General features: G+C 64.7%; 57 protein-coding genes and 1 tRNA gene. 37 read left to right on the top strand and 21 right to left on the bottom strand.

The window, feature by feature from the left end; genetic code table 11:
• Positions 1 to 171: 171 nt before the first annotated feature.
• From CFB39_RS12890 to CFB39_RS12845, 10 genes are all read right to left on the bottom strand, one after another.
• The gene (locus CFB39_RS12890) at positions 172 to 933 is read right to left on the bottom strand and encodes an SDR family oxidoreductase (RefSeq protein WP_089473298.1); all 762 of its coding nucleotides are present in this window, start codon (positions 931 to 933) and stop codon (positions 172 to 174) included.
• A 22-nt stretch (positions 934 to 955) separates the two neighbouring features.
• The gene (locus CFB39_RS12885) at positions 956 to 1,537 is read right to left on the bottom strand and encodes a TIGR00730 family Rossman fold protein (protein WP_043188888.1); all 582 of its coding nucleotides are present in this window, start codon (positions 1,535 to 1,537) and stop codon (positions 956 to 958) included.
• Positions 1,534 to 2,292 (bottom strand): TetR/AcrR family transcriptional regulator, encoded by a 759-nt coding sequence (locus CFB39_RS12880; protein WP_021161119.1) that lies wholly within the window; start codon positions 2,290 to 2,292, stop codon positions 1,534 to 1,536. The genes CFB39_RS12885 and CFB39_RS12880 overlap by 4 nt, the downstream gene beginning before the upstream one ends.
• A 205-nt stretch (positions 2,293 to 2,497) precedes the next feature.
• Positions 2,498 to 3,034, bottom strand: coding sequence for a diacylglycerol kinase (locus tag CFB39_RS12875; RefSeq protein WP_039370536.1), 537 nt, complete (start codon positions 3,032 to 3,034; stop codon positions 2,498 to 2,500).
• Positions 3,031 to 4,065 (bottom strand): glycosyltransferase family 1 protein, encoded by a 1,035-nt coding sequence (locus CFB39_RS12870; protein ID WP_059531147.1) that lies wholly within the window; start codon positions 4,063 to 4,065, stop codon positions 3,031 to 3,033. The genes CFB39_RS12875 and CFB39_RS12870 overlap by 4 nt, the downstream gene beginning before the upstream one ends.
• Before the next feature lie 29 nt (positions 4,066 to 4,094).
• Complete coding sequence (locus tag CFB39_RS12865; protein WP_069248481.1) at positions 4,095 to 5,033, bottom strand: UDP-2,3-diacylglucosamine diphosphatase; 939 nt, start codon at positions 5,031 to 5,033, stop codon at positions 4,095 to 4,097.
• A gap of 225 nt (positions 5,034 to 5,258) precedes the next feature.
• The gene (locus tag CFB39_RS12860) at positions 5,259 to 5,765 is read right to left on the bottom strand and encodes an RDD family protein (RefSeq protein ID WP_089473297.1); all 507 of its coding nucleotides are present in this window, start codon (positions 5,763 to 5,765) and stop codon (positions 5,259 to 5,261) included.
• 6 nt (positions 5,766 to 5,771) lie between these two features.
• Positions 5,772 to 6,530: a DUF3106 domain-containing protein gene (locus CFB39_RS12855; protein WP_089431494.1), complete on the bottom strand. Its 759-nt coding sequence runs from the start codon at positions 6,528 to 6,530 to the stop codon at positions 5,772 to 5,774.
• A gap of 26 nt (positions 6,531 to 6,556) precedes the next feature.
• Positions 6,557 to 6,982 carry a DUF3619 family protein gene (locus tag CFB39_RS12850; protein ID WP_089456646.1) on the bottom strand — a complete coding sequence of 142 codons (426 nt, stop codon included), beginning with the start codon at positions 6,980 to 6,982 and terminating at the stop codon, positions 6,557 to 6,559.
• Complete coding sequence (locus CFB39_RS12845; protein WP_089425985.1) at positions 6,979 to 7,542, bottom strand: RNA polymerase sigma factor; 564 nt, start codon at positions 7,540 to 7,542, stop codon at positions 6,979 to 6,981. Before CFB39_RS12845 ends, CFB39_RS12850 begins: the two co-directional genes overlap by 4 nt.
• A 355-nt stretch (positions 7,543 to 7,897) precedes the next feature.
• On the opposite strand from CFB39_RS12845, the gene CFB39_RS12840 reads away from it, so the two are divergent.
• The 6 genes from CFB39_RS12840 (at position 7,898) to CFB39_RS12810 (ending at position 14,901) form a co-directional block, all read left to right on the top strand.
• Positions 7,898 to 9,661 carry an acetolactate synthase 3 catalytic subunit gene (locus CFB39_RS12840; protein WP_046544741.1) on the top strand — a complete coding sequence of 588 codons (1,764 nt, stop codon included), beginning with the start codon at positions 7,898 to 7,900 and terminating at the stop codon, positions 9,659 to 9,661.
• A gap of 112 nt (positions 9,662 to 9,773) precedes the next feature.
• Positions 9,774 to 10,265 (top strand): acetolactate synthase small subunit, encoded by a 492-nt coding sequence (gene ilvN, locus CFB39_RS12835; protein WP_011352712.1) that lies wholly within the window; start codon positions 9,774 to 9,776, stop codon positions 10,263 to 10,265.
• Between the two features lie 95 nt (positions 10,266 to 10,360).
• Positions 10,361 to 11,377 carry a ketol-acid reductoisomerase gene (gene ilvC / locus CFB39_RS12830; RefSeq protein WP_039370562.1) on the top strand — a complete coding sequence of 339 codons (1,017 nt, stop codon included), beginning with the start codon at positions 10,361 to 10,363 and terminating at the stop codon, positions 11,375 to 11,377.
• Positions 11,378 to 11,504: 127 nt separating this feature from the next.
• Positions 11,505 to 12,149: a phosphatidylserine decarboxylase gene (locus tag CFB39_RS12825; RefSeq protein WP_039370565.1), complete on the top strand. Its 645-nt coding sequence runs from the start codon at positions 11,505 to 11,507 to the stop codon at positions 12,147 to 12,149.
• Positions 12,150 to 12,164: 15 nt separating this feature from the next.
• Entirely contained in the window at positions 12,165 to 13,037 is an 873-nt protein-coding gene (gene pssA / locus CFB39_RS12820) for a CDP-diacylglycerol--serine O-phosphatidyltransferase (protein ID WP_069248477.1), read from the top strand.
• 319 nt (positions 13,038 to 13,356) lie between these two features.
• Positions 13,357 to 14,901: a 2-isopropylmalate synthase gene (locus tag CFB39_RS12810; RefSeq protein ID WP_089431493.1), complete on the top strand. Its 1,545-nt coding sequence runs from the start codon at positions 13,357 to 13,359 to the stop codon at positions 14,899 to 14,901.
• Between the two features lie 84 nt (positions 14,902 to 14,985).
• Here the strand turns inward: CFB39_RS12810 and CFB39_RS12805 are convergent, their stop codons facing one another.
• From CFB39_RS12805 to CFB39_RS12795, 3 genes are all read right to left on the bottom strand, one after another.
• Positions 14,986 to 16,536: a SulP family inorganic anion transporter gene (locus CFB39_RS12805; RefSeq protein WP_089473296.1), complete on the bottom strand. Its 1,551-nt coding sequence runs from the start codon at positions 16,534 to 16,536 to the stop codon at positions 14,986 to 14,988.
• Positions 16,537 to 16,573: 37 nt separating this feature from the next.
• A complete protein-coding gene (locus CFB39_RS12800; RefSeq protein WP_089425982.1) occupies positions 16,574 to 17,215 on the bottom strand; it encodes a carbonic anhydrase in 642 nt (213 codons plus the stop codon).
• A gap of 382 nt (positions 17,216 to 17,597) precedes the next feature.
• Entirely contained in the window at positions 17,598 to 18,110 is a 513-nt protein-coding gene (locus CFB39_RS12795; protein WP_069248473.1) for a hypothetical protein, read from the bottom strand.
• Positions 18,111 to 18,279: 169 nt separating this feature from the next.
• On the opposite strand from CFB39_RS12795, the gene CFB39_RS12790 reads away from it, so the two are divergent.
• The 28 genes from CFB39_RS12790 (at position 18,280) to CFB39_RS12650 (ending at position 45,028) form a co-directional block, all read left to right on the top strand.
• Positions 18,280 to 19,539: a branched-chain amino acid ABC transporter substrate-binding protein gene (locus tag CFB39_RS12790; protein ID WP_089473295.1), complete on the top strand. Its 1,260-nt coding sequence runs from the start codon at positions 18,280 to 18,282 to the stop codon at positions 19,537 to 19,539.
• 107 nt (positions 19,540 to 19,646) lie between these two features.
• On the top strand, positions 19,647 to 19,916 hold the full coding sequence (gene rpsO, locus CFB39_RS12785; RefSeq protein ID WP_006398792.1) for a 30S ribosomal protein S15: 270 nt from the start codon (positions 19,647 to 19,649) through the stop codon (positions 19,914 to 19,916).
• Between the two features lie 290 nt (positions 19,917 to 20,206).
• Complete coding sequence (gene pnp, locus CFB39_RS12775; RefSeq protein ID WP_089473294.1) at positions 20,207 to 22,354, top strand: polyribonucleotide nucleotidyltransferase; 2,148 nt, start codon at positions 20,207 to 20,209, stop codon at positions 22,352 to 22,354.
• Positions 22,355 to 22,507: 153 nt separating this feature from the next.
• Positions 22,508 to 23,527 (top strand): NAD(P)H-quinone oxidoreductase, encoded by a 1,020-nt coding sequence (locus CFB39_RS12770; RefSeq protein ID WP_089473293.1) that lies wholly within the window; start codon positions 22,508 to 22,510, stop codon positions 23,525 to 23,527.
• 141 nt (positions 23,528 to 23,668) lie between these two features.
• A complete protein-coding gene (gene tpiA, locus CFB39_RS12765; protein ID WP_089473292.1) occupies positions 23,669 to 24,424 on the top strand; it encodes a triose-phosphate isomerase in 756 nt (251 codons plus the stop codon).
• A 72-nt stretch (positions 24,425 to 24,496) separates the two neighbouring features.
• Positions 24,497 to 24,874 carry a preprotein translocase subunit SecG gene (secG, locus tag CFB39_RS12760; protein WP_011352700.1) on the top strand — a complete coding sequence of 126 codons (378 nt, stop codon included), beginning with the start codon at positions 24,497 to 24,499 and terminating at the stop codon, positions 24,872 to 24,874.
• A gap of 112 nt (positions 24,875 to 24,986) precedes the next feature.
• A tRNA-Leu gene (locus CFB39_RS12755) sits at positions 24,987 to 25,071 on the top strand.
• 153 nt (positions 25,072 to 25,224) lie between these two features.
• The gene (locus tag CFB39_RS12750) at positions 25,225 to 25,584 is read left to right on the top strand and encodes an NADH-quinone oxidoreductase subunit A (RefSeq protein ID WP_006398798.1); all 360 of its coding nucleotides are present in this window, start codon (positions 25,225 to 25,227) and stop codon (positions 25,582 to 25,584) included.
• Positions 25,585 to 25,646: 62 nt separating this feature from the next.
• Positions 25,647 to 26,126, top strand: coding sequence for an NADH-quinone oxidoreductase subunit B family protein (locus tag CFB39_RS12745; protein WP_006398799.1), 480 nt, complete (start codon positions 25,647 to 25,649; stop codon positions 26,124 to 26,126).
• 21 nt (positions 26,127 to 26,147) lie between these two features.
• Complete coding sequence (locus CFB39_RS12740) at positions 26,148 to 26,750, top strand: NADH-quinone oxidoreductase subunit C (protein ID WP_043188849.1); 603 nt, start codon at positions 26,148 to 26,150, stop codon at positions 26,748 to 26,750.
• A 9-nt stretch (positions 26,751 to 26,759) separates the two neighbouring features.
• Positions 26,760 to 28,013 (top strand): NADH-quinone oxidoreductase subunit D, encoded by a 1,254-nt coding sequence (locus CFB39_RS12735; protein ID WP_034184888.1) that lies wholly within the window; start codon positions 26,760 to 26,762, stop codon positions 28,011 to 28,013.
• 173 nt (positions 28,014 to 28,186) lie between these two features.
• The gene (gene nuoE, locus CFB39_RS12730; RefSeq protein ID WP_006750460.1) at positions 28,187 to 28,672 is read left to right on the top strand and encodes an NADH-quinone oxidoreductase subunit NuoE; all 486 of its coding nucleotides are present in this window, start codon (positions 28,187 to 28,189) and stop codon (positions 28,670 to 28,672) included.
• Positions 28,669 to 29,979, top strand: coding sequence for an NADH-quinone oxidoreductase subunit NuoF (gene nuoF, locus CFB39_RS12725; RefSeq protein ID WP_006478267.1), 1,311 nt, complete (start codon positions 28,669 to 28,671; stop codon positions 29,977 to 29,979). Before nuoE ends, nuoF begins: the two co-directional genes overlap by 4 nt.
• An 82-nt stretch (positions 29,980 to 30,061) precedes the next feature.
• Positions 30,062 to 32,392 carry an NADH-quinone oxidoreductase subunit NuoG gene (nuoG, locus tag CFB39_RS12720; protein WP_089473291.1) on the top strand — a complete coding sequence of 777 codons (2,331 nt, stop codon included), beginning with the start codon at positions 30,062 to 30,064 and terminating at the stop codon, positions 32,390 to 32,392.
• Positions 32,393 to 33,460: an NADH-quinone oxidoreductase subunit NuoH gene (nuoH, locus tag CFB39_RS12715; protein WP_011352696.1), complete on the top strand. Its 1,068-nt coding sequence runs from the start codon at positions 32,393 to 32,395 to the stop codon at positions 33,458 to 33,460. It begins immediately after the preceding gene.
• A gap of 12 nt (positions 33,461 to 33,472) precedes the next feature.
• Positions 33,473 to 33,961, top strand: coding sequence for an NADH-quinone oxidoreductase subunit NuoI (nuoI, locus tag CFB39_RS12710; RefSeq protein ID WP_011352695.1), 489 nt, complete (start codon positions 33,473 to 33,475; stop codon positions 33,959 to 33,961).
• Positions 33,962 to 34,073: 112 nt separating this feature from the next.
• Complete coding sequence (locus CFB39_RS12705) at positions 34,074 to 34,724, top strand: NADH-quinone oxidoreductase subunit J (RefSeq protein ID WP_089425978.1); 651 nt, start codon at positions 34,074 to 34,076, stop codon at positions 34,722 to 34,724.
• A gap of 17 nt (positions 34,725 to 34,741) precedes the next feature.
• The gene (gene nuoK, locus CFB39_RS12700; protein WP_006478272.1) at positions 34,742 to 35,047 is read left to right on the top strand and encodes an NADH-quinone oxidoreductase subunit NuoK; all 306 of its coding nucleotides are present in this window, start codon (positions 34,742 to 34,744) and stop codon (positions 35,045 to 35,047) included.
• A gap of 17 nt (positions 35,048 to 35,064) precedes the next feature.
• Entirely contained in the window at positions 35,065 to 37,119 is a 2,055-nt protein-coding gene (gene nuoL / locus CFB39_RS12695; protein WP_039370608.1) for an NADH-quinone oxidoreductase subunit L, read from the top strand.
• 16 nt (positions 37,120 to 37,135) lie between these two features.
• Positions 37,136 to 38,626 (top strand): NADH-quinone oxidoreductase subunit M, encoded by a 1,491-nt coding sequence (locus tag CFB39_RS12690; protein ID WP_021162817.1) that lies wholly within the window; start codon positions 37,136 to 37,138, stop codon positions 38,624 to 38,626.
• A gap of 39 nt (positions 38,627 to 38,665) precedes the next feature.
• Positions 38,666 to 40,120 carry an NADH-quinone oxidoreductase subunit NuoN gene (nuoN, locus tag CFB39_RS12685; protein ID WP_174976206.1) on the top strand — a complete coding sequence of 485 codons (1,455 nt, stop codon included), beginning with the start codon at positions 38,666 to 38,668 and terminating at the stop codon, positions 40,118 to 40,120.
• On the top strand, positions 40,120 to 40,416 hold the full coding sequence (locus tag CFB39_RS12680) for a DUF2818 family protein (RefSeq protein ID WP_039370614.1): 297 nt from the start codon (positions 40,120 to 40,122) through the stop codon (positions 40,414 to 40,416). Before nuoN ends, CFB39_RS12680 begins: the two co-directional genes overlap by 1 nt.
• A gap of 36 nt (positions 40,417 to 40,452) precedes the next feature.
• A complete protein-coding gene (locus CFB39_RS12675) occupies positions 40,453 to 41,043 on the top strand; it encodes an NUDIX domain-containing protein (protein WP_089425976.1) in 591 nt (196 codons plus the stop codon).
• Between the two features lie 136 nt (positions 41,044 to 41,179).
• A complete protein-coding gene (locus CFB39_RS12670; protein ID WP_046544753.1) occupies positions 41,180 to 41,602 on the top strand; it encodes a DUF1178 family protein in 423 nt (140 codons plus the stop codon).
• A gap of 104 nt (positions 41,603 to 41,706) precedes the next feature.
• A complete protein-coding gene (locus tag CFB39_RS12665) occupies positions 41,707 to 42,903 on the top strand; it encodes an acyl-CoA dehydrogenase family protein (RefSeq protein ID WP_089425974.1) in 1,197 nt (398 codons plus the stop codon).
• Between the two features lie 19 nt (positions 42,904 to 42,922).
• Positions 42,923 to 44,056 (top strand): acyl-CoA dehydrogenase family protein, encoded by a 1,134-nt coding sequence (locus CFB39_RS12660; RefSeq protein ID WP_089473290.1) that lies wholly within the window; start codon positions 42,923 to 42,925, stop codon positions 44,054 to 44,056.
• Between the two features lie 37 nt (positions 44,057 to 44,093).
• Entirely contained in the window at positions 44,094 to 44,555 is a 462-nt protein-coding gene (locus CFB39_RS12655; RefSeq protein ID WP_089425972.1) for a MaoC family dehydratase, read from the top strand.
• Positions 44,552 to 45,028 carry a MaoC family dehydratase gene (locus CFB39_RS12650; RefSeq protein ID WP_039370625.1) on the top strand — a complete coding sequence of 159 codons (477 nt, stop codon included), beginning with the start codon at positions 44,552 to 44,554 and terminating at the stop codon, positions 45,026 to 45,028. The genes CFB39_RS12655 and CFB39_RS12650 overlap by 4 nt, the downstream gene beginning before the upstream one ends.
• Positions 45,029 to 45,075: 47 nt before the next feature.
• Here CFB39_RS12650 and CFB39_RS12645 read toward each other — a convergent pair whose 3' ends face one another.
• Complete coding sequence (locus tag CFB39_RS12645) at positions 45,076 to 45,768, bottom strand: glutathione binding-like protein (RefSeq protein ID WP_089473289.1); 693 nt, start codon at positions 45,766 to 45,768, stop codon at positions 45,076 to 45,078.
• A 238-nt stretch (positions 45,769 to 46,006) separates the two neighbouring features.
• The gene (locus CFB39_RS12640; RefSeq protein WP_069248459.1) at positions 46,007 to 46,798 is read right to left on the bottom strand and encodes an oxepin-CoA hydrolase, alternative type; all 792 of its coding nucleotides are present in this window, start codon (positions 46,796 to 46,798) and stop codon (positions 46,007 to 46,009) included.
• A gap of 202 nt (positions 46,799 to 47,000) precedes the next feature.
• Between CFB39_RS12640 and CFB39_RS12635 the strand changes: the two genes are divergently transcribed.
• Positions 47,001 to 47,657, top strand: a complete 657-nt coding sequence (locus CFB39_RS12635) for a glutathione S-transferase (RefSeq protein WP_089473288.1) — start codon at positions 47,001 to 47,003, stop codon at positions 47,655 to 47,657.
• Between the two features lie 42 nt (positions 47,658 to 47,699).
• Here the strand turns inward: CFB39_RS12635 and CFB39_RS12630 are convergent, their stop codons facing one another.
• Both CFB39_RS12630 and CFB39_RS12625 read right to left on the bottom strand, forming a co-directional pair.
• Positions 47,700 to 48,872 (bottom strand): pyridoxal phosphate-dependent aminotransferase, encoded by a 1,173-nt coding sequence (locus CFB39_RS12630; RefSeq protein WP_089473287.1) that lies wholly within the window; start codon positions 48,870 to 48,872, stop codon positions 47,700 to 47,702.
• A gap of 33 nt (positions 48,873 to 48,905) precedes the next feature.
• Positions 48,906 to 49,403: a putative toxin-antitoxin system toxin component, PIN family gene (locus CFB39_RS12625; protein WP_089473286.1), complete on the bottom strand. Its 498-nt coding sequence runs from the start codon at positions 49,401 to 49,403 to the stop codon at positions 48,906 to 48,908.
• Between the two features lie 57 nt (positions 49,404 to 49,460).
• On the opposite strand from CFB39_RS12625, the gene yaaA reads away from it, so the two are divergent.
• Positions 49,461 to 50,243 (top strand): peroxide stress protein YaaA, encoded by a 783-nt coding sequence (yaaA, locus tag CFB39_RS12620; RefSeq protein WP_089473285.1) that lies wholly within the window; start codon positions 49,461 to 49,463, stop codon positions 50,241 to 50,243.
• 88 nt (positions 50,244 to 50,331) lie between these two features.
• Entirely contained in the window at positions 50,332 to 51,486 is a 1,155-nt protein-coding gene (locus CFB39_RS12615) for a M14-type cytosolic carboxypeptidase (RefSeq protein WP_089473284.1), read from the top strand.
• 83 nt (positions 51,487 to 51,569) lie between these two features.
• Here the strand turns inward: CFB39_RS12615 and CFB39_RS12610 are convergent, their stop codons facing one another.
• The 4 genes from CFB39_RS12610 to CFB39_RS12595 form a co-directional block, all read right to left on the bottom strand.
• Positions 51,570 to 52,223: a BspC domain-containing protein gene (locus CFB39_RS12610; protein ID WP_089473283.1), complete on the bottom strand. Its 654-nt coding sequence runs from the start codon at positions 52,221 to 52,223 to the stop codon at positions 51,570 to 51,572.
• A gap of 139 nt (positions 52,224 to 52,362) precedes the next feature.
• Positions 52,363 to 53,037 (bottom strand): energy-coupling factor ABC transporter permease, encoded by a 675-nt coding sequence (locus tag CFB39_RS12605; protein WP_089473282.1) that lies wholly within the window; start codon positions 53,035 to 53,037, stop codon positions 52,363 to 52,365.
• A gap of 75 nt (positions 53,038 to 53,112) precedes the next feature.
• Entirely contained in the window at positions 53,113 to 53,949 is an 837-nt protein-coding gene (locus CFB39_RS12600) for a response regulator transcription factor (protein WP_089440651.1), read from the bottom strand.
• 212 nt (positions 53,950 to 54,161) lie between these two features.
• Positions 54,162 to 55,379: a DUF2863 family protein gene (locus CFB39_RS12595; protein WP_089431468.1), complete on the bottom strand. Its 1,218-nt coding sequence runs from the start codon at positions 55,377 to 55,379 to the stop codon at positions 54,162 to 54,164.
• Positions 55,380 to 55,870: the final 491 nt, after the last annotated feature.

Here is a 55,870-nt window from a genome sequence, read left to right as displayed (position 1 = left end):
CCATATCGAAGGCCAACGGACGGATGTTTATGACACCTGTCTGAATGTCCGCTAGTAGACCACGGAATTGTTACGGTGGATTACCGTTCGTGTCACGAAATTGTGGAGATTTGTGGTGTCGTGACGACGGATTGCTTCGGACGGCGGTTTTTGATGTGCGGCAGTGCGGACTTACCGGCCGCCGCCGACGTCGAGCAGGGCGCCGGTCGTGTAAGACGCCGCGTCGCCGAGCAGCCAGACGATTGCTTCGGCGATCTCCCGCGCTTCGCCCGCGCGGCCGAGCGGCGTCGTGGCGCCGAGGCGGGCCGCACGGCCCGGCTGGCCGCCGCTCGCGTGAATGTCGGTCTCGATCAGGCCGGGTCGGACCGCGTTGACGCGCACGCCGTGCGGGCCGAGTTCCTTCGCGAGGCCGATCGTCAGCGAGTCGACCGCGCCTTTCGACCCCGCATAGTCGACGTATTCGTTCGGCGAGCCGAGCCGGGAGGCGATCGACGATACGTTGACGATCGCGCCCCCGCGGCCGCCGCGGTCGGTGGAGAGCCGGCGCGCGGCTTCGCGCGCACACAGATACGCGCCGAGCACGTTGGTGTCGAACATCCGCCGCAGCCGGTCGGCCGGCATGTCGGCGAGCGGCATCGACGGCGCAACGATGCCCGCGTTGTTGACGAGCGCGTCGAGGCGGCCGAATGCGGCCGTGACGGTGTCGAACATCGCGACGACATCGGCTTCGTTCGCGACGTCGCCCGCGACGACGCACGCGCGGCCGCCCGCGTCGCGGACGGCCTGCGCGGTGAGTTCGGCCGCCGCCGCGTCGCGCGCGTAGTTGATGCCGACGTCCCAGCCGCGCTCGGCCGCGAGCACGGCGGTCGCGCGGCCGATGCCACGGCTCGCGCCGGTGATGAGGACGGCCTTGCGGTCGGACGGTGCGGTCATCGCGTGCGGGTTCCGGTGACGGTTACTTGGCCGCGTCGGGCGCCCACTTGTCGCGGGCGGGCGGCTGGTAGCGGCGCAGTCGCTCGATCAGCTCGACGGGTTCCGACTCGACGCACAGTGCGTCGAAATAGGCCGGACGCATGAAGCCCTCGTCGACCGTATGACGCAACAGCGCGATCAGCGGATCGTAGAACGAATCGATGTTGTAGAGCGCGACGGGCTTGCGGTGATAGCCGAGCTGCGCCCACGTGTAGACCTCGAAGAGCTCCTCGAGCGTGCCGGCGCCGCCGGGCATCGCGACGAACGCGTCGGACAGGTCGGCCATCATTTTCTTGCGGTGGTGCATGTCGGGCACGACGTGCAGTTCCGACAGCCCCGTATGGCCGACTTCCTTGTCGACGAGCAGTTCGGGGATCACGCCGACCGCACGGCCGCCGGCCGCCATCACTTCGTCGGCGATCACGCCCATCAGGCCGACCCGGCCGCCGCCGTAGACGAGCGTGAGGCCCGCATCGACGAGCGCGCGGCCGAATGCGCGCGCGGCGTCGGCATAGACGGGCCGCACGCCGGACGACGAGCCGCAGTAAACACAAACAGCCTTCATTGCTTGGAATCCTTGGCGGGTGCCTGCCCGGTGACGACGGGGCTGTCGGCGGGGCGCGGCGAGCCGTCGCGCGGCGGCAGGTAGTCGGTGAACTGGCGCTTCGGCAGCTTGCCCGAGACCAGGTCGTCGAACAGCTGGCGCGAACGGCCGCGCAGGTACGGTGCCATCACGGAGATCACGTGCATGCTGACCTGGTGCAGTTCCTCGCGGATCGCGTCCTGGTCGTTGTATTTGCGCGGATGCATCACGTACTGATACGACAGCCAGTACGTCGAAATGACGGCCATGTTGGTGGCGATGACTTCGATCTCGGCGGGCGTCGCGACCATCTCGGCGTCGGACACGAGCAGCTCGCACATGTCGCGCGCGAAGCGCACCTTGTGGCTGATGATCTGCTTGAAGTGCGTCTCGAGCGTGCGGTTGCGGGCGAGCAGATCGTTGAGGTCGCGATACAGGAACCGGTAGGTCCACATGAAATCGGCCATGTACTGCAGGTACGACCAGGTTTCGTCGATCGTCGGACGGTGATCTTCGGGAAAGCGCAGCCGCCGTTCGATCTGCTGCTCGAACTGCGCGAAGATGCTGTTGATGATGTCGTCCTTGTTGCGGAAATGGTAGTACAGGTTGCCTGGACTGATTTCCATTTCCTCGGCGATCGTCGTGGTGGTGACGTTCGGCTCGCCGATCTCGTTGAAGAGTTTCAACGACAACTCGAGAATCCGTTCGCGGGTGCGGCGGGGAGGTTTCGCTTCCATGTCGTCCGGCCCTGTGTGTGCCGGACTGGCGGGCGCTGCAATCGATGCTGCGTGATTCGTCCGGCGCGGGTTGCTGTTCTATGTCTAGCGGACGATTATAAACCGGGGTTTCGCCACATCGGGGCATTTCGTGATCGCCGCGCCGCGCGGCGCATGGTGCAGCGCCGCACGCGGGCGGTGCGCCAGGTACCCGCGGGGCAGCCGTCTAGAAGCCGAGCCAGCGTGCGACGACGGGGCCGAGCACGAAGCCCCACGTCGTCACGCACGCGAACAGCGCGACGGTCACGGCTGCGCTGCCGAGGTCCTTCGCGCGCTTCGAGAGTTCGTGACGCTCGAGCGAGATGCGGTCGATCGCGGCCTCGACGCTCGAGTTCAGCAGCTCGACGATCAGCACGAGCAGCACCGACGCGATCAGCAGCGCACGCGATGCCGCCGGCACCGGTGCGAACGCGCCGATCGGGAGCATCAGCGCTGCGAGCGTGAGCTCCTGGCGAAACGCGCTCTCCTCGCGGATCGCCACGCGAAAACCGTTCAGCGAATGCTTGAGGGCGTACCAAGCGCGCGTGATGCCGCGATGGCGCTTGTACGGGTTCGGCGGCAGCGGCGCGAGCCGATCGTCGGGGCCGAGCGGCTCGTGCGCGTGCACGTCCGCGTCGGCGTGCGGCTCTTCCTCGTCGAACGGGCGGTGCCGTTGCGGCGTTGCGTCGGGGGGCGGGATTTTGTCGTTCAGGTCTCGTTTCAAACGGCGGCACCTTCTGCTGGCGAGTACGCGGTCTTCGGCAGCGGCTTCAGATGCGACGCGAACTGCTCGGATGCCGCGCGCCACGAGAAGCGTTCGGCCCACGCGCGCGCAGTGGTGCGTTCGATCTTCAGCGCCTCGAGGCAGGCTTCCTGCAGGTCTTCGTGCATTGCGCCGGCGTCGCCTTCGCCGAGCACGTCGATCGGGCCCGTCACGGGATACGCGGCTACCGGCGTGCCGCAGGCGAGCGCCTCGAGCAGCACGAGGCCGAACGTGTCGGTGCGACTCGGGAACACGAACACGTCGGCCGCAGCATACACCTTGGCGAGCTCGGCCTGTGACAGCACGCCGAGATAGTTTGCTTCCGGATAGCGCGACTTCAGCTCCGCGAGCGCGGGGCCTTCGCCCGCGACCCACTTCGAGCCGGGCAGGTCGAGGCGCAGGAATGCCTCGACGTTCTTCTCGATCGCGACGCGGCCCACGTACAGGAAGATCGGCCTCGCGGTATTGAGCACCTTCGATTCCATCGGCCGGAACACGTCGAGATCGACGCCGCGTGTCCACAGCACGACGTTCGTGAAGCCGAATTTCTCGAGGTCCTGCTTGACGACCGGCGTCGGCGCCATCACCGCGAGCGACGGGCCGTGGAACCAGTGCAGGAAGCGGTAGGTCGCGGCGAGCGGGATGCCGAAGCGCGCCTGCACGTATTCCGGAAAGCGCGTGTGGTACGCGGTCGTGTACGGCAGCTTGCGCGAACGCGCGTAGCGTCGCGCGGCGAGGCCGAGCGGGCCTTCGGTCGCGATGTGCAGCGCGTCGGGTGCGAACGCATCGATCCGCGCGCGCAGTTTGCGGTACGGCAGGATCGACAGGCGGATCTCCGGGTAGGTCGGGCAGGGCACCGTACGGAATTCCAGCGGCGTCAGCAGTTCGACGCGGTGGCCGAGCGCGGTGAGTTCGCGCGACGTGCTCTTCAGCGTGCGCACGACGCCGTTGACCTGCGGTTCCCACGCGTCGGTGACGATCATGATCTTCATCGCGGCTTTGTCCTGTAAGTAGGGGGGTGTCAGGCAGTGGCCTTGGCCTTGCGCGACGTGGTCTCCGTCGGTGCGGTGCGCATCACCGTCCAGTAGACGATCTTCAGTTCGCCTTCCATCGTCTCGACGAGTGCGGACAGGCTTTCGACCCAGTCGCCGTCGTTGCAGTACAGCACGCCGTCGATGTCGCGGATCTCCGCCTTGTGGATGTGGCCGCACACGACGCCGTCGCAGCCGCGGCGGCGCGCCTCGTCGGTCATCACGGTCTCGAACTGGGAGATGAAGTTGACGGCGTTCTTGACCTGGTGCTTCAGGTACTGCGACAGCGACCAGTACTGGAAGCCGAGCCGGCTGCGGATCCGGTTGAACCAGCGGTTCAGCACGAGGATCAGCGTGTAGAGCGTGTCACCGAGGTACGCGAGCCATTTCGCGTGCTGGATCACGCCGTCGAACAGGTCGCCGTGCACGATCCACAAACGTTTGCCTGCGAGCGTCGTGTGGAATGCCTCGCCGCGCACCTGGATGTCGCCGAACGCGAGATCGCAGAACTGCCGCGCGCCTTCGTCGTGGTTGCCGGGGATGTAGACGACCTGCGTCCCCTTGCGTGCCTTGCGCAGGATCTTCTGCACGACGTCGTTGTGCGCCTGCGGCCAGTACCAGCCCTTCTTCAGCTGCCAGCCGTCGATGATGTCGCCGACGAGGTACAAGTACTCCGAATCGTTGTGGCGCAGGAAGTCGAGCAGGTACGGCGCCTGGCAGCCGCTCGAGCCGAGGTGGATGTCGGACAGCCAGATGGTGCGGTAGCGGTGGGCCGACGAGTCGGGGTCGTCATGCTGCGTGGCGTGCCCCGCAGGCGGGTCTTGCGAGACCAGCCCGTCGGTTGCGGCAGAACCGGACAGGAATGCTGTGGCGGCGCGGGCGCCGATGGGGTGACGGAACAGGGAGGTCGCGGACGTTTTCTGGCCCATGCATGACTCGCGCCGGTTGACATTACCGGCATTCCGCCATGCGGGCGTGACTGTGCCATGACAGTCACGAGACGTTCTTATTACGACCGCTGCAGGGTGTTTAGCAGTGAATGATGGGGCGTTGCGTAATGTGCCGTACAGAACGGACGGTCATTGTCGGGCAGCGCTGCCGGGACGGGCGGAAGTCGCCTCGGCGAGGTGTTTTCGTCAGGCGAATGCCGCGTGTCAGCGCGGTATCGCGACGACGCGCGTGCGGGCGATCCGGTCGTGCGGAAACTGCCGCCCGGCATGCAGCCGCGCGGCGCCGGCCCAGACGGCGATCCATGCGGCGGTGAGCGCGAGCGTGACGGGTACCGACAGGCCGAGGAGCGGATGCAGCGCGAGCGGCGGCAGGAACCACAGCCAGCCGAGCGCATAGCGGACGAGCGCGTGACCTGCGCTCAGCGGGCGGCCGCTCGACGATTCGAGCCGCAGCCGCCAGGTCTTCATCGGCAGCGTCTGGCCGCCGTGGGTCCAGAACCAGACGAAGTACGCGCCGACCACGAGCGCGATCCAGGCGGCGAGCAGGTTGTGATGGACGAGGCCGTTGCGTTGCTGCGTCGCGAGGCTGAACGCGAGCCCGGCGAAGAACACCACACCGAACAGCAGCACGCCTTCGTAGAGCAGCGCGGCGAGGCGCCGCCGCACGGACGGCGCGGCGGCCGGGGTTTCAGGTGCGTGGGCGTTCGCCACGGGCGCTCAGGAGCCCTTGAACAGCGAGGGCGCGTCGGCGGGCGACACCGGCGCTACGGCAGCCGGCGCGGATGCGGTGCCGGCCGTCGACGACGCGGGCACCGGCGGCGCGACGGCTGCCGAGACGGGCGCCGGTGCGGTGGCCGGGCCGCTTGCCGGGTGTTCGTGCGAATTGACGAGGCGGCGCACGTCCCGGTCGGCGACGGTCGGCGGCGCACTGACGACGCTCGGCCGGCGGCGGCGCTCGGCGGCCGCGAGACGTTCCTTCTGCTCTTCCGGGAGTTGCTGGTATGCCTTCCACGCCCGCTCGCGCGCCTGCGCGGAAAGCTCCTTCGCGCTCTGGTAGTTCTCGCGCGCGACGCGGCGCTGCTCGGGCGTCATCCTGGCCCATTCGGTCATCCGGTCCTGCAGGCGCTTTTGGTCATCGGGCGTCAATTTCGCGAAACGCGACGCGATCTTCAGCCATTTACGCTTGCGGGCATCGCTGAAGCCGTCCCACTGGTCGGCGAACGGCGCGAGCGCCGCGTGCTGCGCCGGCGTGAGGCGCGCCCACGACAACGGGCCGGTAGCGGCCGGCAGCGGCAGGGGCAGCGGGGGGAGTTCGGTGCTCAGCCCGGTCGCGGCCGATGCGGGCGCGGCAGGGCTGCTGACCGCGGCGGTGGTCGTCGCGGGGGCCGGGTGGAATCGTGGGTAAGTGGCGACGTAGGAAACGGCGATCGCGATTACGCATCCGAAAAATACGGCCAGGCCGCGCTTCTGACTCACCCGTGCGATCCCCTCGTTATTGTCTGTTAGTGAGCGCGCGACAGATACGCGTTGAACCCGTGGTCGAGATACGCGTTGAGCGGCAGGTCGTCGCTGAGCATCGCCGCGTCGATATCGGCGAGTTCGGCGGTGCGCTGCATGTCTTCCCAGTAGGCGATGCCGACGAGCCCCGCGAGCAGCAGGGCCAGCGGCCACGCGCGCAGCAGGCGGCGCGCGAACGACGCCTGCGGGCGGCTCGCGGGCGCCGTGCCGTACGCACCGGCCGCGCCGGCGAAGGCCGGTACGAACACCGGCACGGTCGCGGCTTCGGGCTTCTTGCGCGCGAGCGCAGCCCGGCGGGCGACGGCCAGACGGTCGGTGGTCGCGGCAGGCAGGTCGGCCGCGCACTCGTCCAGCGCGCGGCGCACCTTCAACGCGAATTCGTGTTCTCGATTTGCGGGAGCGGAGCTCATAGCGTGATTCCTTTGGCCTTGAGCGCGTGCGCCAGCGTGTGGGTGGCCCGTGAGCAGTGCGTCTTCACGCTGCCCTCGGAGCACCCCATTGCGGCGGCAGTCTCGGCGACATCCATATCTTCCCAATAACGCATCAGGAACGCTTCCCGTTGACGCGCCGGAAGCTTCTGGATTTCTTCGTCGATCAGGGCCAGAACCTGCTCTCGTTCGAGGCGGTGCTCGCTGCTTTCGACGCCCGCGTTGTCGTCCGCGGATTCGAGTGTTTCGAGCGGGTCGAAGTCGTCGTCGTCGCTGCTGTTCAGCGACGAGAAGAGCGTGACCCACGTGTTGCGGACTTTCTGCCGGCGGAACCAGTCGTGGATCGCGTTCTGCAGGATCCGCTGAAAAAGCAGCGGCAACTCGGCCGCCGGCCGGTCGCCGTACTTCTCCGCAAGCTTGATCATCGCGTCCTGCACGATGTCGAGCGACGCATCGTCGTCACGCACGGCGTACGCAGCCTGCTTGAACGCGCGCCTTTCGACGCCCGCCAGAAAGTCGGCGAGTTCCTTGTCTGATGCCATTCCGTGAAGGTATGCGCTGCGGGCCGCTGCGTGGTGTAAAAGGTCGAAAAATTTCGTAAAACCCGCGGATGCTATCAAATTTTCGCGCCGCTTGGCACCGGGTTGGGCGCCGCACGTTGCGCGCGAGCCGCGGCGGCGGGGTGCCGGGCGGCACTCATGATGCGCTGCGGGATATTTTGCTTGACGACCCCACCGCGACCCGCTATCGTCAATGATTCGCAACATGAAGTGATGGTCTCATTTGAGGCTGGCCCAAGAAGCCTGCCCTTCAAACTGGACGCGCCGCTTGAACCCGAGCCACAAGCCCGGCAGAGAGCACCCGATCAATTTTTTGCCGAAAATTCGAAAGGTCAAAATGAACATGCCCAGCGCGGAATTCTCCACGTCGGAACCCCTTTCCCCTCCCGATAGCGACTCCATCGGCGGTACCGTGCTCATGAAGGCACTGGCCGATGAAAACGTCGAATTCATCTGGGGCTATCCCGGCGGCTCGGTACTCTACATCTACGACGAGCTTTACAAGCAGGACAAGATTCAGCACGTGCTGGTGCGCCACGAACAGGCGGCCGTGCACGCAGCCGATGCGTATGCGCGTTCCACCGGCAATGTCGGCGTCTGTCTCGTGACGTCGGGCCCCGGTGTCACCAACGCGGTGACCGGCATCGCCACGGCGTACATGGATTCGATCCCGATGGTCGTGATCAGCGGCCAGGTGCCCACGGCTGCGATCGGCCAGGATGCCTTCCAGGAGTGCGACACCGTCGGCATCACGCGTCCGTGCGTGAAGCACAACTTCCTCGTGAAGGACGTGCGCGACCTCGCGGAAACCGTCAAGAAGGCGTTCTATATCGCCCGCACCGGCCGTCCGGGCCCGGTGCTGATCGACATCCCGAAAGACATCTCGAAGACGCCGTGCGAATACGAGCCCGTCAAGAGCGTGTCGCTGCGTTCGTACAACCCGGTCACGAAGGGCCATTCGGGCCAGATCCGCAAGGCCGTGTCGCTGCTGCTGACGGCCAAGCGCCCGTACATCTACACGGGGGGCGGCATCATCCTCGCCGACGCGTCGCGCGAACTGAACCAGTTCGCGGACCTGCTCGGCTACCCGGTCACGAACACGCTGATGGGCCTCGGCGGCTATCGCGCGTCGGACAAGAAATTCCTCGGCATGCTCGGCATGCACGGCACCTACGAAGCGAACATGGCGATGCAGCACTGCGACGTGCTGATCGCGATCGGTGCCCGCTTCGACGACCGCGTGATCGGCGACCCGGCGCACTTCGCGTCGCGTCCGCGCAAGATCATCCACATCGACATCGACCCGTCGTCGATCTCGAAGCGTGTGAAGGTCGACATCCCGATCGTCGGCGACGTGAAGGAAGTGCTGAAGGAGCTGATCGAGCAGTTGCAGACGGCCGAGCATGGCCCCGACACCGAGGCGCTCGCGCAATGGTGGAAGGACATCGAGGGCTGGCGCTCGAAGGACTGCCTGAAGTACGACCGCGAAAGCGAGATCATCAAGCCGCAGTACGTGGTCGAGAAGGCGTGGGAGCTGACGGACGGCAATGCGTTCGTGTGCTCGGACGTCGGCCAGCACCAGATGTGGGCGGCGCAGTTCTACCGTTTCAACAAGCCGCGTCGCTGGATCAACTCCGGCGGCCTCGGCACGATGGGCTTCGGCCTGCCGGCAGCGATGGGCGTCAAGATGGCGCACCCGGACGACGACGTGCTGTGCATCACGGGCGAAGGCTCGATCCAGATGTGCATCCAGGAACTGTCGACCTGCCTGCAGTACGACACGCCCGTGAAGATCATTTCGCTGAACAACCGCTATCTCGGCATGGTTCGCCAGTGGCAGCAGATCGAATACAGCAAGCGCTATTCGCATTCGTACATGGATGCGCTGCCTGATTTCGTGAAGCTCGCCGAAGCGTACGGCCATGTCGGCATGCGGATCGAAAAGACCTCGGATGTGGAGCCGGCGCTGAAAGAAGCGCTGCGCCTGAAGGACCGCACCGTGTTTCTCGACTTCCAGACCGATCCGACCGAAAACGTCTGGCCGATGGTACAGGCCGGCAAGGGCATCACCGAGATGCTGCTCGGATCGGAAGACCTGTAACGGCGCGACGCGCGCCTGAGCCCGATGCGGCCGCCTTCACGAAGGGCGGCGCGGCACGCGGCAGCGCGCGGCGCGAGTGAATCGACACGGACACATTCTGGAAGAAGCGAACATGAGACACATCATTTCCGTCCTGCTGGAGAACGAACCGGGCGCGCTGTCGCGCGTGGTCGGTCTGTTTTCCGCACGCGGCTACAACATCGAAACCTTGACGGTGGCGCCGACCGAAGACCAATCGCTGTCGCGGCTCACCATCGTTTCCATTGGCTCCGACGACGTGATCGAACAGATCACGAAGCATCTGAACCGCCTGATCGAGGTGGTGAAAGTGGTGGACCTGACCGACGGTGCACACATCGAACGCGAGCTGATGCTGATCAAGGTACGTGCAGTGGGCAAGGAGCGCGAAGAAATGAAGCGGATGGCGGACATTTTCCGCGGCCGCATCATCGACGTGACCGAAAAGACCTACACGATCGAATTGACGGGCGCGAGCGACAAGCTCGACGCATTCATCCAGGGGCTGGACGCGGGCGCGATCCTAGAGACCGTGCGCACCGGCAGCTCAGGCATCGGACGCGGCGAGCGCATCCTGAAGGTGTGATGCCAGACAGGCACGCCGGGTGCGCCGTCATGTCCCGGCCCGCAGTACTCCATCCGAACGAATTGTTGAATTTTTGAATTAGCGAAGGAACCATCATGAACGTTTTCTACGACAAAGACGCTGACCTCTCCCTCATCAAGGGCAAGCAAGTCACGATCATCGGCTACGGCTCGCAAGGCCATGCACATGCGCTGAACCTGAAGGACAGCGGCGTGAACGTGACGGTCGGCCTGCGCAAGGGCGGCGCGTCGTGGAGCAAGGCCGAAAACGCAGGCCTGTCGGTCAAGGAAGTCGCGGAAGCGGTGAAGAGCGCCGACGTCGTGATGATGCTGCTGCCGGACGAGCAGATCGCCGACGTGTACGCGAAGGAAGTCCACGCGAACATCAAGCAGGGCGCGGCGCTGGCATTCGCGCACGGCTTCAACGTCCACTACGGCGCGGTGATCCCGCGCGCCGACCTCGACGTGATCATGATCGCGCCGAAGGCACCGGGCCACACGGTTCGCGGCACGTACTCGCAAGGTGGCGGCGTGCCGCACCTGATCGCGGTTGCGCAGAACAAGTCGGGCGCGGCACGCGACATCGCGCTGTCGTACGCGGCAGCGAACGGCGGCGGCCGTGCCGGCATCATCGAAACCAACTTCCGTGAAGAAACCGAAACCGACCTGTTCGGCGAGCAGGCCGTGCTGTGCGGCGGTACCGTCGAGCTGATCAAGGCCGGCTTCGAGACGCTGGTCGAAGCAGGCTACGCGCCGGAAATGGCGTACTTCGAGTGCCTGCACGAACTGAAGCTGATCGTCGACCTGATCTACGAAGGCGGCATCGCGAACATGAACTACTCGATCTCGAACAACGCCGAGTACGGCGAGTACGTGACGGGCCCGCGCATCGTCACGGAAGAGACGAAGAAGGCGATGAAGCAGTGCCTGACCGACATCCAGACGGGCGAGTACGCGAAGAGCTTCATTCTCGAGAACAAGGCAGGTGCGCCGACGCTGCAGTCGCGCCGCCGCCTGACGGCCGAGCACCAGATCGAGCAAGTCGGCTCGAAGCTGCGCGCGATGATGCCGTGGATCGCGAAGAACAAGCTCGTCGACCAGTCGAAGAACTAAGCACCGCGTGCTGTTCCGGCCCCTCGAATAGAGGGCCGGTACCAAAAAGCCGCCCGAAGGCAGCAGTGCCCCGGGCGGCTTTTGCTATCCTACGGGCTTTGCAATTCACCGAACACAGAACGAATCCATGAACTATCCTCATCCGATCATCGCGCGCGAAGGCTGGCCGTTCATCGCGATTGCAGCCGTCATCGCGCTGTTGATCCATGCTGTCGGGGGCTTCGGCTTCGCGTGGCCGTTCTGGCTGCTGCTCGTCTTCGTCGTCCAGTTCTTCCGCGACCCGCAGCGCCCGATCCCGGCGCAGCCGAACGCGGTGCTGTGCCCGGCGGACGGCCGCATCGTCGCGGTCGAGACCACGCAGGACCCGTACGCGAACCGCGAAGCGCTGAAGATCAGCGTGTTCATGAATGTCTTCAACGTGCATTCGCAGCGTTCGCCGGTCGATGGCGCGATCTCCAAGGTCGAATACTTCCCGGGCGCGTTCCTGAACGCGGCGATCGACAAGGCGTCGACCGAGAACGAGCGTAATGCGGTCGTGATCCAGACGGCGAGCGGCAAGACCGTGACCGCCGTGCAGATCGCCGGCCTCGTCGCACGCCGGATCCTCTGCTACGTGCGTGCGGGCGAACCGCTGTCGCGCGGCCAGCGCTACGGTTTCATCCGCTTCGGTTCGCGCGTCGACGTGTACCTGCCGCTCGGCAGCCGCGCGAAGGTGTCGATCGGCGAGAAGGTCTACGCGTCGTCGACGATCCTCGCCGAACTCGAACAGTAAGCGGCGAGGCGCACGATGGCCGCATTCAAACCGCGTCGGCCGCGCAACGGCGCCGGCCAGACGCCACGCCCGTTCCGGCGCAACAAGGTGATGGCACAGGATCCGGTGCCCATCGAGAGCCGCCGCGCCGCGCGCCAGCGGTTCCTGAAGACGCGCGGCATCTACCTGCTGCCGAACGCGTTCACGACCGCCGCGCTGTTCTGCGGCTTCTTCGCGGTCGTGCAGGCGATGAACGTGCGCTTCGAGATCGCCGCGATCGCGATTTTCGTCGCGATGGTGCTCGACGGAATGGACGGACGCGTGGCACGCATGACGCATACGCAGAGCGCGTTCGGCGAGCAGTTCGACAGCCTGTCGGACATGGTGTCGTTCGGCGTCGCGCCCGCGCTCGTGATGTACGAGTGGGTGCTGAAGGATCTCGGCCGCTGGGGCTGGCTCGCCGCGTTCGTGTACTGCTCGGGCGCCGCGCTGCGCCTCGCGCGCTTCAATACGAACATCGGCGTCGTCGACAAGCGTTTCTTCCAGGGGCTGCCGAGCCCGGCCGCCGCCGCGCTGATCGCGGGCTTCGTGTGGCTTGCCACCGACAACCGCGTGCCGATGAAGCTCGGCTGGCTGCCGTGGGTCGCGTTCGTGCTGACGATCTATGCGGGCGTGACGATGGTGTCGAACGCGCCGTTCTACAGCGGCAAGGCGCTCGACGTGCGGCACCGCGTGCCGTTCGCGGCGATCCTGCTGGTCGTCGTCGCGTTCGTGCTGGTGTCGTCCGATCCGCCGCTGATGCTGTTCTGTCTGTTCGTGCTGTACGGGCTGTCCGGCTACGTGTTCTGGGGCTACATGGCCATCCGCGGGCGCGCGAATCCGGCGCGCTCGTCGCAGCGCGATCACTGACGCACGCGCATGCTTTGCCCGGAAACGGCGGCCCCAGGGTCGCCGTTTTCATTTGTCCCTGGTTCGGCCCGTGCGGCTGGAAACCCCGGGTGCCGTCCGATTGCGCACCCAACGGAATGCCGCTATAGTCTTTGACATGACTGCATTTTCCCGCCTCTCCCTCCTTCTAGCCGGTGCGCCGCTACGCGCGCTAGCTTCGGCGCGCCTGCCGCGCTGACCGTTCTCGCCCCCCGTCAAGCTTCGTCTGTTGTCTAGCGTCGCCAGCGGTGGCGCGATCTCGTTACGTTTGACTTCCGTATAAAGAGCCCTGGAGCCCCCCATGACAGACAAGCTGATCATTTTCGATACGACGTTGCGTGACGGCGAACAATCGCCCGGTGCGTCGATGACGAAGGAAGAGAAAATCCGCATTGCGAAGCACCTCGAGCGGATGAAGGTCGACGTGATCGAGGCCGGCTTCGCGGCCAGCTCGAACGGCGATTTCGACGCGATCCACACGATCGCCGGTCTCGTGAAGGACAGCACGATCTGCTCGCTGGCGCGCGCCAACGACAAGGACATCCAGCGCGCCGCTGACGCGCTGAAGCCGGCCAACAGCGCGCGGATCCACACGTTCATCGCGACGTCGCCGCTGCACATGGAGAAGAAGCTGCGGATGACGCCGGACCAGGTGTTCGAGCAGGCGCGTCTCGCGGTGCGCTTCGCGCGCAAGTTCACCGACAACGTCGAATTCTCGCCGGAAGACGGCAGCCGCTCGGATCTCGACTTCCTGTGCCGCGTGCTGGAAGCCGTGATCGCGGAAGGCGCGACGACGATCAACATTGCGGACACGGTCGGCTACGGCGTGCCGGAGCTGTACGGCAACCTCGTGAAGACGCTGCGGGAGCGCATTCCGAACTCGGACAAGGCAATCTTCTCGGTGCATTGCCACAACGACCTCGGGATGGCGGTGGCGAACTCGCTCGCCGGCGTGAAGATCGGCGGTGCGCGCCAGATCGAGTGCACGATCAACGGCCTCGGCGAGCGCGCGGGCAACACGTCGCTCGAAGAAATCGTGATGGCCGTGAAGACCCGCAAGGACTACTTCGGCCTCGACGTCGGCATCGACACGACGCAGATCGTGCCGACGTCGAAGCTCGTGTCGCAGATAACCGGTTTCGTCGTGCAGCCGAACAAGGCGGTGGTCGGCGCGAACGCGTTCGCGCATGCGTCGGGCATTCACCAGGACGGCGTGCTGAAGGCGCGCGACACCTACGAGATCATGCGCGCGGAAGACGTGGGCTGGACCGCGAACAAGATCGTGCTCGGCAAGCTGTCGGGCCGCAACGCGTTCAAGCAGCGCCTGCAGGAGCTTGGCGTGGCGCTCGACAGCGAGAGCGAACTCAATGCCGCGTTCATGCGCTTCAAGGATCTGGCCGATCGCAAGGCCGAGATCTTCGACGAAGACATCATCGCGATCGTGTCCGAGGAATCGGCGCTCGCGCACGAGCAGGAGCACTTCAAGTTCGTGTCGCTGTCGCAGCGTTCGGAGACGGGCGAGCAGCCGCAGGCGAAAATCGTGTTCGCGGTCGAAGGCAAGGAAGTGACCGGTGAGGCGCGCGGCAACGGCCCGGTCGACGCGACGTTCAATGCGATCGAGAGCGAAGTCGGCAGCGGGTCGGAGCTGCTGCTGTATTCGGTGAACGCGATCACGACCGGCACGCAGGCGCAGGGCGAAGTGACCGTCCGGCTGTCGAAGAGCGGGCGGATCGTCAACGGGGTCGGCACCGATCCGGACATCGTCGCCGCATCCGCGAAGGCATACATCTCCGCACTGAACAAGCTGCATTCGAAGGACGACAAGGTCAATCCGCAGCGCTCATAAGCGCTGCGCGCTGCGCGTCAGCAAAACGCCCCGTGCGGCCCTGTGCCGCCGGGGCGGTTTTTCATTTACCCACTCATCCACTGCTCATTCGGCAGCCGGAGCACGGAACAGCCAGCGGCGCGCGGCCGTGCGCGGCGCCGGGCTGCGCCGCCGGAACTCGACCGCGATGCCGCGTCGCGGCGCATCGGCGACGAACGCGTCGAGCAGTTCGAGCACGTCGTGATCGATGTAGTCGGCACGCGTCGCGTCGATGATCACCGCGGCCCGGTCGGGAATGTGCCGCAGGTGATGCTTGACCTGCACCTTGCCGAGAAACGACACGTCCTTGCGGAACGACAGCAGGAAGTGGTCGTCGTGCTGCGCGAGCGTGACGGGGCTCTTCAGGTTCGCGACGGCGACCGCCAGCACGCTGCAGGCGAGGCCGAGCGCGATGCCGAACAGCAGGTCGACCGCGAGCACGCCGGCGATCGTCGCGGCGAACGGCACGAATGCGGCTGGCCCCTGTTTCATCACCGCGCGGAACAGCGCCGGTTTCGCGAGCTTGAAGCCGGTGTGGATCAGGATCGCGGCCAGGCTCGCGAGCGGGATCAGGTTGATCAGGCCGGTGAGCGCGAACACGCTCGCGAGCAGCAGCATCCCGTGCACGATCGCCGACATCCGGCTTTGCGCGCCCGCATTGACGTTCACCGAGCTGCGCACGATCACCGATGTGATCGGCAGCCCACCGACCGCGCCGGCGACGAGATTGCCCACGCCCTGGGCCTTGAGCTCGCGGTCAGGCTGGGTCGGCCGGCGCTTCGGGTCGATCTGCTCGACGGCTTCGAGGCTCAGCAGCGTCTCGAGGCTCGCGACGACCGCAAGGGTGATCGCGACGCGCCACACGTCCGGATTGACCAGCTGTGCGAAGTTCGGGCCGAGCTCCGCATGCTTGAGCGACGCCGCGAAGGCCGCGAACGATCCGAGTTCGGGCAGCGTCACGCGATGGGCGGCGCCCGGCGCAACGGACGGCGCGACGACGCTCAGCACGAGCGTGGCGCCGATCCCCAGCACGACCACCGCAAGCGGGGCCGGCACCGCGCGCACCAGCGCAAAGCGGCGCAGCGCGGGCGTGTCCCACGCGACCAGCAGCGCGAGCGAGGCGAGCGCGATGGCCGTCGCAGCCCACGCGACCGGCAGGCCCGGCCAATTCGCAAACGATTGCGCGGCCGAGCCGCCGATACCGAAGGCAAACGGAATCTGCTTCACGATCAGCAGCAGGCCGATCGCGGCGAGCATGCCCTTGATGACGGGCGACGGCACGTAGGCGGCGAAGCGGCCGGCGCGCAGCATGCCGAACCCGAACTGCAGCACGCCGGACAGCAGCACCGCGAGCAGGAACGCGGAGAAGCTGCCGAGTTGCGCGATCCCTTCGACGACGATCACGACGAGACCGGCGGCCGGCCCGCTGACGGACAGCGACGAGCCGCTCAGCAGCGCGACGACGATGCCGCCGACGATCCCGGACACGAGCCCCGCGAACGGTTCGACGCCGGATGCATTGGCGATGCCGAGACACAGCGGCAGCGCGACGAGGAAAACGACGACGCCGGCGACAATGTCGCGCGGCAGGGTGGACAGGCGCTCGTTCAGTTTCATGGTTGGGGCGATTTCATTGGCTTGGGGGCGGGGTAGGTCAGCCGAGCGCGCCGGCCGTCGCGGCCTGCACGGGTTCGACGTCGGCGGGCGGCGTGGTGTAGCCGGAATCGAGTTCCTGCAGGCGGCCGTCGGCGAGCGAAAAGATCCAGCCGTGCACGAGCGGCGGCCGTTCGCGGCCCTGCACGATCGGGGACGCACGCAGCAGCCTCACCTGTTCGAGCACGTTGAGTTCGGCGAGGCGGTCGGCGGCGGCCGCGTCGTCAAGCCCGTCCAGCGTGTCGCGATGGCGCCGCGCGAGCGCGCAGAGCGGCGCGATGCGGCGTGCGACGTGCGGCAGGTCGGACGGCGGCGGCAGCAGCGACGCGCGTACGCCGCCGCATCCGTAGTGCCCGCACACGATCACGTGGTCGACCTGCAGCACGCGCACCGCGTACTCGAGGACGCTGGCGGAATTGTCGTCGTCGGGATGGAACAGGTTCGCGATGTTGCGATGGACGAACAACTCGCCGGGCGCGCAGTGCGTGATGGTCTCGGCCGGCACGCGGCTGTCGGCGCAGCCGATCCACAGCACGCGCGGATTCTGGCCGCGCGCGAGCGCGTCGAAGAAGCCGGGCGTGTATTCACGCGTTTCGCGGGCCCAGGCGATGTTGGCAACCAGCATGCTCTTGGGGCGATTCATGAGGACTCCTTTGTGATAAAGGCAAACGAATATCGGCAAAAATGTCGCAATGGCATTCTTTCTAAATTGAAAGGTTGGTTTTCGACTGATATTAGGGGTATGCCCTAGCACTTCGGGGGTGATGAAACAATTTGTTTCAAATTGATTTGGCGTAGTGCATTGCGTGCACCAATTCGCCGCATGACATGCACCGCGCATGCCTGTTTCCGCGCAAAGGCCCGCATGACGGGGATGTCAGCGAGGTGCCATCGGAATGTCATCGATCGGAAAAGATTTCCGTCGCATTTTCCGAATTAATCGGAAAGCGGAAAAAAGGAAATGGCCATTCACGCAATGATTCGTGAATGGCCATGCTGAATATTGCGCGTAAATGCGTAATGGGTCAGAACAGGTTGCGGCGGTCGGGGTCGTGCAGCGGGTCGGGCGTTTTCTGCGTGATGCGCAGGATGCCCTGCGGATCGAAGTAGAAGCTGTACATCATGTACCAGACGTTGTCCTCGAGATACCGGTAAGTCCACACCTCGCGCTTCATCAGCGGGAAGTAGGACGTCTCGACGGGGCGTCCGAAGTTCACGAGGACGTCGGTCTTCGTCCACTTGCCGATCTCCGCGCGATAGAACTCGTTCGGCTGCAGGACCTGGCGCACGTTGACGATCTTGTGGGCCGCGTCGACGTCGGCCGCGATGGTGATTTCGCCCATCGGCTGGGTCGGCCACATCAGGCGCTTGCCGCCGCCGGGCAGGTCGTAGATTTCGCGCGGCGGGCCCATGCGTGCGACGATCGCCGACTCGTCCTGGCCGGCCTGGTATTGCTGCCACGGTTGCGCGCAACCGGCCAGCAGCGCGGCGGCGCTGGCGACCAGCACCGGCAGGCGCGCGGAAATGCGAATGCGCATGGGGATTCTCCAGAACACGGAAACAAGTCCCGTTTTATCACGGACGGCGTGCGACGGCGCATCGCGCGGAAAAAATCGGTGCGGATCGCCGGGCGCGTCGCGCTTGCGGGCGGCGCGGGCGCCGGCCTATGATCCGCGCTTCTCGGGCAGATTGAAGGGCAGGTGGCCGATGCAGGGGTGGAAGCGTTGTGCGCTCGCGTTGAGCGCGGGATGGATGCTGGTGTCGTCGGCGTTTGCCGGGGGCGAGCCGGTGCGGATCGCGCTGATCGAAGGGATGTCGGGCCCGTTCGCGAATGCGGGCGCGGCGGTCGAGCGCAACCTGCGCTTCGGCGTCGAGCAGGTCAATGCGGCGGGCGGCGTGAAGCTGCGCGATGGCGCGCATCCGCTCGAACTCGTCGTGCTCGACAGCAAGGGCAGCCCCGAGGAGGCGCTCGCGCAGTTGCGCGCGGCCGCGGACCGCCATATCGGGTTCGTCACGCAAGGCAACAGTTCGGCCGTCGCCGCCGCGCTCGTCGCGGCGCTCGACAAGCTGAACGCGCGCGATGCGGACAACCGGATGCTGTTCCTCAACTATTCGGCCGACGATCCGGCGCTGACCGGCGCACGCTGCAGTTTCTGGCATTTCCGCTTCGATGCGCACGCGGGCATGCGGATGGCCGCGCTCGCGGACGTGATGGCGCGCGACCGCGCGCTCCACAAGGTCTACCTGCTGAACCAGGACTACAGCTTCGGCCGCGACGTCAGCGCGCTCGCCCGGCAGGCGCTGGCCGCGCGGCGCCCGGACGTGACGATCGCCGGCGACGAATTCCACCCGATCGGCCGGATCAAGGATTTCTCGCCGTACATCGCGAAGATCCGTGCGAGCGGCGCCGACGCCGTCGTGACCGGCAACTGGGGCAACGACCTCACGCTGCTCGTGAAGGCGGCGCGCGAGCAGGGGCTGAATGCGAAGTTCTATACCTTCTACGGCAACAGCCTCGGTGCGCCGGCGGCGCTTGGCGATGCCGGTGTCCGACGGGTCGTGGCCGTGGCGGACTGGCACCCGAACGCGGGCGGCGCGAAATCGGATGCGTTCTACCGCGCGTTCCGGAGCCGTTTTCCGGCCGCCCAGGACGACTATCCGGTGCGACGGATGAGCCTGATGATCGAGATGCTGGCCGCCGCGATGAACCGCGCGGGTTCCGCCGACCCCGTCGCGGTCGCACGCGCGCTCGAGGGCCTGTCGTTCGACGACGGCTTCCACGCGTCGAAGATGCGCGCGCAGGATCATCAGCTGATCCAGCCCCTTTACGTGATGGAGATGGACAAGGTCGGCACGCCGGGCGTGCGCTTCGACAACGAGGGCTCGGGCTACGGTTTCCGGACGGTGCTCGCGGTGCCGGCGCCGCGCACGGAGATGCCGTCCGCCTGCTCGATGACGCGCCCGTGACAGGAGGCGGTAAGAACGGCGCGGAGTTGTGCTACAATGCGCGCCGGTTGTAAGTCACGGCACGGCCATTCTTCCGTGTCCGCCTGTTCAGTTAGAAAGGAAATCACATGTCTGTTGCAGATATCAAGAAGTCGGAAGTTGTTGCTCAGTTCGCCCGCGGTACCAACGACACGGGGAGCCCCGAAGTCCAGGTCGCACTGCTGACCGCACGTATCGTCGAACTGACGGGTCACTTCAAGACCCACGCGAAGGATCACCACAGCCGCCGCGGCCTGCTGCGCATGGTGAGCCGCCGCCGCAAGCTGCTCGACTACCTCAAGGGCAAGGATGCCGACCGTTACCGCGCACTGATCGAGAAGCTGGGTCTGCGTAAGTAATCGAGGCGATTGCCGCCAGCAAGATGCCTGTGTCAGTCCGCTGATGCAGGCATTTTGTTTTTGCGCGGTGCGTAGCGTCACACGCACCGCAGGCTGTCCGGCACGGTTGTGCCGGGCTGCCGCAACGACTGATACCGGGGCAGGATTTGTGTCATTCCAGCGCGTCGCTGCATGAGCGCCGCGCTGGAATGGCATAAAAAACACACCTTGCTCCGGGTGATTCGGTCGGGACGCCGCCGCGCGGGATGGCCGGCGCGGCGAATGAAATGCATGAATTCAAAGGAGCAACCATGTCCATGTTCAACAAGGTCGTGAAGGAATTCCAGTGGGGCCAGCACAAGGTGCGCCTCGAAACCGGTGAAGTCGCTCGCCAGGCAAGCGGCGCCGTGATCGTCGACGTCGAAGACACCGTCGTGCTGGCAACCGTCGTCGGCGCGAAGTCGGCGAAGCCGGGTCAGGATTTCTTCCCGCTGACCGTCGACTACCTCGAGAAGACCTACTCGGCCGGCAAGATCCCGGGCGGCTTCTTCCGTCGCGAAGGCCGTCCGTCGGAGCACGAGACGCTGACGTCGCGCCTGATCGACCGTCCGCTGCGCCCGCTATTCCCGGAAGGCTTCTACAACGAAGTCCAGGTCGTGATCCACGTGCTGTCCGTGAACCCGGAAATCCCGGCGGACATCCCCGCGCTGATCGGCGCATCGGCTGCGCTCGCCGTGTCGGGCCTGCCGTTCAACGGCCCGGTCGGTGCCGCACGCGTGGCGTACATCGACAACGCATACGTGCTGAACCCGACGCGTGACCAGATCAAGGCGTCGAGCCTCGACCTCGTCGTCGCAGGTACGGAGCGTGCCGTGCTGATGGTCGAATCGGAAGCCGATCAGCTGTCGGAAGAAGTGATGCTGGGCGCCGTGGTGTTCGGCCACGAGCAAATGCAGGTCGCGATCGACGCGATCCACGAACTGGTCCGCGAAGGCGGCAAGCCCGAGTGGGACTGGCAGCCGGCGCCGAAGAACGAAGCGCTGATCGCGCGCGTGACCGAGCTGGCACAGAACGACCTGCTCGCTGCTTACCAGCTCCGCGACAAGCAGGCACGCTCGACCAAGCTGAAGGAAGTCTACGCGGCAACCTCGGCGAAGCTCGAGGAAGATGCGCTGGCAGCCGGTACGGCCGCAGCCGACAAGGCAACGGTCGGCAACGTGCTGTTCGACATCGAGGCGAAGATCGTCCGTTCGCAGATCCTGAACGGCGAGCCGCGCATCGACGGCCGCGACACGCGCACCGTGCGCCCGATCGAAATCCGCACCGGCGTGCTGCCGCGTACCCACGGCTCGGCGCTGTTCACGCGCGGCGAGACGCAGGCGCTGGTCGTCGCGACGCTCGGCACGAAGGGTGACGAGCAGATCATCGACGCGCTTGAAGGCGAGTACCGCGAGCGCTTCATGCTCCACTACAACATGCCCCCGTTCGCGACCGGCGAAACGGGCCGCGTCGGCTCGCCGAAGCGCCGCGAAATTGGCCACGGCCGCCTCGCGAAGCGCGCACTGGTCAAGTGCCTGCCGAGCGCCGACGAATTCGGCTACTCGATCCGCGTCGTGTCGGAAATCACCGAATCGAACGGTTCGTCGTCGATGGCATCGGTGTGCGGTGGCTGCCTCGCGCTGATGGACGCCGGCGTGCCGATGAAGGCACACGTCGCGGGTATCGCGATGGGCCTGATCCTCGAAGGCAACAAGTTCGCGGTGCTGACCGACATCCTCGGCGACGAAGATCACCTCGGCGACATGGACTTCAAGGTGGCCGGCACGGAACAAGGCGTGACGGCGCTGCAGATGGACATCAAGATCCAGGGCATCACGAAGGAAATCATGCAGGTCGCGCTCGCGCAGGCGAAGGAAGGCCGCATGCACATCCTCGGCAAGATGACGTCGGCGGTTTCGGGTGCGAACACGCAACTGTCGGAATTCGCGCCGCGCATGATCACGATCAAGATCAACCCGGAAAAGATCCGCGACGTGATCGGCAAGGGCGGTTCGGTGATCCGTGCGCTGACGGAAGAAACCGGCACGACCATCGACATCTCGGACGACGGCGTCGTGACGATCGCGAGCACGAACAGTGACGGCATGGCCGAAGCGAAGAAGCGCATCGAGCAGATCACGGCCGAGATCGAAGTCGGTCAGGTGTACGAAGGCACGGTTCTGAAGCTGCTCGATTTCGGCGCGATCGTGAACCTGCTGCCGGGCAAGGATGGCCTGCTGCACATCTCGGAGATCGTCAACGAGCGTGTGAAGGACATCAACGACTACCTGAAGGAAGGCCAGCAAGTGAAGGTCAAGGTCATCCAGACGGACGAAAAGGGTCGCGTGCGTTTGTCGGCGAAGGCGCTGCTGAACGAAGCAGCGGCCGCGTCGCAGTCGGACACGCCGCCGCAGCAGTAAGCGGATAGGCGGATCAGCGGCCGGCAGTGCGAAAGCGTGCCGGCCGTTTTTTCTGTAGCATCGTTGTGCGGCGCAGCAGCGCCGGCAAGGCGCCCCGTGCCGCGTGCGGGCGCGCCATCCGATTCCGATCCTGATCCTGGAGCGACCCTCACCATGAAAGCCATCGAAATCACCGAGTTCGGCGCCCCCGACGTGCTGAAGCTTGCGGAGCGTCCGCGCCCCGAACCGAAGCGCGGCGAAGTGCTGATCAAGGTGGCGGCTTCCGGCGTGAACCGGCCCGACGTGTTCCAGCGCAAGGGTGCGTATGCGCCGCCGCCGGGTGCGTCGGATCTGCCGGGCCTCGAGGTCGCGGGCGAGATCGTCGGCGGCGACCTGTCCGACGCCGCTCAGAACCCGTTCGGCCTGAAGCTCGGCGATCGCGTGTGTGCACTGCTCGCGGGCGGCGGCTATGCGGAATATGCGGTCGCGCCGCTGCTGCAATGCCTGCCGGTGCCTGACGGGCTCACCGATATCGAGGCCGCATCGCTGCCCGAGACGTTTTTCACGGTGTGGAGCAACGTGTTCGACCGCGCGCAGCTCGGCGCGGGCGAGGGCGGCGAGCAGGAAACGCTGCTCGTGCAGGGCGGCTCGAGCGGCATCGGCGTGACGGCGATCCAGATCGCGCATGCGCTCGGCTTTCGCGTGTTCGCGACGGCCGGTACTGCCGACAAGTGCCGCGCGTGCGAGGCGCTCGGCGCGGAGCGTGCGATCAATTACAAGACGGAAGACTTCGTCGAGGTCGTGAAGTCGCTGACGCACGATCGCGGCGTCGACGTGATCCTCGACATGGTCGCGGGCTCGTACGTGCCGCGCGAACTGTCCGCGCTCGCGGATGGCGGTCGTCTCGTGCTGATCGCACTGCTCGGCGGCGCGAAGGCCGATGTCAACCTGGGCGAGATCCTGCGTCGCCGGCTGACCATCACGGGTTCGACGCTGCGCCCGCGTCCGGTCGAATTCAAGGCGCAGATCGCCGCGCAGTTGAAGGCGCGCGTGTGGCCGCTGCTTGCCGACGGCCGCATCAAGCCGGTGATCTATCGCATATTGCCGGCGGCGGACGCCGCGCAGGCGCATGCGCTGATGGAAAGCAGCGAGCACACCGGCAAGATCGTGCTCGATTGGGGTACGAACGCCTGACGGCCCATGCGGCCGGGCTTGACATGCGCGGTTTGACCGGTTCAAGCCGCGCGCAGTAAAATCGCCGGTTTGCTTCGCCAGATCAAACCTGGCGGCCGGTTTCCGGCGCGTTAATGACCAAGCGGTGACGAGACAGACACGATGTCGAAACAGAGAACTAAGCGTGTGATCGGCAACTGGAAGATGCACGGCCGGCTGGCCGGCAACCAGGCATTGCTGAACGAAGTGGTGCAGGGCGCGGGCGCGGTGGCGGCCGAAACGTCGGTCGGCGTGTGCGTGCCGTTCCCGTATCTCGCGCAGGTTCAGGCGCAGCTCGACGGCGGCCGTGTCGCCTGGGGCGCGCAGGACGTGTCGGCGCACGAGCAGGGCGCGTTTACCGGTGAAGTGGCGGCAGCCATGGTCGCGGAGTTCGGCGCACGCTATGCGATCGTCGGTCACTCGGAGCGCCGCGCGTATCACGGCGAACGCAACGAGACGGTCGCGGCGAAGACGCAGCGCGCGCTCGCGGCGGGGCTCACGCCGGTCGTGTGCGTCGGCGAGACGCTCGACGAGCGTGAGTCGGGCGCGACCGAGCAGGTGGTCGGTGCGCAGCTCGACGCAGTGCTGGCCGTGCTGACGGCCGACGAGGCCGCGCGCATCGTCGTCGCGTACGAGCCGGTCTGGGCGATCGGCACGGGCAAGAGCGCGACGTCGGCGCAGGCGCAGGACGTGCACGCGTTCCTGCGTGCGCGTCTCACGGCAAAGGGTGCGGCGGACGTGTCCGTGCTGTACGGCGGCAGCGTGAAGCCGGACAACGCGGAAGAGCTGTTTGCGCAGCCGGACATCGACGGTGGCCTGATCGGCGGCGCGTCGCTGAAGGCGGAAGATTTCCTGGCGATCTGCCGGGCCGCGCGCTGAGCGGTCCGAGATCGAATTGAACCATGACGGCGGCCGGTCGGTCCGGTCGCCTGATCCATTCGGGTGGGTGTGATGCTGTTATTCAAGACGCTGATTATTGTGGTGCAGGTGCTGTCTGCACTTGGTGTGATTGGTCTCGTGCTGTTGCAGCACGGCAAGGGTGCCGACATGGGCGCTGCGTTCGGCAGCGGCGCGTCGGGCAGCCTGTTTGGTGCAACGGGCTCGGCGAACTTCCTGTCGCGTACGACGGGCATTCTCGCGACGATCTTCTTCGTCGCGACGCTCGCGCTGACGTACCTCGGTTCGTACAAGTCGACGCCGTCGGCGGGCGTGCTGGGTGGGGTCGCGACCGCACCGGCATCGGCGCCTGCCGCATCGGCGCCGGCCGTCGCGGCATCCGCTGCCGCAGGTTCGGCTGCAAGCGCGCCGGGCCAGGACGTCCCGAAATAAAAAGTTAAATTTTTTGCGATTGTGCGTTGAACAAATCTCGAAGTCGGGTTAGAATTTAATTCTTGAAGCGATTCGCGGGAAACAAGTAGTTACAACCCCGGTTGCATGCAGTGCCGACGTGGTGAAATTGGTAGACACGCTATCTTGAGGGGGTAGTGGCGAAAGCTGTGCGAGTTCGAGTCTCGCCGTCGGCACCAAAGTTACTCAATGCCAGCCGCTTCTAGTGGCTGGCATTTTTCATTTCTGGGGTGTGCTTGCGGTTGTCTTGCGATCGCCTGCACTCCGAAATGATTCCTTCCGCCGGAAGTGGTATTCTCCGGACGCTCAGAACCAACCGATAGAGGATTGCCTTGAACCTCGCAGCCTATTACCCCGTCTTGTTGTTCCTCCTCGTGGGCACTGGTTTAGGTATAGCGCTGGTCAGCATCGGCAAGCTCCTTGGTCCCAACAAGCCGGACGTCGAGAAGAACGCACCGTACGAGTGCGGCTTCGAAGCCTTTGAAGACGCCCGGATGAAATTCGACGTCCGGTACTACCTCGTCGCCATCCTGTTCATCATCTTCGATCTCGAAACCGCATTCCTGTTTCCGTGGGGCGTCGCGCTCCGGGATATCGGCTGGCCGGGTTTCATCGCAATGATGATTTTTCTGCTCGAATTCCTGCTGGGCTTTGCCTATATCTGGAAGAAAGGCGGCCTCGACTGGGAGTGATGGGTTAATCGCCGGTTTGCATGGGCGGCCACGCTCGGTCGCTCGTCTGGAGTGGAAAGCAAATGAGTATCGAAGGGGTCTTGAAGGAAGGGTTTGTCACCACGACGGCTGACAAGCTGATCAACTGGACGCGTACCGGCTCGCTGTGGCCGATGACGTTCGGGCTCGCGTGTTGCGCCGTCGAAATGATGCATGCGGGCGCGGCCCGTTACGACCTGGACCGGTTCGGCGTCGTGTTTCGCCCGAGCCCGCGCCAGTCGGACGTGATGATCGTCGCCGGCACGCTCTGCAACAAGATGGCGCCCGCGCTGCGCCGCGTGTACGACCAGATGGCCGAGCCGCGCTGGGTGATCTCGATGGGATCGTGCGCGAACGGCGGTGGCTATTACCACTACTCGTACTCGGTGGTCCGCGGCTGCGACCGGATCGTGCCGGTCGACGTCTACGTGCCGGGCTGTCCGCCCACGGCCGAGGCGCTGGTCTACGGCGTGATCCAGCTTCAGGCGAAGATCCGCCGCACCAATACCATCGCCCGTCAATAAAGCCCCGAGCGTCCCCTCAATATGGCAAGCAAAATCGAGACCCTCAAGGCAAACCTCGAAGCCGCGCTCGGCGCGCGCGTGGTGAGCCTCACCGAAGCGATCGGTGAACTGACGCTCGTCGTGAAGGCGAGCGATTACCTCGAAGTCGCAAAGATGCTGCGCGACGATCCGAAGCTCCGTTTCGAGCAACTGATCGACCTGTGCGGCGTCGACTACCAGACCTTCGGCGACGGCGCCTACGACGGCCCGCGTTTCGCGGCCGTGTCGCACCTGCTGTCGGTCACGAACAACTGGCGCCTGCGCCTGCGTGCATTCGCGCCGGACGACGACCTGCCGATCGTGGCATCGCTGGTCGACATCTGGACCTCCGCGAACTGGTACGAGCGCGAAGCGTTCGACCTGTACGGCATCGTGTTCGAAGGCCACCCCGACCTGCGCCGCATCCTCACCGACTACGGCTTCATCGGCCACCCGTTCCGCAAGGACTTCCCGGTGTCGGGCTATGTCGAAATGCGTTACGACCCGGAAGAAAAGCGGGTCGTGTACCAGCCGGTGACGATCGAGCCGCGCGAAATCACGCCGCGCGTGATCCGCGAGGATCGCTATGGCGGTCTGAAACATTAAGGGGGCGTCATGGCAGAAATCAAGAACTACACGCTCAACTTCGGCCCGCAGCACCCCGCAGCGCACGGCGTGCTGCGCCTCGTGCTCGAGCTCGACGGCGAAGTCATCCAGCGTGCCGATCCGCACATCGGCCTGCTGCACCGCGCGACGGAAAAGCTCGCGGAATCCAAAACGTTCATCCAGTCCGTGCCGTACATGGACCGTCTCGACTACGTGTCGATGATGGTCAACGAGCACGGCTACGTGCTCGCGATCGAAAAGCTGCTCGGCATCGACGTGCCGGAGCGCGCGCAGTACATCCGCGTGCTGTTCGACGAAATCACGCGCGTGCTGAACCACCTGATGTGGATCGGCGCGCACGCGCTCGACGTCGGCGCGATGGCCGTGTTCCTGTACGCGTTCCGCGAGCGGGAAGACCTGATGGACGTGTACGAAGCGGTGTCCGGCGCCCGGATGCACGCGGCGTACTACCGTCCGGGCGGCGTCTATCGCGATCTGCCTGACGCAATGCCGCAATACAAGGCGTCGAAGATTCGCAACGAGAAGGCGCTCGCGAAGATGAACGAAGCGCGCAGCGGCTCGGTGCTCGACTTCATCGACGACTTCTTCACGCGCTTCCCGAAGTGCGTCGACGAATACGAAACGCTGCTCACCGACAACCGGATCTGGAAACAGCGTCTGGTCGGGATCGGCGTGGTCAGCCCGGAACGTGCGCTGCAGATGGGCCTGACGGGCCCGATGCTGCGCGGCTCGGGTATCGCGTGGGATCTGCGCAAGAAGCAGCCGTACGAAGTGTACGATCGCATGGATTTCGACGTGCCGGTCGGCGTGAACGGCGATTGCTACGACCGCTATCTGGTGCGTGTCGAAGAAATGCGCCAGTCGATCCGCATCGCGAAACAGTGTATTGAGTGGCTCCGCAAGAATCCGGGCCCCGTGATGACGGACAATCACAAGGTTGCACCGCCGTCGCGCGTCGGCATGAAGACCAACATGGAAGACTTGATTCACCACTTCAAGCTCTTCACCGAAGGTTTCCATGTGCCGGAAGGCGAAGCGTACGCGGCGGTCGAGCATCCGAAGGGTGAGTTCGGCATCTACCTCGTGTCGGATGGTGCCAACAAGCCGTATCGCCTCAAGATTCGCGCACCGGGTTTCGCGCACCTGGCGTCGCTCGACGAAATGGCACGCGGTCACATGATCGCCGACGCCGTCACGATCATCGGTACGCAGGACATCGTGTTCGGCGAAATCGATCGCTAATGGTTAGCGCCGCCCGCGCGAGTGGGCGGCGAGCAGCAAGTCACACGCGATGCGCGCTGAACCGGCGTGGCTTCGCAAGCTGTCAACAGAGTGAGCGCCAGGTCTGCCGTCCATGCACCCCAGTGTGCGGCAGGTTGTTCGTTCGGTAGGAATTGAAAGAGTCGTGTCTGAAAATGATCTCAGCTGAAGGCCTGAAGGAAATCGATCGAGCGTTGACGAAGTATCCCGCCGATCAGAAACAGTCCGCCGTGATGTCGGCGTTGGCCGTGGCTCAAGAAGAGCACGGCTGGCTGTCGCCCGAACTGATGCAGTTCGTCGCGGACTATCTCGGCATGCCGGCCGTTGCCGTGCAGGAAGTCGCGACGTTCTACACGATGTACGAGCTCAACCCGGTCGGCAAGCACAAGATCACGCTCTGCACGAACCTGCCGTGCCAGCTCGGCCCGGACGGTGGCGCGGAAGCGACTGCCGACTACCTGAAACAGAAGCTGGGCATCGGCTTCGGCGAGACCACGCCCGACGGCAAGTTCACGCTGAAGGAAGGCGAATGCATGGGCTCGTGCGGCGATGCGCCGGTGCTGCTGGTGAACAATCACAGAATGTGCAGCTTCATGAGCCGCGAGAAGATCGACCAGCTGCTTGAGGAGCTCTCGAAATGACGTCCCTCCACGACCGTCACATCAAACCGCTGATCCTCGCTGGTCTGAACGGCGAGAACTGGCATCTCGAAGATTACGTCGCGCGCGGCGGCTACAAGCAGCTGCGCCGCATTCTCGAAGAAAAGATTCCGCCCGAGCAGGTGATCGCCGACGTGAAGGCGTCGGGCCTGCGTGGCCGTGGCGGTGCGGGTTTCCCGACCGGCCTGAAGTGGAGCTTCATGCCGCGCCAGTTCCCGGGGCAGAAGTACCTCGTCTGCAACTCGGACGAAGGCGAGCCGGGCACGTTCAAGGATCGCGACATCCTGCGCTGGAACCCGCACGCGCTGATCGAAGGCATGGCCATCGGCGCGTACGCGATGGGCATCACCGTCGGCTACAACTACATCCACGGCGAAATCTTCGAAGTGTATCGACGCTTCGAAGCCGCGCTCGATGAAGCGCGTGCCGCGGGGTTCCTCGGCGACAACATCATGGGCTCGGAATTCTCGTTCCAGCTGCACGCGCACCACGGTTACGGCGCGTACATCTGCGGCGAGGAAACGGCACTGCTCGAGTCGCTCGAAGGCAAGAAGGGCCAGCCGCGCTTCAAGCCGCCGTTCCCGGCGAGCTTCGGCGTGTACGGCAAGCCCACGACGATCAACAACACCGAGACGTTCGCCGCGGTGCCGTTCCTGCTGTCCATCGGGCCGCAGAATTACCTCGAGATCGGCAAGCCGAACAACGGCGGCACGAAGATTTTCTCGGTGTCGGGCGACGTCGAGCGTCCGGGCAACTATGAAGTGCCGCTCGGCACGCCGTTCGCGACGCTGATGGAGCTCGCCGGCGGGATGCGCGGCGGCAAGAAGATCAAGGCCGTGATTCCGGGCGGTTCGTCGGCGCCGGTGATCCCGGGCGACATCATGATGCAGACGGATCTCGACTACGATTCGATCGCGAAGGCGGGCTCGATGCTCGGTTCCGGCGCGGTGATCGTGATGGACGAGACGCGCTGCATGGTGCGCTCGCTGCTGCGCCTGTCGTACTTCTACTACGAGGAATCGTGCGGCCAGTGCACGCCGTGCCGTGAAGGCACCGGCTGGCTGTATCGCGTCGTGAACCGTATCGAGCACGGCGAAGGCCGCCAGGAAGATCTGGACCTGCTGAACTCGGTGGCCGAGAACATCATGGGCCGCACGATCTGTGCGCTCGGCGATGCGGCGGCGATGCCGGTACGCGGGATGCTCAAGCACTACTGGGACGAATTCGCGTACCACGTCGAGCACAAGCACTGCATGGTCGGCGGCCACGCGCACGCGGCGGCAGCCTGAAGCGAACCCGGTTGCGGAATTTGAGCGCACGGTCGGGCGAAGGCGCGAACGGGCGGAAATAGGTTAAGGACCATTCACCATCATGGTTGAACTTGAAATAGACGGCAAGAAGGTCGAGGTGCCCGAAGGCAGCATGGTGATCCAGGCTGCGCACAAGGCGGACAAGTACATTCCTCACTTCTGCTATCACAAGAAACTGTCGGTTGCGGCGAACTGCCGGATGTGTCTCGTCGAAGTCGAGAAGATGCCGAAGGCCGTGCCTGCCTGCGCGACCCCCGTGTCGGCCGGCATGATCGTCCATACGCAATCCGACAAGGCCGTGAAGGCGCAGCAGTCGGTGATGGAATTCCTCCTCATCAACCACCCGCTCGACTGCCCGATCTGCGATCAGGGCGGCGAATGCCAGTTGCAGGATCTGGCGGTCGGTTACGGCAAGTCGTCGTCGCGTTACGCGGAAGAGAAGCGCGTGGTGTTCCACAAGAACGTGGGCCCGCTGATCTCGATGGAAGAAATGTCGCGATGCATCCACTGCACGCGCTGCGTCCGCTTCGGCCAGGAAATCGCCGGCGTGATGGAGTTCGGCATGCTGGGCCGCGGCGAGCACTCGGAAATCACGACGTTCGTCGGCAAGACGGTCGATTCCGAAATGTCGGGCAACATGATTGACCTGTGCCCGGTCGGCGCGCTGACCAGCAAGCCGTTCCGCTACAGCGCCCGTACGTGGGAACTGTCGCGCCGCAAGTCGGTGAGCCCGCACGATTCCGTCGGCGCGAACCTCGTCGTTCAAGTGAAGAACAATCGCGTGATGCGCGTGCTGCCGTTCGAGAACGAAGCCATCAACGAATGCTGGATCTCGGACAAGGATCGCTTCTCGTATGAAGGCCTCAACAGCGAAGAGCGCCTGACTAAGCCGATGCTGAAGCAGGGCGGCCAGTGGATCGAGACCGACTGGCAGACCGCACTCGAATACGTCGCGAAGGGCCTGAAGGGCATCGCCGCGGATCACGGCGCGAACGCGCTGGCGATGCTCGCGAGCGCGCACAGCACGGCCGAAGAGCTGTTCCTCGTGAAGCAGCTCGCCAACGAACTGAAGACGCCGAACGTCGACTTCCGTCTGCGTCAGCAGGATTTCTCGGCGCCGGTCCAGGGCGCACCGTGGCTCGGCATGCCGATCGCCGACCTGTCGAACGTGGACGCCGCGTTCGTCGTCGGTTCGTTCCTGCGCCGCGACCACCCGCTGTTCGCCGCCCGCCTGCGTCAGGCCGCGAAGAACGGCGCGAAGCTGCATTTCCTGCACGCGACCGGTGACGACGCCCTGATCCCGACCGCGCAGCGCATCGTTGCCGCACCGTCGGCATGGCTCGACCAGCTGGCCGGCATCGCAGCGGCCGTCGCGCAACTGCGCGGCGTCGCACTGCCCGACACGCTTGCGGGCGTCACGGCATCGCCGGCCGCGCAGGCTGTCGCCCAGTCGCTCGCGAACGGCGAACGCCGCGCGGTGCTGCTCGGCAACGTCGCGGTCCGCCATCCGGAATTCGCGAAGCTGCACGCCGTTGCCAAGTGGATCGCCGACAACACCGGCGCCACGTTCGGCTTCCTGACGGAAGCGGCGAACACGGTCGGCGCGCACGTCGTCGGCGCACTGCCGGGCGAAGGCGGCCTGAACGCGCGCGAAGCGTTCGAGCAGCCGCGCAAGGGGTACGTGCTGCTGAACGTCGAGCCGGAATTCGACACCGCCGATCCGGCGCAGGCACTCGCCGCGCTGAACCAGGCCGAGATGGTCGTCGTAATGTCGCCGTTCAAGCACGGCCTCGACTACGCCGACGTGCTGTTGCCGGTTGCGCCGTTCACGGAAACGGCCGGTACGTACGTGAATGCCGAAGGCACCGTGCAGAGCTTCAACGGCGTCGTGCGCCCGCTCGGCGACACGCGTCCGGGCTGGAAGGTGCTGCGCGTGCTCGGCAGCCTGCTCGGCCTGCCGAATTTCGAATACGAGACCGCGGAAGAAGTGCGTCTCGCCGCGCTCGGCGATGCCGGCGTCGCGAGCCGCCTGTCGAACCAGACGTCGGTCGCGCCGGTGCGCGTCGCGGCGAATGCCGCGAACGGCGGCTTCGAGCGCCTGGCCGATGTGCCGATCTATCACGCCGACGCACTCGTGCGCCGCGCAGGTGCACTGCACCTGACGGCCGCCGCGAAGGCGGCGAATGCCGCGGCGCTGCCGGCCGCGCTGTTCGACAAGCTGGGCTTGAAGGAAGGCGACGCGGTGCGCGTGCGCCAGGGCGAGCGTGCGGTGCAGTTGCCGGCCGTGCGCGACGCGAATCTTGCGGAGACCGTCGTTCGCGTGTCGGCGGCGACGCCTGCCGGCGCAGCGCTCGGCAGCCTGTCCGGTGAACTGGTGGTGGAGAAGGCGTAAATGAGCTTGTTCGATACGATCAACGCGGGCGGGTCCCAGCTTCTCGGCTTCGCATGGCCGACGGTGTGGGCAATCGTGCGCATCCTCGTCGTCTCCGTCGTCATCCTGCTGTGCGTCGCGTACCTGATTCTGTGGGAACGCAAGCTGATCGGCTGGATGCACGTGCGTCTCGGCCCGAACCGCGTCGGCCCCGGCGGCTTGCTGCAGCCGATCGCCGACGTGCTGAAGCTGCTGCTGAAGGAAGTCATTCAGCCGAGCGCCGCCAGCCGCTGGCTGTACCTGATCGCGCCGGTGATGACCGTCGTGCCGGCGTTCGCCGTGTGGGCCGTGATCCCGTTCCAGGCCGAAGCGGTCCTCGCGAACGTGAACGCGGGCCTGCTGTACGCGATGGCGATCTCGTCGATCGGCGTGTACGCGGTGATTCTCGCCGGCTGGGCATCGAACTCGAAGTACGCGTTCCTCGGCGCGATGCGCGCCGCGGCACAGATGGTGTCGTACGAAATCTCGATGGGCTTCGCGCTGGTGCTGGTGCTGATGACGGCCGGCAGCCTGAACCTGTCGGAAATCGTCGGTTCGCAGCAGCACGGCTTCTTCGCGGGCCACGGCGTGAACTTCCTGTCGTGGAACTGGCTGCCGCTGCTGCCGGCGTTCGTCGTGTACTTCATCTCGGGCATCGCCGAAACGAACCGCCACCCGTTCGACGTGGTGGAAGGGGAGTCGGAAATTGTTGCCGGTCACATGATCGATTACTCGGGCATGGCGTTCGCGCTGTTCTTCCTCGCCGAGTACATCAACATGATCGTGATCTCGGCGCTGACCGCGACGCTGTTCCTCGGCGGCTGGGATGCACCGTTCGAATTCCTGTCGTTCATTCCGGGCATCTTCTGGCTGGTGCTGAAGATATTCGCGCTGCTGTCGGTGTTCATCTGGGTTCGCGCGACGTTCCCGCGTTTCCGTTACGACCAGATCATGCGCTTGGGCTGGAAGGTGTTCCTGCCCGTCACGGTGGTCTGGGTGGTCGTGGTCGGCTTCTGGATGATGTCGCCGCTCAACATCTGGGTGAAGTAATCGGACGAAATCATGAGCGCAATCCAACACTTCTTTAAGACCTTCTTCCTGACCGAGCTGCTGCAGGGGCTCGCGCTGACCGGCCGTTACACGTTCAAGCGCAAGGTCACCGTGCAGTTCCCGGAAGAAAAGACGCCGATTTCGCCGCGTTTCCGCGGGCTGCACGCACTGCGCCGCTATGAAAACGGCGAAGAGCGCTGCATCGCGTGCAAGCTGTGCGAGGCCGTGTGCCCCGCGATGGCGATCACGATCGAATCGGAAACGCGCGCGGACAACACGCGCCGCACGACGCGCTACGACATCGACCTGACGAAGTGCATCTTCTGCGGTTTCTGCGAAGAGAGCTGCCCGGTCGATTCGATCGTCGAGACGCAGATTCTCGAGTACCACGGCGAAAAGCGCGGCGACCTGTATTTCACGAAGGAAATGCTGCTCGCGGTGGGCGATCGCTACGAGAAGGACATCGCCGCGGCGAAGGCTGCCGACGCGCCGTATCGTTGATTGTGTTTGCAGTGCCGGCCCGAAGCCAGGGCCGAGCCGCCGCGACGGGTGCGGCACGCGAGAGCGTCCCGCAAGCCGCGCCTGACTATGGCCTAACGATGAACCGGTAATCATGGAATTCACGACCGTACTGTTCTACATCTTCGCGCTGCTCCTGGTGGTATCAGGGCTGAAGGTGATCACTTCGCGCAACCCGGTGGCGTCTGCGCTTTTCCTTGTGCTGGCGTTCTTCAACGCCGCCGCGATCTGGATGCTGCTGGAAGCGGAGTTCCTCGCGATCCTGCTGGTGCTGGTCTACGTGGGCGCGGTGATGGTGCTGTTCCTGTTCGTCGTGATGATGCTGGACATCAACATCGACTACCTGCGCCGCGACTTCAAGCGCTTCGTCCCGATGGCGACCGTGGTCGGCGCGATCATCGTGATCGAAACCGCGCTGATCCTGTGGCGCGGCTACGGTGACACGCAGACGGTGCACGCGATGGCGACGGGCGAGATGGCCAACTGGTCGAACACGCGCCTGATCGGCAAGGTGATCTACACCGACTACATCTTCGCGTTTGAAATCGCCGGCCTCGTGCTGCTGGTCGCGATCATTGCCGCGATCGGGCTGACCGAGCGCAAGGGCAAGGACAGCAAGCGCCAGCGCGTGTCGGATCAGGTCAAGGTGCGCCGCAACGATCGCGTGCGCCTCGTGAAGATGGACGCGGAAAAGCCGCAGCCGGAAACGGCGCAGAGCGAAGCCGGTTCGGGCACCAACGGCTAAGCGGAGGAAAAGAAAACATGCTGACTCTTGCTCATTACCTCGTGCTCGGCGCGATCCTCTTTGCGATCGCGATCGTCGGGATTTTCCTGAACCGCCGCAACGTCATCATCATCCTGATGTCGATCGAACTGATGCTGCTGGCGGTGAACACCAACTTCGTCGCGTTTTCGCATTACCTCGGCGATGTGCACGGCCAGATCTTCGTGTTCTTCGTGCTGACCGTCGCCGCAGCGGAAGCCGCGATCGGTCTCGCGATTCTGGTGACCCTGTTCCGTAAGCTCGACACGATCAATGTCGAGGATCTCGATCAGCTCAAAGGTTAATTTCAGGCAACGCTGTTATGTCAACGACACTCAATGAAAACCTGCTGCTGGCGATTCCGCTCGCTCCGCTGGCCGGCTCGCTGATTGCGGGGCTGTTCGGGAACGCAGTCGGGCGCAAGGGCGCACACCGGATCACGATCCTCGGCGTAATGATCGCGTTCCTCCTGTCGGCGAAAGTCTTCTTCGACGTGATGGGCGGCGCAAGCTTCAACGCGACCGTCTACGAATGGATGAACGTCGGCTCGCTGAAGCTCGAAGTCGGCTTCCTCGTCGATTCGCTGACCGCGATGATGATGGTCGTCGTGACCTTCGTCTCGCTGATGGTGCACGTGTACACGATCGGCTACATGGCGGAAGAAGACGGCTACCAGCGCTTCTTCTCGTACATCTCGCTGTTCACGTTCTCGATGCTGATGCTCGTGATGAGCAACAACTTCCTGCAGCTGTTCTTCGGCTGGGAAGCGGTGGGTCTGGTGTCGTACCTGCTGATCGGCTTCTACTTCACGCGTGAGAGCGCGATCTACGCGAACATGAAGGCGTTCCTCGTGAACCGCGTGGGCGACTTCGGCTTCCTGCTCGGCATCGGCCTGCTGCTCGCATTCGCCGGCTCGATGAACTACGGCGAAGTGTTCGCAAAGCGCGCGGAACTCGCGAGCCTGCACTTCCCGGGCACCGACTGGGGTCTGCTGACCGTTGCCTGTATCTGCCTGTTCATCGGCGCGATGGGCAAGTCGGCACAGTTCCCGCTGCACGTGTGGCTGCCGGACTCGATGGAAGGCCCGACCCCGATCTCCGCGCTGATTCACGCGGCGACGATGGTGACCGCCGGCATCTTCATGGTGTCGCGCATGTCGCCGCTGTTCGAGCTGTCGGATACCGCGCTGTCGTTCATCACGGTGATCGGCGCGATCACGGCGCTCTTCATGGGCTTCCTCGGCATCGTCCAGAACGACATCAAGCGCGTGGTCGCGTACTCGACGCTGTCGCAGCTCGGCTACATGACCGTCGCACTCGGCGTGTCCGCTTACCCGGTCGCCGTGTTCCACCTGATGACGCACGCGTTCTTCAAGGCGCTGCTGTTCCTCGGCGCCGGCTCGGTCATCATGGGCATGCACCACGACCAGGACATGCGCAACATGGGCGGCCTGCGCAAGTACATGCCGATCACGTGGATCACGTCGCTCGTCGGTTCGCTCGCGCTGATCGGCACGCCGTTCTTCTCGGGCTTCTACTCGAAGGACTCGATCATCGACGCGGTGAAGCTGTCGCACCTGCCGGGTTCGGGCTTCGCGTACTTCGCGGTCGTCGCGAGCGTGTTCGTCACGGCGCTGTACTCGTTCCGCATGTACTTCCTGGTGTTCCACGGCGAAGAGCGCTTCCGCAAGCCGAAGCATCCGGAATCGCCGATGGGCATGGCGGCTGCGCACGGCCACGACGACCACGGCCATGGCCACGGTCATGACGACCACGCGCACGAACCGCACGAGACCCCGTGGGTCGTGTGGGTGCCGCTGGTCCTGCTGGCGATCCCGTCGGTCATCATCGGCGCGATCGCGATCAGCCCGATGCTGTTCGGCGACTTCTTCCAGCACGGCGTTGCATTCGACAAGGTGATCTTCATCGGCGAAAACCATCCGGCCCTGGCCGAGATGGCCGAGGAGTTCCACGGCTGGGTGGGCATGGGCCTGCACTCGGTGTCGGGCCTGCCGGTCTGGCTCGCGCTCGCCGGTGTCGTTGTCGCGTGGTTCCTGTACCTGAAGCGTCCGGAACTGCCGGCGTCGATCCGCCGCGCGTTCGGCCCGATCTACACGCTGCTGGACAACAAGTACTACATGGACAAGATCAACGAAGTGGTGTTCGCCCGTGGTTCGGTGGCGATCGGCCGCGGCCTGTGGAAGGAAGGTGACGTCGTGGTGATCGACGGCCTCGTCAACGGCAGCGCCCGGTTCATCGGCTGGTTCGCCGGCGTGATCCGCTTCCTCCAATCCGGTTACATCTATCACTACGCGTTCGCCATGATCATCGGCATGCTGGGGCTCCTGACCCTGTTTGTAACGCTCGGCGGCAAATAAGGCGGGGGACAACTTAATGCACGCTTTTCCGATTCTCAGTACCGCGATCTGGCTGCCGATCGTTTTCGGCCTCCTCGTGCTTGCGGTGGGTAACGACAAAAATCCGGGGACGGCCCGCTGGATCGCGCTGATCGGTTCGCTGCTCGGCCTGGCGGTCACGATCCCGCTGATCACGGGCTTCGACTCGAGCACGGCTGCGCTGCAGTTCGTCGAGAAGTCGACCTGGATCGAACGCTTCGACATCGCGTATCACCTCGGCGTCGACGGCATCTCGATGTGGTTCGTCGTGCTGACCGCGCTGATCACGGTGATCGTCGTGATCGCCGCATGGGAAGTGATCACCGAGAACGTCGCGCAGTACCTCGCGGCGTTCCTGATCCTGTCCGGGATCATGATCGGCGTATTCTCGGCGGCCGACGGCCTGCTGTTCTACGTGTTCTTCGAAGCGACCCTGATCCCGATGTACATCATCATCGGCGTGTGGGGTGGCCCGAACCGCGTGTATGCGGCATTCAAGTTCTTCCTGTACACGCTGGCCGGCTCGCTGCTGATGCTGGTCGCGCTGATCTACCTGTACACGGAAACGCATTCGTTCGACCTCGCGACGTGGCAGAACGCCAAGATTGCGATGACGCCGCAGATACTGTTGTTCATTGCGTTCTTCCTCGCGTTCGCGGTGAAGGTGCCGATGTGGCCGGTCCACACCTGGCTGCCGGACGCGCACGTGGAAGCGCCGACGGGCGGCTCGGTCGTGCTGGCTGCGATCATGCTGAAGCTCGGCGCATACGGTTTCCTGCGTTTCTCGCTGCCGATCACGCCTGACGCGAGCCACTTCCTGGCACCCGTCGTGATCACGCTGTCGCTGATCGCGGTGATCTACATCGGCCTCGTCGCGATGGTGCAGGCCGACATGAAGAAGCTGGTCGCGTATTCGTCGATCGCGCACATGGGCTTCGTCACGCTCGGTTTCTTCATCTTCAACCAGCTCGGCGTCGAAGGCGCGATCATCCAGATGATCTCGCACGGCTTCGTGTCGGGCGCGATGTTCCTTTGCATCGGCGTGCTGTACGACCGCGTGCACTCGCGCCAGATCGCCGACTACGGTGGCGTCGTCAACGTGATGCCGAAGTTCGCGGCCTTCGCGATGCTGTTCTCGATGGCCAACTGCGGCCTGCCGGGCACGTCGGGTTTCGTCGGCGAGTTCATGGTGATTCTCGCGGCCGTCCAGTACAACTTCTGGATCGCATTCGGCGCGGCATTCACGCTGATCCTCGGCGCTGCCTACACGCTGTGGATGTACAAGCGCGTGTACTTCGGCGCGGTGGCGAACGATCACGTTGCCAAGCTGAAGGACATCGGCCGTCGCGAATTCCTGATGCTGGCCGTGCTCGCCGCGTTCACGCTGCTGATGGGCCTGTATCCGAAGCCTTTCACCGACGTGATGCACGTTTCCGTGGAAAACCTCCTCTCCCACGTCGCGCAGTCGAAGCTGCCGCTGGCCCAGTAATCGCGAGCGGAGGAACTCAAGATCATGCAAAACGCCCCTATGAATGTCCTGTTGCCTGACGCGTTGGTGCTGGCCGCCATCGTCGTCGCATGGCTGAACGACACCTTTACCGGCGCCTCCGGCCGCCGCCTGACTTATCTGATCGCGGTCGTCTCGTCGGTCGTGGCCGGCGTGTGGTTCGCGGTGCAGGCACTCGACCCGCAGCAGTACTACTTCTTTTCGAAGATGGTCGTCGTCGACTCGTTCGCGAGCATGATGAAGGCTGTCGTGTCGTTCGGTTTCGCGGTCTCGCTCGTCTATTCGCGCAAGTACCTCGAAGATCGCGACATGTTCCGCGGTGACGTGTTCCTGCTCGGCATGTTCTCGCTGCTCGGTCAGCTGGTCATGGTGTCGGGCAACAACTTCCTGACGCTGTACCTCGGTCTCGAACTGATGTCGCTGTCGCTGTACGCCGTCATCGCGCTGCGCCGCGATGCCGCACAGTCGAGCGAAGCCGCGATGAAGTACTACGTGCTGGGCGCGCTCGCATCGGGCTTCGTGCTGTACGGCATCTCGATGCTGTACGGTGCGACCGGCTCGCTCGAGCTGGCCGAGGTGTACAAGGCGGTCGGCGGCAACACCGACGCGGCCGTGCTGATGTTCGGCGTGGTCTTCATCGTCGCCGGTATCGCGTTCAAGCTCGGCGCCGTGCCGTTCCACATGTGGGTGCCGGACGTCTACCAGGGCGCACCGACCGCGATGACGCTGTTCGTCGGCGGCGGCCCGAAGGTTGCCGCGTTCGCGTGGGGCCTGCGCTTCCTGGTGATGGGCCTGTTGCCGCTCGCACAGAACTGGCAGACCGCGCTCGTGATCCTGGCCGCACTGTCGCTGATCGTCGGCAACATCACGGGTATCGTCCAGCGCAACATCAAGCGGATGCTTGCGTACTCGGCGATCTCGAACATGGGCTTCGTGCTGCTCGGCCTGCTCGCGGGCATCGTGAAGGGCGACGCGACGGCACCGGCGAACGCATACAGCTCGGCGATGTTCTACGCGATCGTCTATCTGATCACGACGCTCGGCTCGTTCGGCGTGGTGATGCTGCTCGCACGCCGCGATTTCGAAGCCGAAACGATCGACGACTTCAAGGGCCTCAACAAGCGCAGCCCGGTGTTCGCGTTCGTGATGATGGTCATGATGTTCTCGCTGGCCGGCATTCCGCCGACCGTCGGCTTCTACGCAAAGCTCGCCGTGCTCGAGGCAACCGTCAACGCGGGCCTCACGTGGCTGGCCGTGCTGGCCGTGATCACGTCGCTGTTCGGCGCGTTCTACTACCTGCGCATCGTGAAGCTGATGTACTTCGATGCACCGCAGGATACGACGCCGATCTCGGGCGATTTCTGCAAGCGCACGATCCTCGTGCTGAACGGCCTCGCGGTCGTCGCGCTCGGCCTGATCCCGAGCCCGCTGCTGACGGCCTGCCTGCAGGCAATTCGTCACACGCTGCCGCTGTAATGTCGGCAGCCGGCTGGTTTATCGTGCTGTTGGCGCTCGTCTGCGCCAACCTGCCGTTCCTGAACCAACGCCTCTTCGCCGTCGTGCCGTTCGGCGCGGCGAAGAAGAGCGGTTGGGTACGGATCGGCGAGCTGATCGTGCTGTACTTCATCGTTGGCGCGCTCGGCTTCTGGCTCGAGTCGCGCGCCGGCAACCGCTTCGAACAGGGCTGGCAGTTCTACGCGATCACGTTCAGTCTTTTCGTCGTGTTCGCGTTTCCCGGCTTCACGTTCCAGTATCTCGTCAAACGACGCTGACGGCTTCGGCCGTCGCGCTCAATTTTGGAGCCGCCGATGGCCGAACTACCCAATCACGACGCCGCACTGACCGAAACCTGCCTCGAAAGCGAGGCGATCTTCGAAGGCGCGTTCCTCAAGCTCAAGCGCGATACCGTCCGTCTGCCGGATGGCAAGAAAGCCACGCGCGAATACGTCCAGCATCCGGGCGCGGTGATGGTGATCCCGCTGTTCGACGACGGCCGCGTGCTGATGGAAAGCCAGTATCGCTACCCGATCGGCAAGGTGATGGCCGAATTCCCGGCCGGCAAGCTCGATCCGAACGAAGGCGCGCTCGCATGCGCGGTGCGCGAACTGCGCGAGGAAACCGGCTACACGGCACGCGAGTACGTGTTCCTGGCCCGGATTCATCCGATCATTTCCTATTCGACCGAATTCATCGACCTGTACCTGGCGCGCGGGCTGACGGCCGGCGAGCGCAAGCTCGATGAAGGCGAATTCCTCGAGACCTTCATTGCGACGCAGGCCGACCTGCAGGAATGGGTGCGCACGGGCCAGATCTCCGACGTGAAGACGATCATCGGCACGATGTGGCTCGACAAGGTGCTGTCCGGGACGTGGCCGCTCGGGCCGGTCCTGACGCCCTGAGCGCAGCGTCAGCGGCGGGTGGGGCGCCGCGTTACAATCCGGTGACGCGGCGCCACGCCGTCGCGCGATCGATATTTAGCACGACCGTTCACAAAACCGCTTTTTGCGCTACACTCGCCACACGCCCTGATTCAGCATGAAGGTCCTCGATTTACAGTGCCCGCACGGTCATCGGTTCGAAGGCTGGTTCGCTTCCGCCGATGAATTCGAAGCGCAGTTGTCCCGCAAGCTGGTCGAATGTCCGGTGTGCGGAACGACCGAGGTCAACCGTCTGCCGTCGGCGCCGCGCCTGAACCTGTCGGGCGCGACGCAGGCCCAGCCGGTCGATTCGCGTGCACTGCAGGCGCAGGTAATGCGTGCGCTGCGCGAGGTGCTGGAGAAAACCGAGAATGTGGGCGAGCGCTTCGCCGAGGAAGCGCGGCGCATCCATTACAACGAGGCGCCGGCACGCAGCATTCGGGGCGTCACGACGCCCGAAGACGCGCAATCCTTGGCCGAAGAAGGCATCGACGTGATGCCGCTGCCGATTCCTGCCGCGCTCAAAGAACCGCTGCAATAGACATATGCAGTGAGTCCTTGCCGGGCCGGACGGCTGCGGACAGCCTTGCATGGGACCGGACTAACCGCTGAAGCGCTAACTCCGGTCGACAGGAGACACTGCGCATGGATCTGGATTATTCCCCCTCGGACGACGCGTTCCGCGTCGACGTCCGCGCCTGGCTCGAGGCCAACCTGCCTCACGCACTGCGCGCCAAAGTACTCGATCACAAACGACTCGATCGCGAGGATTTCGCGAGCTGGCACAGGATTCTTGGCCAGCGCGGCTGGTCTGCGCCCGCATGGCCCGTCGAATATGGCGGCCCGGGCTGGAACGCGACGCAACGGCACATCTGGGACGAGGAGTGCGCGCGGATCGGCGCACCGACCGTGCTGCCGTTCGGCGTATCGATGGTCGCGCCGGTGTTGATGAAATACGGCAGCGAAGCGCAGAAACGTCATTATCTGCCGCGCATTCTCGACGGCTCGGACTGGTGGTGCCAGGGCTATTCGGAGCCGGGTTCGGGGTCCGATCTCGCATCGTTGCGCACGCGCGCGGAGCGCCAGGGCGACCACTACGTCGTCAATGGCCAGAAGACCTGGACGACGCTCGGCCAGTACGCCGACATGATGTTCTGCCTCGTGCGCACCGATCCGGCCGCGAAGAAACAGGAGGGCATCTCGTTCCTGCTGATCGACATGAAGACGCCCGGCATCACGGTGCGCCCGATCGTCATGCTCGACGAGGACCACGAGGTCAACGAGGTGTTCTTCGAGGACGTGAAGGTGCCGGTCGAGAATCTCGTCGGCGACGAGAACCGCGGCTGGACCTACGCGAAATACCTGCTTGGTCATGAGCGCACCGGCATCGCGCGCGTCGGCGGGTCGAAGCGCGAACTCGCGTTCCTGAAGCGTGTGGCGTCGAACCAGCGCAAGAACGGCAAGCCGTTGCTCGCCGATCCCGTGTTCGCTGCGAAGGTCGCGGCGCTCGAGGTCGAGCTGATGGCGCTGGAGGTGACGGTGCTGCGCGTCGTCAGCCGCGAGACGAGCGGCAAGGGGCCCGGCCCCGAGGCGTCGATGCTGAAGATCAAGGGCACGGAAGTGCAGCAGGCCCTCACCGAGCTGATGGTCGACGCGATCGGCCCGCTCGCCGCACCGTTCGATGTACCGTTCCTCGACGGCCAGCGCGAGCACAGCATCGCGGGCGACGACGATGCGGCACCGCTTGCCGCGTACTACTTCAATTACCGGAAGACGTCGATCTACGGCGGTTCGAACGAGATCCAGAAGAACATCATCGCGCAGATGATTCTGGGGCTGTGATCAGGGAACGGAGACAACCATGGATTTCAGCTTTACTGATGAGCAGCAGCAGTTTGCCGACGCGCTGCGCCGTTATCTCGGCGAGCAATACGGCTTCGAAGCGCGCCAGGCAATCGTGCGCAGCGATGCGGGTGTGTCGGACACGCAATGGAGCGCGTTCGCCGAACTGGGGTTGACCGCGCTGCCCGTGCCGGACGCGCAGGGTGGCTTCGGCGGCGGCCCGGTCGACATGCTGGTCGTGATGCAGGAACTCGGCCGTGCGCTCGTGATCGAGCCGTACTGGGCAACGGCGGTGGGCGTCGAGGCGTTGCGCGTTGGCGGTTCCGGCGCGGATGAGGATGCGGCGCTGCTGGAAGCCGTCGCGCAGGGGCAGAAGCGTGTGGCAGTCGCGTTCCACGAACCGCATGCGCGCTACGACCTGTTCGAACTCGACACGCGTGCGCGCGAGCAGGGTGGCACGTACCGGCTGACCGGCACGAAGTCGGTCGTTCAGCATGGCGCACAGGCGGACGCGTGGATCGTGCCCGCACGCGTCGACGGTGGCGGCATCGGCCTCTTCGTCGTCGAACGGGATGCCGCGAACGCGAAGGTGGTCGACTACCGGACGATCGACGGCCAGCGTGCCGCGACGATCGGGTTCAATGAAACGCCGGCGCGACTGCTGACGGGTGGTGCGCGCGACGCGGCGGCCCTCGAGCAGGTTGCCGACTACGCGACGTTCCTGCTGTGCGCGGAAGCGGTCGGCGTGCTCGACGAACTGAATCGCGCGACGGTCGAATACACGAAGACGCGCGAACAGTTCGGCGTGCCGATCGCGCGTTTCCAGGCGCTGCAGCACCGGATGGTCGACATGCTGATCCATGCCGAGCAGGCGCGTTCGCTGACCTATCTGGCAGCCGTACGCTACGCGAGCGGCGATGCCGATGCGCGGCGCAAGGCCGTGTCGGCCGCGAAAGCGCGTGTCGGCGCCGCCGCGCGCTTCGTCGGCCAGCAGGCCGTCCAGCTGCACGGCGGCATGGGCGTGACCAACGAGGTCGCCGCCGCACACTTGTTCAAGCGGCTGACGATCATCGAGACGACGCTCGGCGACACCGATCATCATCTTGCCCGCATTGCGGCGCTGCCCGATTTCGCGCAGACCGACGCAGCATGACGGCGACGCGCGAGCGCACCAGACAAGGAGACACCGAGTGGGCATCAGTTACGAAGACCTGGTGGTCGGCAGTACCACCGAAGTGGGCCGCTACACGTTCGAACCCGACGACATCAAGGCGTTCGCACAACGCTATGACCCGCAGCCGTTCCACCTCGACGAAGAAGCGGGAAAAGCATCGCATTTCGGCGGGCTCGTCGCGAGCGGCTGGCATACGTGTTCGGTGTTCATGAGCCTGCTCATCAAGAAGCTCGGGTCGGACTCGACGAGCATGGGCTCGCCGGGCATCGATTCGATCCGCTGGCTCAAGCCGGTGCGCGCCGGCGACACGATCACGATGTATCAGAAGGTCCACGACAAACGCGTGTCGGAGAGCAAGCCCGACCGCGGCATCGTGTCGACGGAATGGGTCGGTGTGAACGGCGCCGGCGAGACGGTGATCACCGTGCATACCAAGGTGATCTTCGGGCTGCGCCATCCGGGAGGCACGCAGGCATGACCGACGTGACCTTGCCGCTGATCGCATCGGCGCAGGCGCTGCAGGCGCGAGTCGGCGCGGAGCCGCTCGCGAGCGGCTGGATCGCGATCGACCAGCGTCGTGTCGATGGCTTTGCCGATGCGACCGGCGATCATCAATGGATTCACGTCGATCCCGAACGCGCGCGGCGCGAGTCGCCATTCGGCGGCCCGATCGCGCACGGGTTCCTGACGCTGTCGCTGATTCCGGCGTTGATGGCCGATGCGATGCGTTTCGAGCAGAAGATGGGGGTGAACTACGGACTGAACCGCGTGCGGTTCCTGAAGCCGGTGCCGGTCGGCGCGCGTGTGCGTGCGCTGTTTGCGGTAAAGGAAACCGCCGAGGCTGCGCGGGACGGTGTGCAGGTGACGTGGTCGGTGACGATGCAGGTCGAGCGTCCCGATGTGCCGCTGCCCGTCTGCGCGGCCGAATTCATCACGCTGCATTACTTCTGAAGCGGGGAGCGGCATGCACGGATGCCGCTCCGCCCGTCACATGCGTGTCAGTGCTTCGCGTATTGCGTCGCACCGAACAGCACCTCGCGTGCCTTGTCGTCCTGCAGCGCCTTGCGCATCGACGCGAGCACTTCGACACCGCGTTGCACGGCCGGTCGCGCGGCGATCGCGTCGTGCCAGCGTTTCACGTTCGGCAATTCGTCGAGCACGATGCCCTGGTTCTGCCACGAGCGCGTCCACGGGAACGTCGCAATGTCCGCGATCGTATACGCGTCGCCCGCGAGATATTCGGATTCGCCAAGGCGCTTGTCCATCACGTTGTACAGGCGCTTTGCCTCGTTCGTGTAGCGGTTGACCGCATACTCGATCTTCTCCGGCGCATACAGGCGGAAGTGGTGCGCCTGCCCGAGCATCGGGCCGACGCCGCCCATCTGGAACATCAGCCATTCGAGCGCCGCGTAGCGTGCGGCCGGATCGGTCGGCAGGAACTTGCCGGTCTTCTCCGCGAGGTAGATCAGGATCGCGCCCGATTCGAACAGCGAGATCGGCGTGCCGCCGGGGCCGTCCGGATCGACGATCGCGGGGATCTTGTTGTTCGGGCTGATCTTCAGGAACTCCGGCTTGAACTGGTCGCCTGCGCCGATATCGACCGGATGGGCACGATAAGCGAGGCCCGTTTCCTCGAGCATGATGTGCACCTTGTGGCCGTTCGGGGTCGCCCAGCTATAGACGTCAATCATCGTGAACTCCTGTGTTGCATGCGCGAAAACGGCGCAGGCAGCGCCGCGACAGGCGGTCATTAGAGCATGGATCGATGTGGGCTGCTGGCGACGGGAACGTGCGTGCCGGTGCGTGTGAGCCGGCGTGTGTGCGTGGGGGCGATCGCGTATCGTCCCGAGTCGTCGAGATGGCGGCGTCGCCGTGCCGCATCCGGTCGATGCGGTGGTGACATGTCAATTCCAAAGCGGGCGCGACCGCTCAGCGCTTGTAGCGGGGCGGGCGTTTCTCGAGAAATGCGGTGATGCCTTCGAGCCCGTCCGCATGATGCAGCGATGCGACGAAATGATCGCGCTCCGTGGCGAGATGCGCGTCGAGCGGTTGCGTCGTCGCGTCGTCGAGCAGCGACTTGATGCGCGTGAGTGCGTTCGGCGAGATGCCGGCGAGCGCATCGGCCCATGCCAGTGCATCGGTCAGTGCCGCGCCGGGCACGGCGAGCCGGTTGACGACGCCGAGCGTGTGCAGACGTTCGGCTGCAACAGGCTTGCCTTCGAACAGGATCTCGGCCGCGATCGCACGCGGCAGCGCGCGGGCGATGAACCACGAACCGCCTCCATCGGGCGTCAGGCCGACACGCGCGTATGACATCACGAACTTCGCGTCGTGCGCGGCGACGATCAGGTCGCACGCGAGCGCGAGCGAGAAGCCCGCGCCGGCCGCGGCGCCTTCCACCGCTGCGATCACCGGCTTCGTCGAAGCATGGATCGCCGTGACCCAGGCGGCGAGCTGATCGATGCTGTCGGCCTGGTAGGACGGATCCTTCGAGCGGTTGTCGAGCAGCCGGTTCAAATTGCCGCCCGCGCAGAAGAAGCGATCGGCGCCGGTGAGCACGACCGCGCGAATCCCGGGATCCCGTTCGGCGGTGGCGAGCGCTTCGATGCCGGCCGCGTACATGTCGGGATGCAGCGCATTGCGCGCGCCGGGGTTGGATAGCGTGAGGACGAGCGTCGATTCGCTCTCGGGCGGACGCGAGGCCAGCAGTTCAGCACTCATGCGAGCGTGTCTCCATCGGATGGCAGGGCTGCGGCAGCGGACACATAGCGCGTGCTGATGCGGACGATGTCGTAGCAGAGGTATTGTTGTCGTGACGGACGCGAAACTTGCTTTAGACTAGCACGAACGTGCTTTTCAGCGCGATGAATCCCGATGCGGCCGACATCGATGCGGCCGCGCTTCAGCAAGGAAGGAGACTCCGATGCTACAGCTGTGCGGTATTCCGTTGTCCAACTATTACAACAAGGTGAAGTTCGTCCTGCTCGAGCACGACATTCCGTTCGAGGAGTCGGTGTGCGGATTGCCGGTCAGCGATCCGGCACAGCTCGCCGATTCGCCGCTCGGCAAGATTCCCTTTCTGAAGACCGAAGAAGGTGCGCTGTTCGAGTCCCAGGTGATCATCGAGTACCTGGCGGCGCGCTATCCCGAAAAAGGCATTCTCCCGGCGAGTCCGTTCGCGGCCGCGAAGGCGCGCGAACTCATCGAGACGCTCGAACTTTATCTCGAATGGATGGCGCGCGAGGTCTACACCGAAGCGTTTTTCGGCGGCAAGGTCAGCGACGGGATGAAGGCGCACGTCGAGAAGCGCCTGCCGCGCGCGATCGACGGATTCAAGCAGATGACGCGGTTTTCGCCGTATGTGCTCGGCGAGTCGTTCGGTCTCGCGGACATCGCCGCGTGGGTCCACCTGCCGGTCATCGGCATGGCGACGAAAGCCGTATTCGGGCGCGATTTCCTGCTCGATGCAGGCATCGACTGGAAGGCGCATGCGAAGAAGGTGGGCGAGCGCCCTGCCGCGCAGCGCGTGGCGGCCGAGCGCAAGGCGTATATCGACGCGACGAGCGTCGCGCGCTCGTAAGCGCGGTTCCCGCAGGGCGGTGTGCGGCCGCCCGTGCGGGCCTTACAGGCGGGCGAGCCGTTCGAGCGCGGATGCGAGCGTGCTTTCCTGCTTCGCGAAGCAGAATCGGACGACGCCCGATTCGTGCGGCTCGTGATAGAACGCCGACACCGGAATGGCGGCCACGCCGATCTCCGACGTGAGCCACTTCGAGAATTCCGCTTCCGGCAGGTCGCTGATCGCCGAATAATCGACGCACTGAAAGTACGTGCCCGTGCAGGGCAGTAATTTGAAGCGCGTGCGCTCGAGGCCGGCCCGGAAGAAGTCGCGCTTCTTCTGGTAGAAGTCGGCAAGCGTCAGGTACGGCGCCGGGTCGCGCAGGTAGTCGGCGAGCCCGATCTGCATCGGCGTGTTCACCGTGAACACGTTGAACTGGTGGACCTTGCGGAATTCCGCGGTCAGCGCGGCAGGCGCCGCGACATAGCCGACCTTCCAGCCCGTCACGTGATAGGTCTTGCCGAAGCTCGACACGATGAAGCTGCGCGCGGCGAGTTCCGGATAGCGCGCGACGCTCTCGTGGCGCGCGCCGTCATAGACCATGTGCTCGTAGACCTCGTCGGACAGGATCAGCACGTTGGTGCCGCGCACGATCTCCTCGAGCTTGCGCATGTCCGACTGGCGCCACACGGTACCCGTCGGGTTGTGCGGCGTGTTGATCAGGATCATGCGCGTTTTCGGCGTGATCGCGGCCGCCAGGCGGTCGAACGGGATCGCGTAGTCGGGCGCTTCCAGCGTGACGAACACGGGCTTGCCGCCCGCGAGTTCGATCGACGGCAGGTAGCTGTCGTAGGTCGGTTCGACGACGATCACTTCATCACCCGGATGCACCGCGCACATGATCGCGGTCAGCAACGCCTGCGTCGCGCCGGCCGTGACGGTGATTTCGGTTGCCGGATCGTAACGCCGGCCGTAGACCTGCGCGATCTTGTCAGCGATCGCGTCGCGCAGCGGCGCGACACCGGCCATCGGCGGATACTGGTTGTGCCCGTTGCGCATCGCGGCGGCAACCGCATCGATGATGCGAGGATCGCAGTCGAAATCCGGAAAGCCCTGGCCGAGGTTCACCGCGCCTTTTTCTGCGGCAAGCGCGCTCATGACCGTGAAGATCGTCGTGCCGACGTTCGGCAGGCGCGAGGGGAAAACGGGAGTCGTTGGCATGTCTGAAGGAGCGTTCATCGATACGGTCGAAGTCGGGTGGTGCGGCGTAGGTCAGGCCGGCGTCGTCGTCGTGTCCGGTGCGGCGTCGAGCGAGCAGGCCTCGGTAAATGGCGCGGGCTGCGCGATCCGGAAGCCGAAGTCGCGTGCGGTGCGCTTCGCGAGCTTCAGCAGCGCGCGGTCTTTCGACACGAGCCACTCGGCCTGCGCGGCGCGGGCGAGTTCGAGAAACTTCTGGTCGTCGCGGTCCTTGCACTTCGGCAGCGGCGGCGCGTCGGCGTCGACGGGCGGCGGCTCGACGAGACTCGCCAGCCGGGCGACGGTCGCGAGTGCGGCCGCCTTGTCGATGGCGCGCGACTGGAACTGCGGATAGTCGAGCACGTATTCGAGCTCGGTCAGGCAGCGGCCGTCGATCACGGCGGCAAGCGCGCCGCTTTCCAGCGCAGCCCGGATCGGGCGCGTAGCGGGGTCGTCGAATACGAGGATGTCGATCCAGACGTTCGAGTCGAGCACGACGCGGTGCGCGGCGTGCGGGGCGAGAGAGCGGGTCATTCGTTACAATCGGTGGTTTTCGTCTGACCGCAAGGCACGGCGTGCCAGCGAGCCTCTATGATAATCGTTCTCTCTCCAGCCAAATCCCTCGACTACGATACGCCCGCGCACGTCCAGTCTTACACGAAGCCTGCATTCGTCGACGACGCGTCCGAGCTGATCGACGGCCTGCGCAAGCTGTCGCCGCAGGACATCGCAACGCTGATGGATATCTCCGATCCACTCGCGCGCCTGAATTTCCAGCGCTACGCCGACTGGTCGTCGACCTTTACGCCCGCCAATGCGAAGCAGGCCGTGCTCGCGTTCAACGGCGACGTCTATGAAGGTTTCGACGCGAAATCGCTGTCGTCCGCCGATCTCGACTATGCGCAGCAGCACGTGCGCGTGCTGTCGGGCCTGTACGGGCTGTTGCGCCCGCTCGACCTGCTGCAGCCGTACCGGCTCGAGATGGGCACGCGTTTCGCGAACGCGCGCGGCAAGGATCTGTACGCGTTCTGGGGCGACCGCATTACGCGGGCGCTGAACGAACAGCTCGAAACGCGCAGCGGCGCGGCGCGCGTGCTGGTCAACTGCGCGTCGACCGAATACTTCAAGTCGGTCAAGCCGAAACTGCTGGTCGCACCGGTCATCACGCCGGTGTTCGAGGACTGGAAGGGCGGCCGCTACAAGATCATCAGCTTCCATGCGAAGCGTGCGCGCGGCCTGATGGCGCGTTTTATCGTCGAAAACCGTATTACCGACCCGAAGGCGCTGAAGGATTTCGCGACGGAAGGCTATGCGTTCGATGCGGCGGCGTCGAACGATTCGACTTACGTATATCGCCGGCGAGTCGGCGAGTGACCCTGCCGGCCGTTCACGAGACGGCCGGCGCATGCATGAGGCCGGGCAAGCGCTACACCGCCTGTTCCGGTCGCCCCAGGAGAGACAGATGGCCCTTTCGATCACCAGCAATTTCGACGCAGGCGCAATCGACGTCGTGTCGTGCGACAGTCCCGATGCGATTCGGCTGCGCGTGCGCGGCGACACCCGCTCGGAATTCGCGCAATGGTTTTACTACCGCTTGACGGGCGTGCGCGGCGAGCGCTGCGTGATGACGTTCGAGAATGCTGCCGAATGCGCGTATCCGTCGGGCTGGCGCAATTACAGCGCGGTGGCGAGCTATGACCGGGTAGACTGGTTCCGCGTGCCGACGACGTTCGACGGCAAGACGATGACCATCGACCATACACCGGAATTCGACAGCATCTACTACGCGTATTTCGAGCCGTACTCGGAAGAGCGTCACGCGGCGTTTCTCGGCGCGGTCCAGCAGTTGCCGCAGGCGAGCGTCGTCGAACTCGGCCGCACGGTTGAAGGTCGCCCGATGTCGTTGCTGACGCTCGGTACGCCGGAAACGGATGGCGCGCCGAAGAAGAAGGTGTGGATCATCGCGCGCCAGCATCCCGGCGAGTCGATGGCCGAATGGTTCGTCGAAGGCCTCGTCAAGCGGCTGGCCGGATGGGGCGACTGGGCCGGCGATCCCGTCGCGCGCAAGCTGTACGATCGTGCGACCTTCTATATCGTCTCGAACATGAACCCGGACGGCAGCGTGCATGGCAACCTGCGCACCAATGCCGCAGGCGCGAACCTGAACCGCGAGTGGATGGCGCCCGATGCCGAGCGCAGCCCCGAGGTGCTGGCCGTGCGCGATGCAATCCATGCGATCGGCTGCGACATGTTCTTCGACATTCACGGCGACGAAGATCTGCCGTATGTGTTCGTTGCCGGGTCCGAGATGCTGCCGAGCTTTACCGAGCAGCAGGGCAAGGAGCAGACCGCGTTCATCGAAGCGTTCAAGGTCGCCAGCCCGGACTTCCAGACTGAGCACGGCTATGCCGCGAGCAAGTACAAGGAGGACGCGCTCAAGCTCGCGTCGAAGTACATCGGCCATCAGTTCGGCTGTCTGTCGCTGACGCTCGAGATGCCGTTCAAGGACAACGCGAACCTGCCCGACGAACGCGTCGGCTGGAACGGCGAGCGAAGCGCGGCGCTCGGCGCAGCGATGCTGGCGGCGATCCTGGTGCACGTCGACACGTTCGCGTAAGCGTAGCGTCGCCGTATTAAAAAAGCCGGGGCATCTCAGGATGCCCCGGCTTTTTTTACTTCTGTGGATGCCGCTTCGGCGGATCAGGACTTCTTCGCGGTCTTCTTCACGACCTTCTTCTGGCCGCTCGACTTTTTCGTTGTGACGGCCTTCTTGCTGCCGGTACGGCCCGATGCCTTTGCCTTGCCCTTGCCTCGGTGCGACTTGCCCTTGAATTTCTTCGTCGAGGACGAGGAGCGCTCGACGCGCGGCTTAAGCGGCGGAACCGGGTCGTTCCAGCTGAACGCGAGCATCTGCTGACCGACATAGCCGCATCGGAATTTCAGCGGCGTCGGGTCGCTGCCGTCGCTGTGGATGCCGAGGCCGTCGACCGTGACGATATTGTCGACCTTCACGCGCTGCTTGCCCTGGTCGAACGAGTCGTTCCATGGCGTGATCGTCGCGTTGCCGCTGTCGAATGCGTTCGGCGCGAAGTCGACGCGGTCGAAGGCCGACGAGGTGCTGGCGATGAAGCTGCCGTGCGCTGCACAATCGGCGGCGAGCGGATCGGCATGCATTTCGTTGACGAATTTGTTGATCAGTTCGGAGCGCTGGTCGAGCAGATCGGCGAATGCCGGTGTCGGAAGCGCAAGCGACAGGCCCGCAATACAGGCTGCCAGCTTGCCGAGCGCCCGGAAAATCCGGAGCGACGCAGGAGAGCTGTCCATCTGGTTATTGGTGAGGAGCGAATGAGACATCGGGCACGTATAGATGCCCGATGAAGAACCGGAGTTCAATCTTAGCGTAAAAAAGTTGTGCGGCAGTAGATGTCGCACTCTGCCGTACTGAGCGAGGGGAGGCCGGCGCGTGATGACGGCGCCGCCTTCGAAGGGCAATTCAGGCGCGCGGGCCGCCGAGACGATAGCGCCGGACGTCGAAGGTCGTGACCCATGCGGGACGATAGACAGCGATGAGTGCGGTCGCCATGCCGGTGAACCACGCTTCGCCGAGTGCGAGCAGCGTGGTGTTCAGCAGATAGCCGGCCGGAATCACGACGGGAACGCCATCCGCGAGCGCGAGCTGGACCCCGGCAGCGGCAGCGGCAACCGCGATGATCGCGATGGCGGGCGACAGGAATCCCTGGCCGGTAATGAACGACGCGAGATTGTGCGGCAACCATGCGAGTGCGGCGCGCTGCAGCAATGCCGACACGGCGACCGGCAGCGCGCCGTAGATCAGATAGGTCAGGCCAATGCCCTGCCAGGGCGCATCGAAAATGATCGCGGCGACTGCCGTGACGGCGCCCATCGCGATCAGTGCGAGTGTCCAGTCGAACAGCGTGACGAGCAGCGTCGCGCCAAGCAGATGCATGACGATGCCATCATCGAGCCACGCATTCGAGGCCCAGAGGACCGCAATGGCGGTGACGAGCGCAAGCCACACGTGCTGGAGCGTGGCGTCCTGCAGGCGCACGAAGGGACGATTCCAGATCGCGAGCGCGAGCAGGGCCACGGCGGCAATCCAGCCACCGATGCCAACCCAGAACGGAAGCGGTGTGAAAAGAAAACCCATGCGTCCATATTACTCGTTGAGCATCAAAGGTGGGAATCCGCACACACCAACCGTCGCAATATCGAGACTGTTTGACTAGCGTTCGCGCCGGAACCGCGCCGGCGGCTCGGCGGCGATCGGCAGGTCCTGCGCGCTATCGATCGAGGCCGGCAACGGGTACGGGCGGTTACTCCGTTGCGTACGCAGCGGAACCGGGCCCTGTTCGCCGATGGGCGGCTTGCGCGCACGACTGCGGTTCGCCAACAGCACCTCGAGGTGGGGCGACAGCCAGCCGTTGTAGATTGCGACCGCGGCGGCCCGATTGGCGGCACCGAGCTGCTGGAAGATGCTGGCGAGGTGGATCTTGACGGTGCCTTCGCTGATGCCGAGTGTGCGAGCGATCATCTTGTTGGTGCTGCCCATGTGGACGAAGCGCATGATCTGCGCTTGCCGCGGCGACAGGAGGCCGCTCGGCGGCCGCCGGGGAAGCGACCCGGCGAGCGTCTGGAAATGGGCATCGTAGCGCGCCGCAGCAGTGGAAGGCAGCAGGCGCAGCGCGATCGGCGGAATGTAGTGTCCGCCCAGCAGCACGATCTCGAGCGCACGCACGATCAGGTGTGGCCGCGTGGAATGCGGGATCACGCCGGCGACACCGTAATTGAAGAAGCGCTGGATCGCTTCGGGCGAAGTTTCGTCGACCAGGACGGCGACGGGTGTCGGCGAGCACGCGCTGCAGAGCGCCTGAAGCTCGCTGAGCCGGCCGACGTCGAGCCAGTCGATCGCGACCAGGTCGAAACGCTGGTTGCGCAGCAGCCTGCGCGCCTGAAAACTGTCGGGCACGTCGTTGATTCCGGCGTGACGGTCGATCTGTCGCAACAGGGCCTTCAGTCCGTCACGCCGCTCGGCGTCTGAATTGAGCATCAGGAACCGCATATTCAACCTCCGTAATGTGAGCCATTGATCTGCCGTCTGGCATGCCTTGGGTCTGATAATGACAAAGACCTTACACGATGTCTGCTTGGCTGAAAGGCTTAGGAAAAGTATGAAATTTCGGGCGACGGGAGGACAGACAAGTAAAAAGCCGCTCCGGCGGGAACCGTGAGCGGCTTCAGGTGGGCAGGCCGTCGGGCCTGTTGTGCTGCGGATTAGTGGAAGTGCGGCTGGGCGGGGGACGCGTCTTCCGGCATTTCTGCGTGGACGATTTCACCGAGCGGATCTGCGTAGAGCGGCACGCCGCAGTCATCGCAATATTCGGGTTCGAAGCGGCCCGCGTGCCGCCGGACGTCGGTTACGCCGCATTCCTTCAGCAGACTCACGATTTCCTCGACCGGGCCTTCGATCGGCGCTTCGCCTTCGAGCGTCGCACTGTCGATCGACATGTCGCCGTTTTCACGGCCGTAGAGCGGCCATACGACGCCGTAGATTACGTCGTTGCTGGCACGCCGCGTGAAGCCGACACGGTACTCGTCGATACGGCGTTCGCCGAAGCCGGCGACCACCGCGCGCAGCTCTTGCGGTGCTGCACCAAGTGTGTCGAATAGATAACGAATGGCCGTTCGGACCGTATGTGGACGTATCCGTTCGTCCGCATCCCGGCAGGCCGAGTAGTACGCGTCCGGAAGCAGGCATTCGAATTCGCAGCCGGGCAGCGCGATCGACAGGTTCGGGCCGCCTTGGGCCGTCCATTGCTCGAGGCACTGGCCGCGTTCGATCCGGCTGCCGTTTTCTTCTTCCTGCCAGCGGAACAGCGGTGCGCCGGCGGGGGCCGCAACGACGGCGAGCAGGAAGCGCGGATCGGCGAGGATCGGCGAGGTTTCGGGCAGGTCGCCGAAGCTGAGCTTGGGCGTGTGCTGGCTGATCGCCCCATGCGCGAGCTGCTGGGCGAGCCGGTAGGTCTCGACGTGGTGTCGCGGCAACTGGTCGATGCTGTAGAGGAACGGGGCAAGCCCGACGAGGGTACCGTTCGCAAGGACGTGCGCCTGCAGGTGCGTTCGAAGTGCGTCGGCAACGTCGCCCTTGAGCGGGCCCGATGGAATCATGTAGCGCGTCCATGCGAGAACCGGGACGGCGACCAGTAGCGCATCGAACGGTTGGCCGTCGTGCTCGATCACCATCGACTCGCTGTGCGTCTCGGCCATGTCGGCGAGCGCGCCATAGGCGTCGGGGTGATTCTGCTGCAGATGGTCGAGCGCTGCGTCGAGCGTGGTCTGGTTGCCGTTGCGGACAATCTTGGAGAGCAGCGCATCGAGCTTCGCTTCCCAGAAGCGGTCCTCGATGCGGCTGCCCGAGGCGAAGAGCGCAAGCGACAGGCCGACCAGTTTGTCGGCATCGGGGGGGAGGCGTTTGGCGATTCGCTGGCGCATATTAAAGACGTATATAGAAAGAGGCGAAGAGCCTCACATTCTAGTCCGTTCTTTGCACCATAAGCGGTCTCGTGCCGACACATGGCTGGCTGGCCGAATTGCAGCTTTTGTAAAAAAGTTGCTTCAAACCCCTTGCGCGAACGTCGCGAGCTATCTACAATCACGCCTCTTTCGCGCTAACGGAAACGCAGCGCGGGAGAAGGGAAGCAGGGCGGGTGGTGTGCTGGAGTCTGGAGCGCGCAGCTGGCCTGGAAGTTGAGCCACGCAGTCGCAACGATGATGTTAAAAAGTTGTTGACGAACTGCGAAACACGGTTCATAATCTCGCTTCTCTGCTGCTGAAAACGCAGCGCTGCTGAGAAACGCGAAGTTCCTCGCAGAATGCTCTTTAAAAATTAACAGCCGATAAGTGTGGGCGCTTGATGGAAGCGAGCTGATCCTCGGATCAGATAGCGAAAGTATCAAGAGTCTCACACTAAAGTAAGTCAGGTT

It is taken from the genome of Burkholderia sp. AU6039, assembly GCF_002223365.1.
Taxonomy (GTDB): domain Bacteria; phylum Pseudomonadota; class Gammaproteobacteria; order Burkholderiales; family Burkholderiaceae; genus Burkholderia.
Note: the sequence above shows the minus strand (reverse complement) of the source record. Positions and strands in the feature narration are given on the sequence as shown.

Coding starts and splice junctions, on each gene's coding strand:
- CFB39_RS12890 (WP_089473298.1), bottom strand. CDS start 933: ATGACCGCACCGTCCGACCGCAAGGCCGTCCTCATCACCGGCGCGAGC.
- CFB39_RS12885 (WP_043188888.1), bottom strand. CDS start 1,537: ATGAAGGCTGTTTGTGTTTACTGCGGCTCGTCGTCCGGCGTGCGGCCC.
- CFB39_RS12880 (WP_021161119.1), bottom strand. CDS start 2,292: ATGGAAGCGAAACCTCCCCGCCGCACCCGCGAACGGATTCTCGAGTTG.
- CFB39_RS12870 (WP_059531147.1), bottom strand. CDS start 4,065: ATGAAGATCATGATCGTCACCGACGCGTGGGAACCGCAGGTCAACGGC.
- CFB39_RS12865 (WP_069248481.1), bottom strand. CDS start 5,033: ATGGGCCAGAAAACGTCCGCGACCTCCCTGTTCCGTCACCCCATCGGC.
- CFB39_RS12850 (WP_089456646.1), bottom strand. CDS start 6,982: ATGAGCTCCGCTCCCGCAAATCGAGAACACGAATTCGCGTTGAAGGTG.
- CFB39_RS12845 (WP_089425985.1), bottom strand. CDS start 7,542: ATGGCATCAGACAAGGAACTCGCCGACTTTCTGGCGGGCGTCGAAAGG.
- CFB39_RS12840 (WP_046544741.1), top strand. CDS start 7,898: ATGAACATGCCCAGCGCGGAATTCTCCACGTCGGAACCCCTTTCCCCT.
- ilvN (WP_011352712.1), top strand. CDS start 9,774: ATGAGACACATCATTTCCGTCCTGCTGGAGAACGAACCGGGCGCGCTG.
- ilvC (WP_039370562.1), top strand. CDS start 10,361: ATGAACGTTTTCTACGACAAAGACGCTGACCTCTCCCTCATCAAGGGC.
- CFB39_RS12825 (WP_039370565.1), top strand. CDS start 11,505: ATGAACTATCCTCATCCGATCATCGCGCGCGAAGGCTGGCCGTTCATC.
- pssA (WP_069248477.1), top strand. CDS start 12,165: ATGGCCGCATTCAAACCGCGTCGGCCGCGCAACGGCGCCGGCCAGACG.
- CFB39_RS12810 (WP_089431493.1), top strand. CDS start 13,357: ATGACAGACAAGCTGATCATTTTCGATACGACGTTGCGTGACGGCGAA.
- CFB39_RS12805 (WP_089473296.1), bottom strand. CDS start 16,536: ATGAAACTGAACGAGCGCCTGTCCACCCTGCCGCGCGACATTGTCGCC.
- CFB39_RS12800 (WP_089425982.1), bottom strand. CDS start 17,215: ATGAATCGCCCCAAGAGCATGCTGGTTGCCAACATCGCCTGGGCCCGC.
- CFB39_RS12795 (WP_069248473.1), bottom strand. CDS start 18,110: ATGCGCATTCGCATTTCCGCGCGCCTGCCGGTGCTGGTCGCCAGCGCC.
- CFB39_RS12790 (WP_089473295.1), top strand. CDS start 18,280: ATGCAGGGGTGGAAGCGTTGTGCGCTCGCGTTGAGCGCGGGATGGATG.
- rpsO (WP_006398792.1), top strand. CDS start 19,647: ATGTCTGTTGCAGATATCAAGAAGTCGGAAGTTGTTGCTCAGTTCGCC.
- pnp (WP_089473294.1), top strand. CDS start 20,207: ATGTCCATGTTCAACAAGGTCGTGAAGGAATTCCAGTGGGGCCAGCAC.
- CFB39_RS12770 (WP_089473293.1), top strand. CDS start 22,508: ATGAAAGCCATCGAAATCACCGAGTTCGGCGCCCCCGACGTGCTGAAG.
- tpiA (WP_089473292.1), top strand. CDS start 23,669: ATGTCGAAACAGAGAACTAAGCGTGTGATCGGCAACTGGAAGATGCAC.
- secG (WP_011352700.1), top strand. CDS start 24,497: ATGCTGTTATTCAAGACGCTGATTATTGTGGTGCAGGTGCTGTCTGCA.
- CFB39_RS12745 (WP_006398799.1), top strand. CDS start 25,647: ATGAGTATCGAAGGGGTCTTGAAGGAAGGGTTTGTCACCACGACGGCT.
- CFB39_RS12740 (WP_043188849.1), top strand. CDS start 26,148: ATGGCAAGCAAAATCGAGACCCTCAAGGCAAACCTCGAAGCCGCGCTC.
- CFB39_RS12735 (WP_034184888.1), top strand. CDS start 26,760: ATGGCAGAAATCAAGAACTACACGCTCAACTTCGGCCCGCAGCACCCC.
- nuoE (WP_006750460.1), top strand. CDS start 28,187: ATGATCTCAGCTGAAGGCCTGAAGGAAATCGATCGAGCGTTGACGAAG.
- nuoF (WP_006478267.1), top strand. CDS start 28,669: ATGACGTCCCTCCACGACCGTCACATCAAACCGCTGATCCTCGCTGGT.
- nuoG (WP_089473291.1), top strand. CDS start 30,062: ATGGTTGAACTTGAAATAGACGGCAAGAAGGTCGAGGTGCCCGAAGGC.
- nuoH (WP_011352696.1), top strand. CDS start 32,393: ATGAGCTTGTTCGATACGATCAACGCGGGCGGGTCCCAGCTTCTCGGC.
- nuoI (WP_011352695.1), top strand. CDS start 33,473: ATGAGCGCAATCCAACACTTCTTTAAGACCTTCTTCCTGACCGAGCTG.
- CFB39_RS12705 (WP_089425978.1), top strand. CDS start 34,074: ATGGAATTCACGACCGTACTGTTCTACATCTTCGCGCTGCTCCTGGTG.
- nuoK (WP_006478272.1), top strand. CDS start 34,742: ATGCTGACTCTTGCTCATTACCTCGTGCTCGGCGCGATCCTCTTTGCG.
- nuoL (WP_039370608.1), top strand. CDS start 35,065: ATGTCAACGACACTCAATGAAAACCTGCTGCTGGCGATTCCGCTCGCT.
- CFB39_RS12690 (WP_021162817.1), top strand. CDS start 37,136: ATGCACGCTTTTCCGATTCTCAGTACCGCGATCTGGCTGCCGATCGTT.
- nuoN (WP_174976206.1), top strand. CDS start 38,666: ATGAATGTCCTGTTGCCTGACGCGTTGGTGCTGGCCGCCATCGTCGTC.
- CFB39_RS12680 (WP_039370614.1), top strand. CDS start 40,120: ATGTCGGCAGCCGGCTGGTTTATCGTGCTGTTGGCGCTCGTCTGCGCC.
- CFB39_RS12675 (WP_089425976.1), top strand. CDS start 40,453: ATGGCCGAACTACCCAATCACGACGCCGCACTGACCGAAACCTGCCTC.
- CFB39_RS12670 (WP_046544753.1), top strand. CDS start 41,180: ATGAAGGTCCTCGATTTACAGTGCCCGCACGGTCATCGGTTCGAAGGC.
- CFB39_RS12665 (WP_089425974.1), top strand. CDS start 41,707: ATGGATCTGGATTATTCCCCCTCGGACGACGCGTTCCGCGTCGACGTC.
- CFB39_RS12660 (WP_089473290.1), top strand. CDS start 42,923: ATGGATTTCAGCTTTACTGATGAGCAGCAGCAGTTTGCCGACGCGCTG.
- CFB39_RS12650 (WP_039370625.1), top strand. CDS start 44,552: ATGACCGACGTGACCTTGCCGCTGATCGCATCGGCGCAGGCGCTGCAG.
- CFB39_RS12645 (WP_089473289.1), bottom strand. CDS start 45,768: ATGATTGACGTCTATAGCTGGGCGACCCCGAACGGCCACAAGGTGCAC.
- CFB39_RS12640 (WP_069248459.1), bottom strand. CDS start 46,798: ATGAGTGCTGAACTGCTGGCCTCGCGTCCGCCCGAGAGCGAATCGACG.
- CFB39_RS12635 (WP_089473288.1), top strand. CDS start 47,001: ATGCTACAGCTGTGCGGTATTCCGTTGTCCAACTATTACAACAAGGTG.
- CFB39_RS12630 (WP_089473287.1), bottom strand. CDS start 48,872: ATGAACGCTCCTTCAGACATGCCAACGACTCCCGTTTTCCCCTCGCGC.
- CFB39_RS12625 (WP_089473286.1), bottom strand. CDS start 49,403: ATGACCCGCTCTCTCGCCCCGCACGCCGCGCACCGCGTCGTGCTCGAC.
- yaaA (WP_089473285.1), top strand. CDS start 49,461: ATGATAATCGTTCTCTCTCCAGCCAAATCCCTCGACTACGATACGCCC.
- CFB39_RS12615 (WP_089473284.1), top strand. CDS start 50,332: ATGGCCCTTTCGATCACCAGCAATTTCGACGCAGGCGCAATCGACGTC.
- CFB39_RS12610 (WP_089473283.1), bottom strand. CDS start 52,223: ATGTCTCATTCGCTCCTCACCAATAACCAGATGGACAGCTCTCCTGCG.
- CFB39_RS12605 (WP_089473282.1), bottom strand. CDS start 53,037: ATGGGTTTTCTTTTCACACCGCTTCCGTTCTGGGTTGGCATCGGTGGC.
- CFB39_RS12600 (WP_089440651.1), bottom strand. CDS start 53,949: ATGCGGTTCCTGATGCTCAATTCAGACGCCGAGCGGCGTGACGGACTG.
- CFB39_RS12595 (WP_089431468.1), bottom strand. CDS start 55,379: ATGCGCCAGCGAATCGCCAAACGCCTCCCCCCCGATGCCGACAAACTG.